The sequence below is a fragment of the Sulfurovum sp. UBA12169 genome (assembly GCA_002742845.1).
In the GTDB taxonomy this organism is placed as follows: Bacteria; Campylobacterota; Campylobacteria; order Campylobacterales; family Sulfurovaceae; genus Sulfurovum.
On record DLUH01000005.1, the window covers coordinates 573780 to 620484 of the forward strand.

Genomic DNA, 46705 nt, shown 5'->3' on the forward strand with positions numbered 1-46705 from the left:
GCATCCCCGTCTTTATAGAAAAGAAAGGTTTGCGTATTGCTGGTTGAACCTACACGCTGAGTGTAGCCATAGACATAACCGTCAGAATCTTCTTCTCCGGTCCAGCTAAATCGGACGATATTTCTTCCGGTGGATTGAATTTCGCCGGTTATTGTTTTGTTGATGTCATAATCTCCTTGACATCCTGAATCACAACTTCCGTTGTCAGCATCAGGAAGTACACCGGCCCAATCGCTCATGTCTCCGTCTATGGAGATCGCACTGATGGTCATATTGCCGTCTCTGCTGTCGCAATCACATGCAGGATCAGGGACGAGTCCAAACGATTTTGGCTCAATGACATCATCGGGATCCTCTATCACAATATTTTCATAGCTTCCGGTTGCCGGTATTCCAAATTTCATATTGGCAGGCGGTGTCGGTTCAGCATCTTTAAGGTCTGTATTGTTGTCGACAAACAGCGTGAATGTTCCTGTATAATTTTGTAAATTAAATGAAAATTCTCCCGAAGGATGTGCCGGTTGTGTTACTTCTATTTTACCCGAAGGGTATAGCAATTTGACCCAAACCGCTTCCGTGGTACAAACCTCTCCGCTGTCCTGCATGCCATTTTCATTTAGATCGCAATAGACATTTCCTGAAATAGTTGCTGCGGTAAGATCGGTAAGCAGCAATATACTTGCAGCGGCTAATGATTTCATCAGTCCCATTTTATCTCCTTTGAATTAATATGTTTTAATGTTCTGAGCGTTTTTTAAAGCAGCCCGCGCATTAATCTAGGATGCATTTTAAAGGGAATTTTGGAAATGAAATTTCTCAACCCTTCCTCTCTCCACCCATTCCGCCATCTTGTTTATTGTTAAAATAAACTATGCCTTTTTATTCTAACATAAAAATACCTCATAGCATTATAAAATGATAAAGTATCTCAAAAATGGTTGATATTTTTGAAATAGTAATAAATATCTATCATTTTTTTTGATGAAATATTTTAATATCCAGAAAAAAATAAATCAGCTAACTAAACTTTTGAGAGTATTCGGCCGGCCGGCCTCTATGCCAGCGCTTTCACCAGCTGCATAAACGTTTCGCCTCGGTGTTTGTAGGAAGTAAACTGATCGAGACTCGCTGCAGAGGGAGAGAGCAGGGCGATGCTTTCGCGGGTGTGTACTTTGTCTATCGCTTCAACGGCTTTGTCGATCGTTTGTGTGTTGGTTGCATTGATGCCGTAGGTTTTGGCAAGAGCGAGAAGTTTTTCTTGGTTGGATCCTATGATGTAGAGTGTAATATGAAGTGCTCTCATGCTTTCAAAAAGCGGCGCAAGATCTACGCCCTTGTCATCCCCGCCTATAATGAGGTGGATGGGTTTGTCCGCATAGCCTTTGAGTGCCTGGATCGTTGCATCGAGGTTGGTGGCTTTGGAGTCGTTGACCCAAAGTCTGCCGCGGGCATCTTTGAACTCTTCTTGCCTGTGGGCATCCAGCACAAAAGCGTTCATCAGTTCATAGTCTGCTTCGTCAAAGAGCACTTTGGTCACAGCAAGGGCCAAAAGCGCATCTTGAAGAAAAGCCGCTTTGAAACGTACTTTTGAACCGTCAAGGCTGAAGTACTCTCCCAAAAATTCGTTCGAGTCATACTCCACTACATAGGCGTTTGTTTTGGGCAGATGCAGCCCTTTGGGAACCAGCGCAAGCTCCCCTTCTTTCATCGTCAAAAGCGGTTTGAGTTTGTCTGCTTCATACTGCTGCGGGGTGCCGTGCCAGTCCAGATGGTCAGGCGTGATGGGCAGCAAAAGGTAGATGTCGGGAGAAGCGCTATGGGTGTGATGGAGGGTAAAAGAACTGGTTTCAAGCACCCAGATCGGCGCATCAGGGCTGAGCGCCGCCAAGGGTGTGCCGATATTGCCGCCGCTTACGGCGCCCCTGTCTTTCAAGAGATGCGTGAGCATTTGCGTGGTGGTAGTTTTGCCGTTAGTGCCGCTGATCCAAATAGTGAAAGGCTTTTGCCCTTCAAATGAGTAATGAGTAGAGAGTAATGAGGAATGAGAGTTTGGGCGTTTTGTCGGTTGCTCATTGCTCATTGCCAACTCCTCGTTGCCAAGAAAGTAGTCATACTCGCTGAGCAGATGTTTGGCGTTTTGGATGAGCGGATGGGTCGGTTTGAGGCTGGGAGTGGTCACTTCAAGCATACTTGCTTCAGGGTCAAAGAGATGCGAAGGAAAGAGGCGGTTTCCCTCTTCGTCCGTGTAAGGCTCTTTGACGTTGTCGTCGAAAAAGGTGCATTCTCCGCCTAAAGCATGGGCGATCGCCTTGGTGGTCAGTCCGTATCCGAAAAGTGTCGGTTTCATGAAAAACTCCGTTTATCTAAACTTAAATGAGATGAGCGCCAGCAGGTTGGCCAGAAAAGAGATCATCCAAAAACGGACAATGATCTTGTTTTCCGCCCACTTTTTGAGTTCAAAATGGTGGTGTATGGGTGCCATCAGAAAGATACGCTCTTTGCGGAGCTTGTAGCTTCCCACCTGTAAAATCACAGAGACTGTTTCGATGACAAAGATAAACCCTATAAGCAGAAGCAGTACCTCGCTTTTGCCCAGTATCGCAAGATAGGCCAAAAAACCGCCGATCGCCAAACTGCCCGTATCTCCCATGAACACTTCGGCAGGATAGCAGTTGTACCATAAAAATCCAAGCAATCCTCCTGCAAGCGCTGCGGCCATGATGGTCATCTCTCCGACGCCTTTGATATTGGGCACGAGAAGATAGCCGCTAAAGATGGCATGACCTGTCACATAGAGGATCATTCCCAAAGAGGCAAGCGCAATCACCGAGGGTACGGTAGCCAGCCCGTCCAGTCCGTCGGTGAGGTTGACCGCATTGGTAGTGGCCAAAAAAACAAGTACCCAAAATAAAACCATAAAATAACCAAGATCAAAAAGAGGTGTTTTGAAAAAAGGAACATAAAATTCTGTAGGAAAACCTGCATACAAAAGCAATCCCGCAACCAAAACGGCAATAAGAACCAACAGAGCCATTTTACCTTTGGGCGTGAGTCCTTCGAGATTGTTGCCTGAGAGTACTTTGCCGATATCGTCTTTGAATCCGACCAACCCAAACCCCAAAAGCGTTACAATCCCGCCCCAGACGTAAAGATTGGAAAGTTTGGCTGAAAGCAAAGTGGCGATCAGGGTCGCGATGATAAAAACAGCGCCCCCCATGGTAGGGGTATGTTTTTTGCCTTCATGGGCGGGGACGTATTTGCTAATGGGTTGATTGGCTTTTTTGGAGGCAGCCCAGGCGAGATAGCGAGGAATGGCAAAAATCGTAAGTACAAAAGCGAAAAAAAATGCAAAACCTGCACGTACGGAGATGTATCCGAAAAGATTGATAGTTAAAAGTTGTGAAAGTTCAAACAGCATCGCATTTCTTTCATTAAAGATTTAGGAAAGGTTATTTTACTATTATTTCAATAAATTTTGAGTATTCGAGCTTATATCTTATGCAGTATTTACATAAACAGGTTAGATTGGCGCTGCAGCGAAAAAAGTTTAATTGAAACAAAGAATACAAAAGGATGAATATGCAGGGACAAAAAACAGTTTTGATCATCACGGACGGCATAGGATGGAAACCGCACAGTGCATGCAATGCGTTTGCAGATGCGGTAAAACCGACGTATGATATGCTTTTTGAAACAGCGCCCAAAGCGCTGATTTCTACGCATGGACTGAGCGTGGGGTTACCGGTGGGACAGATGGGAAACTCTGAGGTCGGACACATGACGATAGGTGCAGGAAGAATACTCTATCAAGATCTGGTCAAAATCTCTTTGGCTTTGGACGATGGGAGCATAGAGCGCAATGAAGCTCTCAATGAAACGTTGGCAAAAAGCGGCAGGGTTCACCTTGTAGGGCTTTTAAGCGACGGAGGGGTGCATTCGCATATAGAGCATACGATCGGGCTGGCAAAGCTTGCTAAGGCAAGAGGGAAAAAAGTCTTTTTGCATCTGATCACTGACGGCAGAGATGTAAGCCCTGTTTCTGCAAAAATTTACATAGAGCAGATAGAGTCTGTTTGCGATGAGGATATCTCGGTAGCCACAATCGGCGGGCGTTTTTTTGCGATGGACAGAGACAATCGCTGGGAGAGGATAGAAAAAGGATACAGAGCGATCGCCCAGGCTGCGCCAAAGAGTTCTTTGGCGCCCCGGGCGTATGTAGATGCAAGCTACGCCAAAAAAGAGACTGATGAGTTTATAGAACCTGCTGCTTTTGCCGGATATGAGGGGATGCAAGAAGGCGACAGCGTTATTTTTACCAATTTTCGCTCAGACAGAGCAAGAGAGATTGTTACGGCGTTGGGAGAAAAAACATTTGACAAGTTCGAGCGGCGGTATATCCCGTTGCACATTGCTACCATGACCCAATATGATGCCACATTTGCCTATCCGGTGCTTTTTCCCAAAGAGTCTCCCAAAAATACATTAGCCGAAGCAATAAGCCGTGCAGGATTGACTCAGCTTCATGTTGCAGAAACCGAAAAATATGCCCATGTCACCTTTTTTATGAACGGCGGGATAGAAACACCCATGATAGGAGAGAGTAGGGTGCTTATCCCCAGTCCGGATGTGAAAACGTATGATATGCAGCCTCAGATGTCTGCCCCGGAAGTAGGGGATGCTGTTGTTACGGCGATGGATGAAGGATATGATCTGATTATTGTCAATTTTGCCAATGGTGATATGGTAGGCCATACAGGCAACTATGAAGCAGCACGCCAAGCAGTGCATGCGGTAGATACTGAGCTTGGAAAGATTATTGCTAAAGCCAAAGAGGATAGGTATGCTATTGTTTTGACCAGCGACCACGGAAACTGCGAGGAGATGTGTGACAAAGAAGGACATATCCTTACCAACCATACCGTAGGCGAAGTGTGGTGTTTTGTGCTGGCTAACGGCATAGAGAAGGTCAAAGAAGGGTGCGGCCTGAACAATGTAGCCCCTGCGGTGCTTAAAATTATGGGGCTTGAGATACCCCGGGAGATGGATGAGCCGTTAATTTAATACATTGACTAAATTTTTATTTCATAGTACTATAAAAAATCAAAAGCCGCATTTTTTGCTCTCACAGATAGAGCCCAAAATAAAGCGGATAATCGTATAAAATGTTTGGACGGGATGAATGCAAAAGGAGAAAAGGGAATGGAAAGAAAGATAAAAGAATCCGTGGGGACTTTGCTGGCCCACATCATTAAGGTAGATCACAGAGATGTAGAAAAGATGGCACCGCTTTTTTGCGAAATTATGGGGCAGGACTTTAAGTGTAGTCCTGAAGAAGCCGAGGCGTTTCTTCGAAGGATAGTCAATGAGCCGTATGATCTGGATGCGCATATAAAGATCATCAATCAGGCTCTTTGTGAAGATAAGCTTTCGAAGTTTCATCTTTTGGAGCAGCTCAATCATGTCATCTACTCGGATAAAATAACTCCTCAGGATTATGAAATTTTTGAAGATATAAAAAACAGGCTTTTTGTATGCAACTCATCTAAAAGCTAAAAATGCACATGTTACAATAGCAGCAGAGTAAAAATTAAAAAAAGGGTAAAGATGAAATTTTCAGGTTCAAATGTATTGATAACAGGTGCCAGCAGAGGTATCGGGGCACAGATTGCGCAAACGCTGGCTCAAATGGGACTTAAAGTTTGGATCAATTATAGAAGCGGGGAAGCTCAGGCAAATGCAGTCAAATCCCGGATAGAATCTATGGGCGGCAGAGCAGAAGTGATCGGATTTGATGTGAGCGATGAAGAGGCGTTTGTGGATGCTGTAAAACATATCACGCAAACGGACGGTGAACTTTCGTATCTAGTAAATAATGCAGGGATCACCAATGATAAACTGGCCATGCGCATGAAAGCAGAAGAGTTTATGTCTGTGATCGAAGCCAACCTCAAATCAACTTTTATCGGATGCCGTGAAGCGCTCAAAGTGATGGGGAAAAAACGTTTCGGATCGGTAGTAAATATCGCTTCGATTGTGGGTGAGACCGGAAATGCAGGGCAGACAAATTATGCAGCCAGCAAAGGCGGAACGATCGCAATGACCAAAAGTTTTGCTATAGAAGCAGCCCCTAGAAATATCAGATACAACACCATTACTCCGGGGTTTATTGCCACAGAGATGACCGAAGTACTCAAGGATGAAATCAAAGAGGCATTTACTGCCAAGATTCCTTTGGGAAGATTTGGTGAGCCTAAAGAGGTCGCCGAGGCTGTAGCTTTTTTACTTTCTGATCATGCTTCTTATATCACGGGAGAAACTTTGAAGGTGAACGGGGGAATGTATATGTAGACCTCATGTGTCTACGTATTAATTTGTCTGTATGCACAGGAAACCGCTAAGATAAAAATCTTCTTTTTGCAAAGTACCACACTAAAAAAATGACGGCTGCGGCAGAAAGCACTGTTATAAGTGTGTCGCTATAGACGATGAGCGTTGCCTCAAAATTTTTAATCAAATAGGTCCATAATACAATGGCAATCAAAGTACTAAAAATAACAACAAGAATCGTGGTTGAGTGTCTCAGTCCCATCAGATAACCTACAAAACTTCCTACGACGGGGCCTGTCATCGTTAAAGGAAAAAGCACAAACAATACAAGCCCGACAATGCCGTATTTTTTGATGAGCGGCTGGTACTTTTGGGCGCTTTCTTGGGAACGCTGCAAAAAGTCCTTAAGAGGCGCATAAGAAACCACATGGAGGCTTTCCCAGCTCATGACAAAAAGAGGATAAAAGATTAAAACCATAATGGTTTCAATAAAAAGATTAAACATAACAAGCCAGAAGGTATCCATCTGAAAGGCAATACCTATAGAGAGTCCGCTCATCCTTCCAAAAAGAATATTCGATGCGGTCATACTCAGAAGTATATTGAAATCTTTAGGATTGACGACGGCGTAGAATGCCAAAAGCAGTAAAAGTGCCACAAGAAGCAAAAGGCCTGCAGCCAAAATACGGCCTTCGCTTTGTTTGGAAAATATATGTTGCAGCATGCAGAAACTCCCGAATCGATTCTTTTGTTTTTGTGAGATTATAACTAAATCATTTGAGGTTTTGTCTCATTTTCCCCCGGTGTATGAGTATCTTTTTTGGTTTATGCGGCATTGATAGCGCACTTCTGTCTTTGAAGCGGCCACTATGTTTTAAATGAAATAAAAGAACCGATTATGAATTTTAGGTATAATGGTTTTTTATGTTTTTTGAAAAGGAGAAGGATGTCCATACGACTTTTGGTACTTGAAGACGATAGATTATTCAACGAAACGCTCCAGGATTTTTTAGAAGAAGAGGGATTCATTATCGATTGCGCATTGGATCCCTACAGTGCTTTGGATTTTACGTATAAATTTAAATACGATATTTACCTTTTTGATGTCAATCTGCCCTATGAGAGCGGTTTTGACCTTTTGGAAAAATTAAGAGAAAGCAAAGATATGACGCCGGCTATTTTTTTGACCTCGCGAGAAGATAAAGACTCGCTTGCTCAGGGGTACAGGGCAGGGGCAGACGACTATATGAAGAAACCGATCGATTTGGAGGAGTTGCTATTTCGTATCGAGGCATTGCTGCGCCGTCAGACAAGACACAGCAGGATCATTTTAGGAGAGTTTGAGCTTGATACGGTTGCAAAAAAATTATGTTTAAACGGCAAAGCTGTTGATATAACGCAAAAAGCTGTCGAGCTTTTAGTGCTTCTTTTTGAGTCCAAAGGCGAAGTGGTAACGATTGAGAGGATCAAAGACCGGCTTTGGTCGGCAGATCAAATGCCAAGCGAGGGTGCTTTGCGGGTTTATATAACACAGCTTAAAAAATATTTCCCCTATGCAATTTTAAATATACGCGGTATCGGATATCAGTTCAGGGCGGAGAATGTATAAGAAAATATGGATAGCGACATCGGTATATGTTTTAAGCGTTGTCTGTTGTTTGGCTTTGATCTATTTTTTTATGCGGGAGAGCGGGTTTAACGAAGAAAATTTTTTGATCATCGGCGGAGTGGTAGTGGTATTGGGCTGGGGAGTGGGACATATTTTGTCCTCTCATTTGCTTGCGCCCCAAGCAAGTATTGACACAAATCTTTCTGAGCTGATCAATGAGGTTGTTCATGAATTAAATCTTCCTCTTTCTACCATCATCGCCAATACGGCATTGTTGAAAAAACATACCGAAGATGAAAAATCTATAAAGCGTATTGAGAGAATTGAAGCCGCTTCGCATAGGCTTGAAAGGCTTTACAAAGAATTGGTTTACGGCATTAAAAAAGAACTGCATCCTATCGCCAAAGAGAGGGTAGCTCTGGAGCAGTTATTGCAAGAGCGGGTGGATATTTTTGAAGCTTTTGAGAGAAATCCTTTCGAGATGCAACTCGAAGCCTGCAGCATCTATGTTGATAAAATAGGATTTGAAAAAATGATAGACAATCTCTTGATCAATGCCATGAAGTATTCTCCCAAAACAAAACCCATCAGACTGACTTTGACAGAAAAAACGCTTGTTATTGCAGATGAGGGAATGGGCATGGATGAAACGCAATTGGTGAGAGTGTTTGAGCGGTATTATCAAGGAGACAAGCAGCAAGAAGGAGAGGGGATAGGTTTGGCATTGGTAAAAGCCTATTGCGATGCGGAGGGCATAGGCATACAGGTGCATTCTCAAAAAGAAAAAGGCACAAAGATTATTTTAAATTTAGCCAAAATGGTTCACGTATGATTCATTTTTATTTAGTATGATAGGCGTTGCGGAAAACAAAAAGGAATAAAATGAAAAAAACTATTTTACTCCTGGAGGACGATCATCAGCTCAGTGGAACAGTGAAGCAGTTTCTTCTTTATCACGACTATGAAGTACTTTGTGCTTATGATGCGCTTCAGGCAGGGGAGCTTGTATATGAAAAACACATCGATTTGATGCTGCTTGATGTCAAGGTGCCCCATCAAAACGGTTTTGATTTTCTTCATGATCTTCGAAACAGGAAAATTCAGACTCCTGCCATCTTTATTACTTCGCTTAACAGCGTAGAAGATGTAACCCGGGGATTTGCTATGGGATGCGATGATTATATCCGCAAGCCTTTTGCGCTCAAGGAGCTTCTTGTCAGAATAGAATCTTTGATCAAGCGTCGCTATGGAACACACGACCAAAGGATTGCTTTGAGAGAAGGACTGTGTTTTGATATCAAAGAAAACCTTTTGCTGCAAGGCAATAAAAAAATCCCCCTTAAAGCAAAAGAGATAAAACTTCTTGTGTTGTTTCTGGAAAGACCTTCTGAGTTGTTGACCTATGAAACCCTATTTGAAGCTTTGTGGGAGTATGGCGAAGAGCCGAGTCACGGCAGTCTTCGCACCTACATCAAAACACTTCGGATAATTGTCGGGAAAGAAAAAATTGAAACAGTGAAGCACGTAGGATATCGCTTTGTTAAAGAGTGAAAAAAAGAGTCTTATCCGTTTTTTGCTGATCTATCTCGGATCAACGTTTTTGCTTTTTTCTTTGGCTTTGTGGATCTTTTATCAGCATCAAAAACATCAATTGATCGATCAGCAAAGAAATACGCTCAAATACGAAGCGCAGCAGATAAAAACACAGCTGCATAAGCTTCACGAAAGTTCCGATCCCAAGCTGTTTTATCCGGTGCATCCTCCTTTTGTTTCATCGATTTATGATGTGGACAAACACTATATATTCGGAGACCTCAAAGGGGTGCATTTGATGAATGAATCGAGCTATATGCAAGATGAAACGCAATTGTACTATCTGGATAAAGTTGAACCTTATTTTTTGGGAGCAGCTTTTTTGCTTGTTTCAAAAACGTTGGATATGAAACCTATTGTCAAACTTCAAGAAACGATGGTGTGGTTTATGCTGGGGGCAGGAGTATTTTTTGGATTGCTGGGTTATTTTTTGGGAAAACTTTTTGTCGCGCCGATGCGGGATTCCATTAAGCAAATGAACCGGTTTATTCAAGACACGACCCATGAGCTCAATACGCCTATCAGTACAATTTTGACCAATATAGAGATGCTTGAAACTTTTGGAAAATGTGAACAAAGCAATGAACTTCGGCGCATTGAGATCGCATCAAAAACATTGAGCCGTATCTATGATGACCTGACGTATCTCAATCTCAATCATCACTACCATCGCTGTATTGAATGCGTGGATGTTTCCGGTGCAATACGTGAACGCTTAGTTTTCTTTTCTTCGATGATAGAGGCCAAAGGGTTAATCCTACGCCTGGATATTGATCCCGGAGTGGTGCTGGAGATGGATCGCAATGATCTGGTTCGCCTGGCAGATAATCTTATCTCCAATGCAATCAAATACAACAAAACCAAAAGTTTGCTTCATGTTTCTCTTACAAAGGAGTATTTCCGCGTTGCAGATGAAGGTATAGGCATAAAGGAAAAAGATATGGAAAATATTTTACACCGCTTTAGGCGTGCTAACGACAGCGAAGGAGGATTTGGTATCGGCTTGGATATTGTCAATCAGGTGGTCAATAGTTATCAATTTGTGTTGTCTATCAAATCGAAAGTGCAAAAAGGAACAGAGGTGGAGGTAAGATGGGCAAACTAATAGGAATTTTTATTTTGATGTATACGTTCGCATCATCAGAAGACAGCATTCAGCTCGATACAAAGCAGCTTCAGCAGGAGTGCTTACAATGTCATCAAAAGCAGCAGATTCCCAATGAAATGGTCTACCGCCGCTATCTTTCTATCTATAGCACACATGCACGCATCAAAGAAGCCATGGTTGCGTATTTAAAAAATCCCCAAAAAGAACACTCCATTATGCCGTCCCAATTTTTTCTAAAATTTCCCATGAAAGAAAAACAAAATATTGACGAGGAAAGACTGATCAAAGACGTGGAACTGTATCTGGATATGTTTGATATAAAGAAAAAGCTTGCGCTCTAATAATAGTTTCATATCAGTGCGATACAATGCATCAGCAAAAAGAGAAGCTGTTAACACTAAATTAACATTTTGGTGACATACTTCACCTCCCCTTTAAATAAATAACAAACAGAAGGAAAAAAGTTTTTTGTGGTAGAACATAGATATTTTATTTCATTTTTTATCACGACGCTCGTTTACCTTGGGCTGTTTGGTTCCTACTTTATATTGCGCGATACCTTATTGATAGAGGAACAAAAAGCCGCAGACAACACGATATGCATGTGCCTGAGCGAGTTTGTTCCCCCGTCTGATGCTCCTGTCGAAGAGACGCCAAAAGAAGAGCCCGTTGAAGAAATACCCGAAGAACCTGCCATAGAAGAAGAGCCGGTTGTCGAGGAAAAGCCACAAGAAGAACCTGTTGTTGAAGAGACGCCAAAAGAAGAACCTGTTGTTGAAGAGAAGCCTGTCATAGTGCCTGAAGCAGTTAAGCCCAAACCTGCCCCTAAGCCTGAAAAAAAGAAAGAGCCGGTCAAAAAAAAGATTAAAAAACATATCCCTCCAAAACCTGCTGCAAAGAAGATGCCATCACCCAAGGGCGCGCCGACTCAAGCATTGGTAAAAAAAGGTACAGCCCAAAAAGACAAAGTTGCCGACAAAAATGCTTTTCTTGCAGCCGTAAGACAAAAGATAAATCGCCATAAAAGTTATCCGGTTATTGCCAAGCGAAGAGGAATGCAAGGCAAAGTAGCAGCCGAATTCACCATCCTGGCCAATGGCCATGTTTCCAATATCAAACTAAGCGGCTCAAAATTCTTCCATGCTTCGGCACGCCAGGCCATCGAGAAAGCTTTTCCTGTCAGTACGGTGGGTCGAGCCCTGTCTTTTCCGATGACGGTAAATCTCATGTTGGAATATCGTTTAACACAAAATTAACAAAAAAATATTATCCTCCTGGGAAGTAAAAATAACGGGAGATTTAAAATGAAAAAAGTGATTTGTCTTTCTATTGCAACTTCATTCTTTTTGCATGCGGCAAATGTGGAGCTTGGAACGATTGAAGTAGAAGAAAAAATAGAAACTGAAGTGATCAAGGATGTAAGCAGCGAAGAGATCAAGTCTGCGGACGCGGCAGAAGGACTTGCCAATGAGTCTTCAAGCGTATGGCTTGTCAGAAGAAGCGGTATCTCGAATGATATCATCGTCAGAGGACAAAAAAAAGACAACATCAACGTCACCATCGACGGAACGAAAGTATTCGGTGCCTGCCCTAACAGGATGGATCCCCCGATTTCGCATATACTCACGAACAATATTGAATACATTGAGATGATCGAGGGGCCTTACAATGTAGAGGATTTCGGCGTATTGAGTGCTGATGTAAAGGTGCATACCAAAAAACCGACCGAAGAGACTACGGGTGAAGTCAATCTCGGATTTGGAAGCTGGGGATACAAAAAAGCTTCTTTCAATGTCAGCGGCGGGGGAGAAAAAGTAAAATTCCTGCTTAGCGGCTCCACCGAATCAGGAGAACAGTACGAAGACGGAGACGGCAACGACTTTGTAGAGCAGATCGCAGAAAACGGATTGGATGCAAGCGGTTCGCAGTATCAGCCGAAATATCAAAATCTCGATGCGTTTGAAAAGAAAACCGTGATGGCAAAAATGTTTTGGAACATTGCTGACAATCAAGAATTGAGGCTGAGCTACACGGGCAACCGAAGTGATGACATTCTTTATCCTTCTACAGCAATGGACGCGCTGTATGATGATTCGGATATCTTCAACATCGAATACACCGCAAAAGATCTGGGCAAGTACTCCAAAGCGTTGGATGTGCAGCTTTACCAGTCAGAAGTAGACCATCCGATGTCAACACTCTATCGCAAGGCTGCAGCTGATATAACAAAAGAAATGACGCACCATTTGGATACGAAAACCCAGGGGGCGAAAATCAAAAACAGTTTTGACGTGGAGAATCATACGGTCACAGCAGGACTGGACTACAGCGTAAGAAATTGGGACGGGGCATTTTATAAAAACGGCGTATTCCAGTATACTAGCCTTTATGATGTGGATACCGAAAACTATGCACTCTTTTTGAAAGATACCTTTAGGATGGATAAACTTGAGTGGAACGTAGGTTTAAGATATGACGACACGGAAATCACTTCGCAAAAAGCCGGACATCCGATCAATGATTACAGTGAACTCAACGGCTATATCTCCGGAACCTATCATGCGGATGAAAATACCCAGTATTTTGCCGGGATCGGCAAATCCTCCAGGGTGCCTGATGCCAGAGAGCTTTATATTTTCATGAAAGGCGTACAGGTAGGTTCGCTTGAATTGGAAAATACAATCAACTATGAACTGGATATGGGAATTGAGAAGAAGTTTGAAAATGCTACTTTCAAAGGAAAAGCATTTTACAGTATGCTCAAAGACTTTATCGCTTACAATTCAAGTAAAACCTCCATGTTCTTTGAAAATGTGGATGCGACCATTTACGGGCTGGAGCTAAGCGGAACATACGTAGCGAGCGAATCGCTTTATTTTGACTATGGCATGTCGTACCAAAGAGGCAAAAAAGATGATCCGCTGACAGGACAAACTTCAACCAATCTGCCTGAAATCCCGCCGTTTAAATTCAATGCAGCGCTTAACTACCTGTATGATGAAAGTTTAACCTTCAGGGCTGAATTGGTTGCTTCGGATGAATGGAGCGAGTATGACTATGATAACGGGGAGCAGGAACTGGATGCTTATGCGGTGCTCAACCTTAAGGGTACAAAACAGCTTAATAAAAATCTTGAGCTGACAGTGGGAATTGACAACGTGTTTGACAGCACCTACACCACAGCCAATACTTATGAAGACTTGACATTGCTTGAAGCCGGAGAGGACATCATGCTTCTCAATAACCCGGGACGCTACGTTTATACCAATATCAAATTCAAGTTTTAATTCAAACCCCAAAGGCAAGTGCGCCTTTGGGATTATTTTTCCTTCATCTGCCTTATTTAAATGTGTAATTATGTATATCCTCTGCAAAAAAGCGCACCGTCAAAAAGCAAAATAACTCCTTTTTATCATTTTTTTGTTATAATAATGCGTATATTTAACTTAATGAAGGAGTAATGAATGGCATTATTTGACGATGTGAAGGAAGTAGTTGTAGAGCAGCTCAACGTGAGCCCGGATGAAGTAAAAGAGGAGTCCAGATTTGTTGAAGATCTTGGGGCTGACAGTCTTGATGTGGTTGAGTTGGTTATGGCGCTTGAAGAGAAATTTGATATCGAAATTCCTGATGATCAAGCTGAGGCGATTGCAACAGTGGCAGATGCCATCAAATTTATCGAAAACGTATAATTTTGATACTAAATCCCTTTAGGGGGATTATATAAGACATAGATTAGCACTTGTAAAGCGTTAATCTATGTCTTAATTACATTATTAGATAGGAGAGAAGCAGTGAGAAGAGTAGTAGTAACAGGATTAGGGATGATAAATGCTCTAGGACTTGATAAAGAGAGCGCATTTTCTGCCATTATAGAAGGAAAGGCAGGCGTTAGACTTATCGAATCGTTTGACACGAAAGACCAAACAGTCAAAATCGCTGCTGAGATTACAAATTTTGATCCTTTTACTGTACTTGATCCCAAAGAAGCAAAAAAAGCAGACCGGTTTATCCAGCTTGGGCTTAAAGCCGCAGCTGAAGCCATGGAAGACGCAAAGCTTCCGGAAGATTTTGACAGGGAGAGATTTGGTGTCGCTTCTGCTTCCGGGATCGGCGGACTTCCCAATATTGAAAAAAATTCTATAGTTTGCGAACTTAAGGGCTCAAGAAGAATCTCTCCGTTTTTTATCCCTTCATCGCTGGTCAATATGCTCGGCGGGTTTGTTTCTATCTATCAAGGCCTTAAGGGACCCAACCTTGCTTCGGTTACTGCTTGTGCAGCAGGTACGCATGCCATCGGTGAAGCGGCCAAAAGTATTATGGTGGGCACTGCTGATAAAATGCTTGTAGTCGGAGCAGAGTCTGCTATTTGTCCTGTAGGAATCGGAGGATTTGCCGCAATGAAAGCGCTTTCAACCAGAAATGATGATGCCGCAGGATCATCAAGACCCTTTGATGCAGAACGCGATGGATTTGTTATGGGTGAAGGCGCCGGCGCTATAGTGCTAGAGGTGTATGAGGATGCAATTGCCAGAGGCGCAACAATCTACGGAGAGCTCATTGGATTTGGTGAAAGCGGTGACGCCAACCACATCACTACTCCGACAATGGATGGGCCGCTTCGCGCGATGAGAGGTGCGTATATGATGGCAGGAGAACCAAAAGTGGATTATGTGAATGCCCACGGGACATCAACGCCGGTTAATGATAAAAATGAAACCGCAGCGCTTAAAACACTGTTCGGAGGAAAAGAAAACTGCCCGCCTGTAAGTTCAACCAAAGGACAGACAGGGCATTGTCTTGGTGCTGCAGGTACGATTGAAGCAGTGATCACATTGATGGCTATGAGAGATGGCGTGCTTCCCCCCACTATAAATTATACGACGCCTGATGAAAATTGCGACTTGGATTATGTGCCTAATGCCGCAAGAAAAGCAGAAATAAACGTAGCGATGAGCAATTCATTTGGTTTTGGTGGTACCAACGGGGTCGTCATCTTTAAAAAAATATAAGGATTTTCAATGACAACCTATCTGGATTTTGAGCAAAAAATTGCACAGATTCAAGATCTTATTGAATCTGTGCAGGCTAGCGGAAATACAATTGCATTTGCAAAACTTCAAAAAGATTTGGAAAAAGAAGTAGCAAAAACATTTGGCTCTCTTAGCGATTATCAAAAACTTCAACTTGCTCGTCATCCGGATAGACCTTACGCTCTTGATTATATCAGAATGATTATGGAAAATGCCTATGAAATTCACGGAGACAGGGCATTTAGAGATGATCCCGCCATGCTGTGCTATATCGGCTGGATAGGCGGTCAAAAAGCCATGGTGATCGGTGAGCAAAAAGGGCGCGGCGTTAAAAATAAGATCAAAAGAAATTTTGGTATGCCCAATCCCGAAGGATACAGAAAAGCCCTTCGTGCAGTCAGACTGGCAGAGAAGTTTGATATCCCTGTTTTGATGCTCATAGATACTCCGGGCGCCTATCCGGGACTTGGTGCAGAAGAGAGAGGACAGAGTGAAGCCATTGCCAGAAATCTTTTTGAGTTTGCTTCAGTAAAGGTGCCGCTTGTTTCGATTGTCATCGGTGAAGGCGGTTCAGGAGGCGCTTTGGCAATAGGGGTTGCAGATAAGCTTGCGATGATGCGCTATTCCGTTTTTGCTGTTATCTCTCCGGAAGGATGTTCGGCTATTTTATGGAATGACCCTTCCAAGGTAGAGGCCGCAACAAAAGCACTGAAAATAACCCCCAATGATCTTTTGGAACATAAACTTGTTGACGATGTGCTCGATGAACCTCTTATCGGCGCACACCGAGACAAAGAGACTGCAGCGCAAGTGGTTAAAGAATATTTTTTGCAAAGTGTAAAATCACTCAGAGAGCTCTCAGAAAGCGAATTGCTTGAGCAGCGTTATGCCAAATTGACCGGCGTGGGCGCTTATTCTGAGTAAGCTACTGTCTTTTCCATGATACACACTATAGCCAATACTCTTGTTTCTGCTATTGGAGAGTGGGGGTATTGGGGTATATTTCTTTTGATGTTTATTGAGAGTACGTTTTTCCCTTTCCCCAGTGAAGTCGTTATGATACCGGCCGGTTATCTTGCCCATAAAGGTGAGATGAATCTTTATTTGATCGTTTTGGTAGGCATAGCGGGCTCTGTTGCGGGAGCACTTTTTAATTATTATATTGCACTTTGGTTTGGCAGAAGTTTTTTGCTCAAATACGGAAAATATATGTTTATCAAGGCTGAAACGCTTGAAAAGTTAGAAAAGTTTTTCTATAAGCACGGCGAACTTTCTACTTTCAACGGAAGGCTTATCCCCGGCATCAGACAGCTCATCTCATTGCCTGCAGGATTGGCACGCATGAATGTTGCAACGTTTTCTTTTTATTCGGGGCTGGGTGCGGGCATTTGGGTGATTGTTTTGGTGATGCTGGGATATTTGCTTGGCTCCAATGAGGCGCTTATCTCCGAGCATCTTGCATCTGCAACACTGATTGCCCTTATTTGCGTAGTGCTGATCACTCTTTTTTATATTGTTCGAAACAAAAGAAGAAAAGAGATACTTGAAGAATAGTGCCTCTGCGCATAGTCAATAAAAAATTACCCCACCATCCAGGCAAGATATTTTTTCTTTTTGATCTTAATCTCTTTTAATGCTTTTAAAACTTTATTTGCCACTGAGTGATGAAGTGCGACATAAGACTTTGTGTCGGCAATATATATCTTTCCTATCAATTTATGTTCAACGCCTATCTCTTTGCATAGAGTACCCAATATATCTGCGGCGCGCAGTTTGTTTTTTTTGCCGCCATTGATACAAAGTGTCTCATACTCAGATGTCATTTTAAATGCTGTATCGACACGCAACTCTTTGATGTCTGCCGTGCGGGCCGAAGAGGTGATATAGGAGCATTTGGCGCTCTCTTTGGGTTCATAGAGAGAAATTGCCGTTCCTGTGGCGTCCGCACGCCCGGTGCGTCCGATACGATGGGTATAGACTTCTTTGTCAAAAGGCAAATCATAATTGATAATAAGCTCAATACCTTTAATGTCCAGGCCTCTTGAGGCAACATCGGTAGCCACAAGAATGCGTTTGGAACCATTGGAAAAAACAATGACAGATTCGTTGCGTTCTTTTTGTTCCAGGTCGCCATGTATGTCGATGGCAGAATGTCCTTGATGATGCAATGCATCAGTAAGAGATATGGCTTGCGCTTTTGTATTGCAAAAAATAAGCAGAGATTCCGGTTTGTAAGAGTGTATAAGGGTTGTGAGGGTTTTAAATTTATCAGAAGTCTCATAAACTATCTCATCTATTTTGGCACTTTCTTGGAGCGTATCTACCTTGAGGGTAAGAGGCTGTTTTAGGAGGGCTTTGGCCAATTTTTCTATCTTCTGCGGAAAAGTGGCCGAGAAAAGAAGCGTCTGTTTGGATCGAGGCATGTTGGAGCCAATTTTGATGATCTCATCATAGAAACCCATATCCAGCATGCGGTCTGCTTCGTCAAGCACAAGGGTGTTAATGCTATCGAGCACAAGTGTCTCTTTGGCAAGATGATCCTGGATACGCCCCGGTGTGCCTATAAGTATATGCGCCCCCTTGGCAAGCGATTGAGCCTGCGTACGAAGCGGTACGCCCCCATAGAGTGTAATGATCTTGAGATTCGCTTTATACGAGGCTACTTTTCGAAGTTCGACAGCTATTTGGTCTGCCAATTCTCTGGTGGGCGTGATAACAATAGTTTGAGGTTTGTTTTGGTTGATATCTGTACGCATGATGCAGGGCAGGCCAAATGCCAGAGTTTTGCCTGAACCGGTCTTGGATTGTGCGAGGATATCTTTGCCCTCCAAAATAGGAACAATAGCTTTATCTTGTATCTGTGTCATTTGGCTAAAGCCCAAAGAGGCTAGATTTTCTAAAAGTGCCTGAGGTATTTCTTTGATAGTATTGAATGTTTTCATGATGTCGTTAATGTCCAGTGTGTCGTATATTGGTGATAAAAGAAGTGCAAAAATAATGCTTAAAGAGAAAGGGAGTGAGTCAAAGACTCACAGAAAAACTTATGCTTGAGATTTTTTATACTCTAAAATCATTTGATAGGCTTCATCTTTTAGTCTAAGCTTCTCTTTTTTGATCGTCTCAAGTTCCATGTCGGTCAATGCAAGACGTCCCTCATCCGCATCTTTGGCTTTTTGATCTAATTCATTGTGTTTTTCAAAAATTTTAGCAAAATGTGCATTCTCTTGTTTAAGCTGGCTGATTTCGTCTCTATATTCATGTAGCATATGTACTCCTAGTAGTCATTTATATAATTTTATCGTTTTTGCGGTTAGAATCGTATTAATAGTAAGAGATTCTCTTAGGTTCTGTACTCTGCATTGATTTTCACATATTCATAGCTTAAATCACAGCCGTAAGAGGTATAAGCCCCATCTCCCAAGCCTAAGTCGCATGTGACTTTAAAGCTTTCTTGTTTCATAATTTTGTAGGCTTCATTTTCACGTGCTTTATCCAGTTCTCTATGCTCACCTGAATAAATAAGCAGATCATCATAATAAATGGAGAGCGTACGGTCATCGCATGCTATACCGCTCGCCCCAATCGTAGAAGCGATACGCCCCCAATTTGGATCTTCCCCAAAAAGCGCTGTTTTGACAAGCAGTGAGTTGCTAAGCGCTCTTGAGGCTTTTTTGGCTTCATCTTGGTTTTTAGCGCCTTTTACTTCAAATGCGACAAGTTTGTTTGCCCCTTCGCCGTCTTTAAGGATAAGCATGGCCAGTTCGAACATAATTTTCTCCAATGCTTTGGCAAAAGCTTCTTTATGATAGCTTCCGCTTTGTTTGTTGGCAAGAAGCAAAACCGTATCGTTGGTCGAGGTATCGCCGTCGACAGAGATGCGGTTGAAAGAGTTTTCGGTTGCATCGTTAAGCAGTTCGGTCATATCGGCTTTAGGGATATCGGCATCGGTAATCACAAAACAGAGCATGGTTGCCATCGCAGGATTGATCATGCCCGCGCCTTTACAGATAGCTCCGATGTGAAACGATCCTCCGTTTTCAAGTTCTACTTTGTAGGCAAGCTCTTTTTTGAAACTGTCTGTTGTCATGATAGCTTTTGCCGTCTGATCGGAATTTCTGGCATTGAAATCGAGTGTATCGAATGCAGAAGCGATTTTGTCGATCGGCAAACGATACCCGATTACACCCGTCGAGCTCATGACCGGATTAAGAACGTCGATCTTTTTTGAAAGAGAAGAGAAGAGAGTGTCAATATCTTCGATGCCTTTTTCTCCTGTCATGGCATTGGCATTTTTGGCATTCATCAGTATAAAATTGGTTTGAAAATCTTTAGGATATTTTTGAAAATGTTTGATGGGCGCCGCCTGGAAAACATTGGTGGTAAACACCGCAGCAATATCACAAGGCGTATCGCTGCGTATAAAAGCAACATCGCCGGCGATCTCATTTGACTTTGAATCTGACGGTTTGGTGCGCATACCCACATTGGCAGCACCGAAAAAAAAGCCTTGCACGTTTTCAAGGCCGTTCTTTAAAGGGAAAAGTTTAAACATATTTGAGCTCCTCTGGTTTTTCTTTTTTGCGTATGATTTTTTTGGCTTTACTGATACCTTCGCTTGTGCCTATCAGTAAAAGTTTTGATTCGGGCATGATAATAATATCCCCCTTAGGCATAGGTATGAATTTATCATCTTTTTGACGTATTCCGATGATTGTTACATTGGCAATGTCTCTTAAGCGCGCAGTTTTGATCATTTTAAGCGCAAGCCAAGAGGTTTTTGATACTTTCGCCTCTTCCATATCAAGCGGTGTATCTCTTTTGTACAGAAATTCCTGTAAAAGATTTTCCATGTCGGGTCTTGCCGCCATAGCATTGACGCGTTGCGCCAAAAGTGATGTGGCGGTGACTACCCTGTCTGCGCCCAGTTTAAGCAGTTTTTCGTCATCTTCTTGATTTTGTGCACTGGAGATGATAAGAAATTTTCTTGCACGATGAATTTCTGTTTCATAAAGTCGTGTCGATGCGATAGCGGCAATGTTATCCGCCACGTTGTCTGCGAGTGTGATGAGGCCTTTGGCGCTGGAAAGATGAGATTTCAAAATACCTTCTTGGGTATGAGGCTGGGCAGACACAAAGTAGGGATAGCGGTATTTTTTAGCTATCTCTTCGAGATCTTCTCTGGGATCAACAACGACAAAGGGGATGTGATTTGCACGAAGTTCTTTGGTGACCTGTATGGTAAATTCATTGTGGTAGCAGACAACAAAATGGTATTTAAGTCTGGCAATCTCATAAAGCATTGTGCGCTCCTTGGCAGTTTTTTGAAATTCACCCTTTTTGACTACTTCTACGATAATACCTATGGCGATGGAAAACACAATAAAACCAAAGATAATCAGGGTAATCGTAAATATTCTTCCCAAGTCAGAGATGGGACGTATCTCTCCAAATCCTACCGTAGTAAAGGTGACGCCGGTTTGGTAGATAGCGTCCATAAGGGGAAAATCATCAATGATCATGTAGCCCATGGTGCCGATAAGCATCATAAAAACAGTAAGAATGAGCGGAAGTCTAAAAGAGGCTAAATGGGAATAATACTCATCATTTAGTGTAATATGCGGTTTGGGGGCGCTTCTCCAGCCGAGAAACGTTTTTAGTGTGGCAATAGCACTCAAAATGCTATATCCCAAAAAGGGATATTAGTTGGCTGCTGTAGCTTTGGCAGCTTGTTTTTTCATTGTTCTAAGTGTAGAAGCAGCAACTTTGATACGCTGAGTCGTCCCGTCTTCCAATGTGATTTTCACCGTTCTAATGTTTGGAAGCTGTCTTCTTTTTGTTTTGTTGTTTGCATGAGAAACATTATTTCCCGTAAGCGGTCCTTTGCCTGAAACTGAACATTTTCTTGACATGATAATACCTTCTATGTAATGTAGACTTCATACGTTTGGATATGAAACCTCGAATATTTTGTGCGATTATAGAAAAAAATAGCATAAAATTTGCTTAAGGCGTGTTTTGATTGTGTCTGAAATTCTCTTTTCCTTTAAAATACACAAAGGATTGAATAAAATTTGGCAATGCCAAATCTACGGTATGCTATAATCGCATTCATTAAATTAACAATGAGGATTATTTATGTTAGTTGCCCCAAGTATACTTTCTGCTGATTTTGGATATTTGGCAAGGGATGTGGAAGCCATCTGCGAGGGCGGTTGCGATTTTGTGCATGTGGATGTGATGGACGGGCATTTTGTGCCAAATCTCACGATAGGTCCTGTAGTTGTGGATGCAGTGGCCACAGCCGCCACTAAACCCCTTGATGTTCATTTAATGGTGCAGAACAACAGCTTTTTTGTTGATCTGTTCGCACCGTTAAAGCCTGAATTTATCTCTTTTCATATCGAAGAAGAAAAACATCCTCACAGGCTTATACAAAAAATCCGTTCTTTGGGCATTCGTCCGGCTATTGTGCTCAATCCGCATACACCTCCCGAAGCCATAGAGTTTTTGCTTGAAGATGTAGATATGGTTTTGCTGATGAGTGTCAACCCCGGATTTGGCGGACAAAGGTTTATCTCTTCTGTGATTGAAAAAGCCAAACGCCTTAAAAAGCTTATCATGCAAAAAAATCCCGCATGCCTTATAGAGGTCGATGGCGGCGTGAATGATGAAAACGTAAAGCTTCTTGAAGAAGCAGGCGTAGATGTCGTAGTCGCAGGTTCATTTGTTTACGGCCATCCCGAAGGAATTAAAGAAGCTATAGCTTCTTTAAGATAAAAAGAGAGAAAAATGACTAGAGTCAAGATATGCGGAATCACAAATCTTCAGGATGCACTGGATGCAGTCGAGTGCGGAGCAGATGCGTTGGGATTTGTATTTTACGACCAATCGCCACGCTATATTGATCCCGAGCAAGCAAAGCAGATCATCGATAAACTGCCTCCTTTTATAGAAAGAGTGGGGCTGTTTGTGGATGAAAAGGCTGAAACAATCAATAGGATATGCAAATATACAGGCATCTCTTTGGCGCAAATTCATTTTGATGCAGACGAAGAGCTGACGGATGCAATTGATTTCAAAACCCTCCCGGTGGTAAGGGCAAAAAGCATCGAAGAGCTGGATAAATTTAAAAATAGATATCGTCTTATAGATGTATATAGCCGGGCATACGGCGGTACAGGCGATCGTCTTGACCTCTCATGGTTCAAAAACAGGGATTGTTCGAAGATGATTCTTGCAGGAGGACTCACGCCTGAAAACCTTGACGAAATAAAGGGCTTTGGATTTTACGGTGTTGATGTCAGTTCCGGCGTTGAAGCGGCAAAAGGCAAGAAAGATCCTAAGAAAGTAGCACAGTTTATAGCAAATGCGAAATGTATTTAGTGAACTAACCAACGCCTTTCGCAAGAATAGAGGCATACTCTCTTCGGAGCGGTACAAACAAATTGTGATGAAGCACACTACGCTATTGGAAGACAGTGATACGATTTTTATTTTGCTGCAAGCTTCCGGATATCCTATTGTGCAGGAAGATGAACAGTATCGTTTGGAAACCTTCTTTACTTCCCATGAAGAACAGCACTACTGTGTCATAGACATAGAAACCAACGGAAGCAAACCCGGAACGTCCCAGGTGATAGAGATAGGGGCGGTGATGATGCAGAACGGCCGGATCATTGACAGCCTGGAAACTTTTGTGGAGTGTGCCTTTTTGCCCGAGTATATCACTAAAATAACAGGCATAGAGCCGACCGATCTCATTGGTGCACCAAGCCGAAAAGAGGCATTGACCAGGTTGCGGCATTTTATGGGAGATGCGGTTTTTGTAGCGCATAATGCCGATTTTGATTATAATTTTTTAAATGCCTCTTTCGACCGGTTTGGGTTGGGGACCATAGGTAATCCTAAGCTTTGCACGATTGATCTGGCTAAGCGCACGTTTGAGAGTGAGCGGTATGGATTGGCATATCTGATCGAATCTTTACAGATAGAGACGGCTACCCATCACCGCGCCTACAGTGATGCGCTGTGTGCAGCAAGGGTGATGCAAAAAAGCTTTGAAACACTTCCGGGATATGTGAGTACAACCGATGATCTGCTGCAATTTTCACTTTCAAGCAAAAAAAGCAGAAGAGCAAGCAAAGAACAATCGGGCATCACTCCTTGAGGACGTGGTGTAAAAACAGTATTTGTGCAAATATCGGTGCAAATATATTCATGACCGGAATATAATTGAAAAGTGAAGCGATGATGGCAATGGTTCTTGCTTTTTTGTTTTTTTCTTTGCGTATCTGCCTGTCTTTTATAAACAAAGACCCCACTTCATAGATCGTCGGTTCCTTGATGAGAACAGACCAAAGATAAAGCATGACCAGCTGACCTAGCACGGGGATAAACAGCAAGGGGATGCAGAGTATAAAAAGTACCAAAAAAACAAGACTTGCTTTTGCTGTTACCGCCGCAGAAGCAGCGATAGTCGGCTGTCCTGTGACGGGAGTGTCCGGGTAATGCTTTTTTGCCAATTTGATCAAAAGAGTTTCGCTGTAAAGCGACGTAAACAGGGTGATTAAAACGATAAAAAACATATATCCAAAAGCGAATGTTGCTATGGATGCGCCTGTTGTTTGCAGCCACTCCAAAGGTATCCATTGAAGATAAGAAGCGATAAAATCCAACACGCTGTTCCAAAATATCCACATCGGCGCAACGGTAAGAGTCAGCGCCCCAAGCGCTATTTTAAATACAAACAAAATAACATCTTTTCCCAAGAGATCGCCCAGCGTCCTGGAAATCGTTTGGTTCATCTATCGGTATTCGTTTTTAAACGCTACATAGCGTGCCGCAGAGGCATAAAGCTCTTTCACCTCTTCTTCTGTGAGTTCCCGTACCGCTTGGGCAGGGCTTCCCATGATAAGGCTGCGCGGAGGAAATTTTTTGTTTTTTGTCACCAAAGCACCCGCGCCCACAATTGATTCTTTTCCGATGACGGCACCGTCAAGTATGGTTGCGCTCATGCCGATCAGACAGGCATCTTCAATAGTGCAGCCATGGAGCATGACGCGGTGCCCCACCGTTACGTCATTGCCGATGATGGTGGGGTGGCCGTCACTCATATCTTCATTTTTATGGTGGGTGACGTGTATCATGCTGAGATCTTGGATGTTGCTTCTGTCGCCTATTTTGATGTAGTGAACGTCACCGCGCACTACACAGCCAAACCATACGGCGCTGTCTTCTCCCATCTCCACGCGCCCGATCACTGATGCGCCTTGGGCTATCCAGGCATTTTGTTTAAGCCGAGGTGTCCACTCTTTAAATGATAGCAGCATTGTCATGTCTCCTTTAATATACGGTTTGCCAAACGATTGACATAATCAGGTGTTTCTTTTTTAGTTTTATCATGGATCTTATTGACATATTCTTCTAAAATTTCATGATTATTGATAGGTTTGCCAAAAAGAGGAACTTTTACATAATTTCCGTCTTCTTGCAGTTCCCAGCGCAATTGATTGTCTGCAAGCTGGAGTTTGATAATCTGTTCGATTTTTCGTGAGAGATTTTCCTCAAAAATGGGAGTCATCAATTCAATACGTCTTACAAGATTTCTAGGCATAAGATCCGCGCTTGCTATATAGCATCTTACCTCACTATGCTTGAAAAAATAGATACGGGGATGTTCGAGATATTTTCCTATGATCGAATAGACATGAATGTTTTCGCTCAGCCCTTTGATGCCGGGTTTCAAGCAGCAAATGCCTCGTATGATCAGATCTATTTTGCATCCTTCCATCGAAGCGAGATAAAGTGCTTTGATGATATCTGTATCCACTAGTGAATTGGCTTTGAGGATGATGTGTCCATCGTGTTTATGTTTGCTCTCTTCGGTGATGAGCTGAAGAAGTTTGGGCTTTATTTGTGTGGGCGACATAAGAAGTGTATCGAGTTTCATAAAGGTTGAAAAACCGGTGAGAAAATGGAAAAAACGTGTCGCATCGCTGCCAAACTCCTCTTTGGCGGTAAAGTAGGAGATATCTGTATAGATCTTGGCTGTGCTGGGATTGTAGTTTCCTGTTGCCAGGTGTACGTAGCTTTTGAGCGTCTTTCCTTTTCGCTTGAGCACCTGTGCGATCTTTGCATGGACTTTAAGCCCGGGGATGCCGTACACGACATGTGCGCCTGCATTTTCCAATGCTTTTGCCCATCTGAGATTGTTCTCCTCGTCAAACCGCGCTTTAAGCTCAACAAGCACGGTGACTTGTTTGCCGTCTCTTACGGCGTCGATGAGTTCTTTTACGATCGGGGATTTTTGCCCTGCGCGATAGAGTGTCATGCGTATGGCAAGCGTTTCGGGATCGGCGGCGGCTTGATGGATAAATTTGACCACAGGATCAAAGCTGTCAAAAGGATGATAGAGCAGAACATCTTGTTTGTCGATCGCATCAAAGATATTTTCGCTGTCAAGCGGAGGCAATGTCTTGGGGCTGAAAGTCGGCAGCGTCAAATGGGAGAGTGCCTGGTCTCCCACGATCTGCCAAAACCCTCCGAGGTTAAGCGGCACGTTTTTGTAAGAATAGATATCTTTATCGTCAAGATTGAGGTGAGAGAGTAAAAAGTGGATAAGATCCCTGTCTCCCCCTTCGATCAGTTCAAGGCGTATCAGAGAGCCTTTATTTCTTGATCTTAAACCCTCTTGCAGAAGTTCCAAGAAATCATCTGCTTCTTCCTCTTCTATCTCTATATCGGCATTGCGTGTGACTCGAAACGGAGTGGATGCGATAGCGGTAAAACCGGGAAAAAGCTCAGAGATAAAATGTTTTACAATGCTCTCTATGGGAACAAATGTTTGACCCAGCGGTATAAAACGCGGCAAAATCCTTGGGATACGCACCAATCCGTGCTTGATGTGTCCAAAATCATCCTTAAGTGTCGCGGCCAGACCAAAACTGAGATTGTTGAGGTGCGGAAAGGGATGTGTCGCATCGACGGCGATAGGAAGAATAACGGGATAGATTTCACCCAAAAATATCTCTTTGATCTGTGCTTGTTCCTCATAATCGAGCGCATGAAACCGTTTGATGCTAACTCCGTGACTGTGAAGCTGAGAGATGACAGAGGTATAGCAGGACTCAAGCACTTCTTTTTCTTTGTGCAGGTACTCCTGGATCTGCTCAAGCTGTTCGGCGGGAGAGAGCTTGTCTGCCCCTGTTTCTTGAATGCGGGCTTTAAAGATTGCCTTGAGGCCTGCGACGCGTATCATATAAAACTCATCTAGATTGGTTCCGTAGATGGCAAGAAACTTCAACCGTTCAAGCGGAGGAAGTTTTTCATCCATGGCCTGAGCAAGAACACGGGAGTTGAACTGAAGCCATGAGAGTTCACGGTTGAAGTAGAGCTGTGATAAATTCAGATCCGGCGACATAAAAAACTCCATTGTTTGAATTGAAAATTAAAAGGTAAAAATTAAAAATTTCGGTAAGCGGTGCAGCGGCTCCACTTCTTATTGCTTGGAAGGATTATAGCAAAATAAAAGCACTTTGACAAAAGTGCATACTAAAATTTTTAATTTTTAATTTTTACCTGTTAATTGATCAAAAAGTTACAGTTTTTTGATCTTGGCGATCTCATCGCGCAGCCTTGCAGCCTCTTCAAATTCGAGATTTTTGGCAGCGGCAAGCATTTTTGCTTTGAGTTCCTGCATCAGTTTTTGTCTCTCGGCTTTGGGCATTTTGTCCAGTTTGCTTTGTTTGCTGTAAAGTTCGCCGGCATCTTCCACCTTAAGGTCTGTATCAAGCGTTCTGAGCGTTGTTTGGGGAGTGATGCCGTGGTGTTTGTTGTAGGCTAGCTGTTTTTGTCTTCTCTCTTGTGTGACATCGATGGTGGTTTGCATCGATTTGGTTATCCTTTTGGCATACATCAGCACCTGTCCGTTGACATTTCTCGCGGCTCTTCCTGCAGTTTGTATCAAGGAGGTCTCTGAACGCAGAAAACCTTCTTTGTCTGCATCAAGTATGGCAACGAGGCTCACTTCGGGAAGGTCAAGCCCTTCTCTGAGAAGGTTGATGCCTACCAAAATATCAAACTCCCCCAAACGCAAAGAGCGTATGGTTTGGTTACGTTCGATGGCGTCCATTTCTGAATGCATATAACGCGCCTTGAGTCCAAGGTCATTATAGTAGACAGTAAGCTCTTCGGCCATTTTTTTGGTCAATACCGTGATGAGGACACGTTCGCCCCTTTCTATAACAGGCTTCATTCTGTCATAGAGATGTTCGACCTGATAGGTGCTGTCTATCACCTCTATAGGCGGATCAAGCAGTCCGGTGGGACGTACGACCTGTTGCGCGACAGTAGAAGAAAGCTCCAGCTCAAGCGCAGAGGGGGTGGCAGAGACGAAAAGAAAATGGGGCGCTTTGTGGATGTATTCGTTAAACATCAGCGGCCGATTGTCCAAAGCAGAAGGAAGCCTAAACCCGTGATCGACCAAAACCTCTTTTCGGCTTCGGTCTCCTGCATACATGCCGCGAAACTGCGGCAGTGACACATGGGATTCATCGACGATAACCAGATAATCGTTATGCATCGTTTCAAAATAATCCATCATCGTATAGGGCGTTTCGCCGGGTTTTTTGCCTGTAAGATGTCGGGAGTAGTTCTCTATCCCTTTGCATATCCCTGTGGCTTCGAGCATCTCCAGATCAAACTCGGTGCGCTGTTTGAGCCTATGGTATTCTATCATGCGATCTTCTTTTTGGTAGTAGGCCAAACGCTCCGCAAGCTCCTCTTCGATACTTTTGATCGCCTGGGCAAGCTTCTCTTTTCCTACGATAAACTGATTGGCGGCGTAGATGGTTACCTCTTTTTTGGTTTCTTCTTTTTCGCCGGTAAGCGAGTTGAAGGTGTAAAGGGCTTCTACTTCATCCCCAAAAAACTCTACACGCACCGCAAACTCTTCAGCATAGGCAGGGTAGATATCTATCACCTCTCCTGTAACTCTGAAATCCCCCCGGTCAAAAAAGGCATCATTGCGCTTATATCCCATGTCCACCAGCCGAAGCAGCAGCGCTTTTTGGTTGTACTCATCGCCCACGCAGAGTTTTTGCACGATCGAGCGGTAGTCCTCAGGCGAGCCGAGTCCGTAATTGGCAGATACCGAAGCGACCACGATCACGTCATCATGCGAAAGCAAAGAGGCTGTCGTACTCAACCGCAAACGCTCCAGTTCTTCGTTGATGGAGCTGTCTTTTTCGATAAACAGGTCTTGGCGCGGCAAGTAAGCCTCAGGCTGGTAGTAGTCGTAGTAGCTGATGAAGTATTCCACGTGGTTGTTGGGAAAAAAACTTTTAAATTCGCTGTAAAGCTGCGCAGCAAGCGTTTTGTTGTGCGTCATGATCAGAGTGGGTTTTTGGGTTGTTTCGATCACTTTTGCCATCGTATAGGTTTTCCCCGATCCCGTGACACCCACCAGGGTTTGGTACTGGTTGCCTTCCATGATCGAACGGCTGATCTGATTGATCGCTTCGGGCTGGTCTCCGGCAGGCTTGTATGGACTGCTTACTGTAAAATCAGGCATGATCTCCCCCCTCTTTAAATTAGAAATTAGAAATTAGAAATTGTGGTTTGCATTACTTTGTAATGCCATTATTTTTTTAGGGTTTTAGTGATAGAAACCAATAAACTTACAAGTTCTTTACTGTCATTTAAAAGGCTATCATGCATTTGTTTTGAAAGATAGTCTGTGTCGTAGAGCAGATTTATCCAGTATTGTGTCTCGTTTGCCTCTTTAAGGGCAATCATAAGTTTATTTAAAAAATCTGCTCTTGATTGTGCGAATTTTGATTCACTTACTAAAGCACAAATAGCCGTACCGGAACGAGTAATTTGTTTATTTAAAATATATTCTTTCTTTTCTTTAGAAAGATATTGCGCTAGTTTAACTACACGAATAGAAAAGGCATAACTTTTATCATATAAGATATTATTTTCCTGCATTTTTCTCTCAATTTCTAATTTCTAATTTCTAATTTCTAATTCTTTTGCTATTATAGCAAATCAAATACATTTATATATTATGGAGCGAAAAAGATGTCTGCACTACACAGATTACAAGAGAAAATAGCACAATGGAAAAGAGATCACGAGGCGCTTAAAGAGGAAAATGCACAACTTAAAAACCGGCTGGACACTACGGCCGATTCGCAAAATCAGCAAGCCGCAGTGATAGAAGCGCTTAAACGCGAGCTTGAAGAGAAAGATGCAGAGATCGAGAAGATCATCGCCCAAGTCGAGGCGCTGCTCTCATAAGCTCGTTACTCATTACTAACTACTAAGGATTAAGAGTGAAAAATGTAGGATTGACTATCTCCGGGAAGCGTTATGAGATCAAACTCGAGGACGATTTTGCAGATTTTGTCAACAGGGACCTTAAAGAGGCGGGAGTGGAACTGCACAAAGACAATGCACCCGACAAACTGCTCAAAGCCTATCTTCGCCTGGCAAAACAGGCCACCAGCTATGAAGATGAGATAGAGTTGCTCATCGAGACGCTTGATGGCCTTTGATTTTATTTTGATTTAAGGTATAAAGATTTATACTGTTAGTCGACCGGCGAAGAGCCGGATCTAAAAAGGTTGGAGGAGTTAATCATGAAAAACATGAGACGCGGATTTACAATGATCGAATTGATCTTTGTTATCGTAATTATCGGGATATTAGCAGCGGTAGCGATACCTAAATTGGCAGCAACAAGAGACGATGCGAAAGTTTCAAATATTATTGCAAATGCAAGAACTGGATTGGGAGATATGACGGCATTTTATACGTCACAGGGAAATGCTAAGTGGATAGATCCAGCTACTAAAATTACTGAGGCGACGGATGTTCCTTTTGAGAGCACATGTGGTACAGAGTCAAACGCTACGACCGCGGGTAGTAATTTTTTATTGTGTGATGATCCAGCAGGTCAAGCTTGTATTACTTTTGCGACTGATGCAAATGGTTCGACTGTTACGATAACATCAACAGGCGGTACTCCGATATGCGATGGAGTTCTTAATGATCCAGCTATAAAAGCAATGGTAGCTACACCCCATAGCCTTGGTGGCGTAAAAGTAGTACGCTAAGTTTTATACCTCCCAAGCCTTCGCTTGGAGGTCTCTTCTTTTTTCTTTCTTTTCACTTTCACTTTTCTTTTTTTTCGTTGTGTGATATACTAACCGCATAAATCATATCAAAGCGGAACAGATGAAAAACAGAACGCAAAAAGCATTTACGATGGTGGAACTGGTATTTGTGATCGTGGTCATAGGGATACTTGCCGCGGTGGCAGTACCCAAACTGGCGGTGACACGGGATGATGCGATCGTCACCAAAGCGATGACGACGGTCTCTTCGGTCAGAAACGCGGTGGCAACCGAACGCCAAAAGCGTATCTTGAGGGGGGATTTTGATCCTATCACTTCACTGAGCAGTGACAGCGGATACGATAAGCCTATCTTTGACGGCTTTGACGGCAACACGAGCAGCCCCGTGCTGGAGTACCCTCCGATATCCTGCGCTGCGGCCTCTTCAAAAGGGTGCTGGGTGGATTCGGGAGACGGGGACTATACCTTTGTGATGCCCGTTTCGGGTACGGCCGTTTTTACGCTTAGCAACAATCGCTTTGTGTGCAAATCAAGCACCGATGAAAACTGCCAAGAGCTGACAAAGTAAATTGTACTATTATGAAGTGCTGCTGCTGCGCTCAAGCGCGCCGGCGTTGACCTACCATTGTGAAGAAAAGCTTGCCATAGGCGCTGTCGTGTCGGTGCCGCTGCAAAAGACACACAAAGAGGCTGTTGTCATCCGCAGCGCACCAAAGCCTGATTTTGAAACGGCCGAGATCATTTCGGTAAGCGATAGGTTCTATGCGCCCCGGCAGATGGAGCTTGCCAAGTTTATCGCTGAGTACTATTTCTCTTCATGGGGGGAAGCGGTCTCTTTGTTTATCCCTTTTAGGATAAATCAAAGAGAAGTGAATAGTGAGAAGTTAATAGTGAATAGCGGAAAGGTTCCGACATTAACCCAATCGCAACAAAAAGCTTACAGCCAACTTCTGAAAAAAGACAAAGCGCTGCTTTTTGGGGTGACGGGTTCGGGGAAAACGGAGATTTTTATCTCTCTTATGGCAAAGATGCTCCATGAGGGCAAAACAGCGATCTTTTTGATGCCCGAGATCTCGCTGACGCCGCAGATGGAAAAACGGCTGCGGGCGTATTTCGGTGACAGTGTGGCGATGTGGCACTCCGGGCTGACCAAGAAAAAAAAAGAATCCATCCTCGAGGGGATCTACAGCGGCAAAGTACGTATCGTTGCAGGCGCCCGCTCGGCGCTTTTTGTGCCGCTTGAAAATGTGGGGCTCATCATCGTGGATGAAGAGCATGACGACAGCTACAAGGCGATGACGCGTCCGCGCTACCATGCCAGAGATACGGCGGTGCTGATGGGAAGCAGACTGGGCGCAAAAGTGGTGCTGGCTTCTGCGACACCGAGTGCGGGCAGCTACTATAAGTACGATGCCGTGAAACTCGAAAGCGCTTACATCAAAACGGAAAAAACATACCGTTTCATCGCAGGCGACTGCATCAATGAGCCCATACTTAACGCCATAGAAAAACACTTTAGAGCCAAAGACCAAGGATTGCTTTTTTTGCCTACACGAGGCAATTTTAAGTATCTTTACTGTGAAAAATGCGGAAAGACCCATCTTTGTCCGTACTGCTCGGTGGGTATGGCGCTGCACAGAAACAAACGGCATCTCAAGTGCCACTACTGCAACTTCACCGAAGCGATACAGGATACCTGTACGTACTGCGGGCATCAGCCGCTTAAAAGCGAACGCATGGGCACGGCAGAAGCGATCGAAGTGATCAGGGGCGCGATCGAGGGCATCACGATAGAACAGTTCGACAAAGACAGCATTACTACGCCTAGGAAACTTGAAGAGGCATTGAACCGTTTTGAAAGCGGGCAGAGCCATTTGCTTCTGGGGACGCAGATGCTCAGCAAAGGGCACGACTATGCCAATATCACCTTAAGCGTGATCATGGGACTTGACTATATCTTGGGGTTGGCGGATTATCGTGCCAGAGAGCGTGCGATGAGCCTTCTTTTCCAGATCGCAGGGCGGAGCGGGCGCGCCAAAAAAGCCGAAGTGATCGTGCAGACGGGCGATGCGGCATTTTTTGAAACCTATCTGGAGGATTATGAACGGTTCATCAAAGACGAACTGGCCTTTTTAGAGATGGCGCACTATCCTCCTTTTGCTTCGCTCTCAAGGATACTTATCGCCCATAAAGACGAAAGCAAAGCAGGGAAAATCACTTTGGATATAGTGACAAAACTTAAAACCTTTGAAGGGATAGAGATCGTAGGCCACGGCAAAGCGCCCGTAGAAAAAATAGCAAGCAAGCACCGGTTTGTAATTTTGCTAAGATCAAAAAACAGAGTCCCTTTGCTCAAAGCGCTTCACGGAGTAGATTGCCGCGAGATAGAGATCGATATGGACCCGGTCGAATTTTCGTAGAAAATTCGAAGTGAATAGTGAATAGTTAATAGTGAATAACGGTAGTTTTCGGTAAAATATTTTTTATGAGTATACTGGCTGAGAAAAGTTATAAATTTGCTATCCGTATTGTCAAGTTAAATGCGTATTTGAAAGATGAGAAAAAAGAGTATACGCTGAGTAAGCAATTGCTTAGGTCGGGTACTGCAATAGGCGCTCTTGTTTCTGAAGCGCATTATGCACAATCAAAGGCTGATTTTATCAATAAACTTTCTATTGGACTGAAAGAAGCAAATGAAAGCAGATATTGGATCAGGCTTCTCAAAGATTGTGATTACTTAAATGATAGTATGGCAAACAGCATTTACTCAGACGTAGAAGAGCTTATCAAAATATTGACGAGCAGCATCAATACAGGAAAAGAGAAAAAGAATGACCATCAATAAAAAGTACACGGAGTGTACATACCAGAACTATTCACTATTCACTATTCACTATTCACTATTTATTCCTTGCTCTTCATTTTTTTCCCAAAGGAGAAAATCGTGAAAGAACGCTATCCTACCAAAAAGATCTATGTCGGCAGTGTGGGGGTGGGGGGCGATGCGCCTATCTCGGTGCAGTCGATGACCTACAGTGACACGCACAATGTCGCTGCAACGGTAGAGCAGATCAACCGGCTGCATTTTGCAGGGGCGGATATGGTGCGGGTTGCCGTGCCTGCGATGGAAGATGCGCTGGCGCTTAAAGCGATCAAAGAGCAGATCTCGCTGCCGCTGATTGCGGATATCCATTTTAACTATAAGCTTGCGCTTGAAGCGGCAAAATGGGTAGATTGCATCCGGTTTAACCCCGGCAATATCGGTGAGAAAGGACGCATCAAAGAGATCGTCAAAGCGTGTCAGGAGCGCTCTTTGCCTATACGCATAGGGGTCAATGCGGGTTCGCTTGAAAAAGAGTTTGACCAAAAGTACGGTGCAACCGCCGAGGGAATGGTGGCGAGTGCGGAGTATAACATCAAATTTTTGGAAGATTTGGGATTTACCGATATCAAAGTTTCCCTGAAAGCTTCTGATGTGGACAGGACTGTGGATGCCTACAGGATGCTGCGCCCCAAAAATAACTACCCGTTTCATCTGGGGGTGACCGAAGCGGGGACGATTTTTCATGCGACGATCAAATCCGCCATCGGCTTAGGCGCGCTTTTGCTTGACGGGATAGGCGATACGCTGCGTGTCTCCATCACGGGGGAGCTTGAAGAGGAGATCAAGATAGGGCGTGCCATCTTGAAAGATTCCGGTCGTGTCAAAGACGGGCTTAACATCATCTCCTGTCCTACCTGCGGCAGGATAGAGGCCGATCTGGTCAGCGCCGTAGCGGAAGTGGAAAGAAGAACGGCGCATATCACAACGCCGATGGATGTTTCGGTGATGGGATGCGTGGTCAATGCCATAGGCGAAGCCAAACACGCCGATGTCGCCATAGCCTACGGAAAAGGCATGGGGATGGTGATGGTCAGAGGCGAGGTGGTGGCAAAACTTCCCGAAGCTGAGCTGGTTGATAGGTTTGTCGAAGAGGTTGAAAAGTTTGCGAAGCAAAATGATGAGTGAAAAATTAAGAGTGAAGAGTGAGGAGTTTTGATGGAAAATATGTATAATCTCAATATCGAAAGGGCCGTACTTTCGTCGATCATCTTTGATCCTCAAACCTATGAGGAGATCGCAGCCAAACTCAAACCGCATGATTTTTATCTCCCCTTTCACCAATACCTGTTTGCAGCGATGGAGGAACTGAGCAAAGAAGAAAAACCCATCGATGAAGAGTTTTTGCGTTCCAAGCTGGTCTCAAAGGGTAAATTTGATGAAATTGCGATGCTTGACCTGCTTTCGGCAAATCCTATCACCAACACCGCCGCCTATCTTGCCGAGATCAAAGCCAAATCAAGCAAAAGAGCTTTGGCGACGTTGGCAACCGAGATCAAAAAAGTAACGATGGAGGATGATCTTCCTGCCGAAGAGATCATGAATCTTGTAGAAAAAAAACTCTACGAGATCACCCAAAACAGTACCGATGAAGATTTTAGAGAATCCAAAGAGATCGCTTTTGCGATGATGGAAGAGATCGAGCGCCTTAAAGCGCTAGGCAATTCCAGGTTGATCGGGACAGATACGGGATTTAAAAATCTCAATGAAAAAACATCGGGATTTGGAAAGGGAGATTTGGTCATCATCGCTGCACGGCCTGCGATGGGTAAAACCGCCCTGGTGCTCAATATGGCGCTTAGAGCCATCGAACGCAATGAAGGGGTGGCGTTTTTTTCACTGGAGATGCCTGCAGAGCAGTTGATGCTCAGAATGCTTTCAGCCAAAACATCTATCCCCCTTCAATCTTTGCGCGTGGGTGATTTGATGGATGAGCAGTGGAGCCAGCTTTCTGCTGCTGTGGATGAACTCTCGCGAAAGAAGCTTTTTGTGGATGACGGAGGGTACGCTACGATCCATCATGTGCGAAGCAAACTAAGAAAACTCAAGACCCGGCATCCGGAGATCACGCTGGCGGTGATAGATTATCTTCAGTTGATGAGCGGCGAAGGCAGAGAAGGCCGACAGCAGGAAGTTTCAGAGATCTCCAGAGGGCTCAAGCAGCTTGCCAGAGAATTGCAGATCCCTATCGTGGCGCTCTCACAGCTCAACCGTTCGCTTGAATCCAGGGAAAACAAACGTCCGATGCTCTCAGACCTGAGGGAATCAGGAGCGATCGAGCAGGATGCGGATATTATTTTATTTGTTTACCGCGATGATGTGTACCGTGAGGCCAAAGAGAAAGAAAAAGAGATGAAAGCCAGAGCTGAGGGCAAAGAGTACAGCAGCGACTTTAGAAAAAAACCCGAAGAGGAAGCGGAGATCATCATCGGAAAACAAAGAAACGGTCCGACAGGGACGGTGGAGTTGGTCTTTCAGAAAAAATACACCCGTTTTGTCGATGCCTCCCACTCTCCGGCTTTTGAGGTTGTTTATGAAGAGGGCAATGTGGACATGAGAGAAGGGCACATTGAAATACCTCACATCTAGACTTTTGGCATGCAGCTGGAAAAACCAAAACTTTTTTTAGACAGCAAAACCTTTGTGGGGGTGATGGGTCTTTTGATGGTTCTGTTGGCGGTGCGTCTCGCCTTTCTCTATCAGGAGTATCAAGCATTTATCAATAAACCTTTTTTCTATACCCATGCGGATGTGCTGTTGTCTTACACTAAAAGCCAAAACGGCAAAACCTACCGGGTGTTGAAGCTTCGCAGTGATGAAGGGTTGACATTTTATACTACAAATTATCAGAAAAAAGATTTTCAACATGCCAGGGTGCACTTGCAGCTTTTGCCTGATAAGCGGATCACTTTTTGGGGGTATCTGGGGACGTTTTTTGTCAAGAGCCGTATCAAAACCATAGAGCATCTTCCCAAGACAGCCAAAGACACGCTGCTGCAAAAAGTGGCGTCGCAGCACCGGGGCAATCCGCTTGACTCTTTTTACAATGCTATTTTCTTTGCCACTCCTTTAGATCAAGCATTGAGAGAAAAGATCTCCATGCTCGGAATCAGCCATCTTGTTGCACTCAGCGGATTTCATCTGGGGATAGTGTGGGGGATTGTGTATGGACTGCTGCTGTTGCCGTACAGCATCGCACAGCAACGCTATTTTCCCTATAGGCATGCCTTGTTTGATGTGGGGCTGGTGAGTATCGTGTGTTTGGGGATTTATGTATGGTTTGTCGATTTTCCGCCCTCTTTGGTGCGTTCGTATGCTATGGTCTTGGCAGGATGGATCGTTTTGCTTACAGGAGTTGAACTGCTTAGCTTTACATTTTTGACAACGATTGTATCGGCGCTTGCTGTACTTTTTCCTTTTTTGCTGGTCTCTCTTAGTTTTTGGCTTTCGGTGGCGGGCGTATTTTATATTTTTTTGGTGTTGCGCTATGTAAAACATGCCACTAAGTGGCTGGTGACTTTGGTGGTTATTCCTCTGGGCATTTTTGTACTCATGCTGCCTGTGGTGCATACCGTTTTTGGATTGACAACGCCCTATCAGCTTCTTTCGCCGCTGCTGTCGCTGCTGTTTGTTCCCTTTTACCCTTTGGCAATGGTTTTGCATCTGTTGCAGTGGGGTGATATGCTCGATGAACCTTTGGCATGGCTTTTCAATCTCCCTCATGGCGGAGAACAGATGCTGTTGCCTTTGTGGGGGTTTGGTGCATATGTCCTGCTCTCTTTAGGTGCGGTTTGGAGCAGACCGCTGTTTTTAGCTACGCTAAGCGGGGCGACAGGGTACGGGGTTTACCTTTTTATCTGACAGATACATCCAATGAGTAAGCGCTTCATTGTCAAATATGTTTTATCTCTTCGTCTTTGTTGAGCAGGTCGCAAAACTTTAGTCCGTGAAGAAAAATCGCCCAGGAGATATAGATCCATAAAAAGAAAAAGAGCAGCGTGCTGATGCTTCCATAGATGCTGGTATAGGTTTTGTTGTGGAGGACATAAAAGACAAAAGCACTTTTTGATGCGTACCATACCAAAGAGGCGATAAAAGAGCTTATGATCGCGGCGGAAAATTTGATAGGAATATTTGCAGACAGTTGGTAGGCGGTGTAAAAGATCATCCATGAGATAAAGTAAGGCAAAAAGTTGTAGAGATGTATGACGCTGGTGACGCTGCTCTTGTCGAGATACGTTTGTATAAACGCTGAGAAGTAAAACGAACTTCCCATCATTGAAGGGATGATCAGAAGGAGCAAAAGATAGGTCTTGATCGCACCCCAGACGGTTCGGGTCGGTACATTAAAGATATCATTGACGATATAGTCATAGTTCTTAAAGAACATAACGGCGGCAAAAGTGACATAAAAAGCGCCGACTGCTCCCAGTTTATCTGAGTTTGCCATAAACGTATCTATGTAGTTTATCACTTCTTTGGAATCCGTGGGCATCATGTTTGAAAATAACAGAATTTTTATTTTATCGTACACAGAATCAAACAAAGGCAGCGTGGTAAAAACAAAAAAAAGGATAACCATAAGGGGGATGATCGAAAAGAGCGTACTCCAGCTGAGACTTGATGCGTAATGCCCCAATTTGTCATCAAAAAGATCTTTGAAAAAATCACGAAGAAAAACATAATAGTATTTTAAAAGGGATCTCATAAAAGATCCCTTTTAGTGAAGAGTGAAGAGTGAAGAGTGAAGGGTGTCGATATGCCTTGCTGTACAATGCGTTTATTGAATAAAATAGAAAAAGAGTTTCTTTTCAATAATTTTTCATTTTTCATTTTTCATTTTTCATTTTAAAAAAGCAAATGCTTTTTTAATTTGGCAGCCCCATTTTGCCCGGATTTAAGATATTGTTGGGATCAAAGGCCTTCTTGATATCTTTGAACAAAGCAAGCTCCTCTTCGTTAAAAGCGATATTCATAAAAGGCGCTTTGCTCGTGCCTATGCCGTGTTCGCCGCTAAGGGTTCCGCCCATCTCTACAACAAGCTCAAAAATCTCTTGTATCGCATGATGCCCTTTTTCAAGCAGCGCTTCATCGGGATTGTCCAGCATGACATTGACATGAATGTTGCCATCTCCCGCATGGCCAAAGCACGGCACTTTAAATCCATACTTGTTGCCGACGGCATAAATACGTGTGAGCGCTTTGGGCAGCATGCTTCTTGGTACGGAGATATCTTCATTGAGTTTTTTGTTTCCAAAAATGGTGATAGAAGGAGAAGCGTTTCTTCTTGCATACCACAACTCTTCTCTTTTGGCTGCATCGTGGGCTACAACAAACTCCTGTGCCCCGTTTTCTTTGAATGATTTTTCTAGGATTTCCAGCTGAAAAGAGACTTCCTGTTCCACATTGCCGTCTACATCTCCGATCAGGAGCGCTCCGGCTTCTTCGGGCAAATCAACGCCTAATTTTTCTTTGACCGCATGAACAACCAAACTGTCTAGAAATTCCATTGCTACGGGATTGGCTCCGGCTGCGAGTGATTTGAACACGGCATTCATCGCTGCTTCCACAGAAGGAAAAATTCCCATATAGGCTTTGGTAAATTTAGGTTTAGGGATAAGTTTAAGGGTGATTTCGGTGATAACGGCGAGGGTTCCTTCGCTTGCGATAAGAATGCCTGCGATGTTGTAGCCCGCTACATCCTTGATCGTTCTTTTTCCTGCGCGGATGATATCGCCGTTCGCACGTACCGCACGCAGCGCCATCACATAATCTTTGGTAATGCCATATTTAGCCGCGCGCATACCCCCTGCATTTTCACTGACATTTCCGCCAAGCGAAGAGTACTGCTCGCTCGCCGGATCGGGCGGATAGAAAAGTCCTACCGCTTCTACCGCTTTTTGCAAGTCCATGTTGATAACTCCGGGCTGTACCACCGCTACCATATTTTCCATGTCTATTTCGAGGATTTTATTCATGTGCTTTTCCATCGCAAGCGTAATGCCTCCCTGAATGGGGAGCGCGCCGCCTGTAAATCCTGATCCTGCGCCTCGTGGTGTGATGATGATATGATGGGTATTGCAGTATTTTAAAATCGCGCTGACATCATTTTCGTCTCGGGGAAAAACAACGGCATCAGGCTCAAATCGCGTACGTGTCGCATCATAGCTGTAAGCGATAAGATGAGCCTTGTCGCTATAGACATTTCCTTGGCCTACAAGTTCTTCAAAAGCTTTGATATGTTTTGTATCTAGCATGGTTTTCCTTCACTGTTTAACAAATGCGGCCAGCCGCATGAGCCAACTTCAGCCGTTGGCTCAGCGTTAGCGTAGGTTTTTGGGCTTTGCTCAAAAAGCATTCTCATCAAATAGACCCCATCGTTTGATAATAATTTCCCTTTTTGCTGCTAAACCATCCTGATTTTATCTCGTCAAAGTGCATAAAAAAAGGATATTGTCCTTGCGCAGGCATTCCGCTGATAGACTTTTGCCCCACTATCTTGCCCGAAAAAGGATCAAGCAGTACAGCGCGCTCTTTATGCATGATGCATACAAGACCTACTTGATACATTTCGGCAAATTTTGCAAGGTTTTCTTTGGTGGGAACCTCATCGCCTTCTTGGGAAAGAAACAGGGCATACAGGTCCGGATGTATCCATGTTTTGGGGTATTGTGAAGTCATTTTGCTGTAGGTTTGGGCATCAGGGGCCAAGAGCAAGACGTTGTCATAGAGATATCCGCCGATCACTTTATCATTGGCGCGTACGGCGGTTTTGATACCGGGAAGACTGTCGTGATGTATGATAGGCATATCAATAAGCACAGCGCTTCCCTGGGAAGAAGTTTGAGCCACACGATGAGTAACCGTATGAAGATTATCACTGTAGGTATGAACGACTACTCCGCTCATGCCATTGATGGGAAGCGGTTGGTTTAGCGTAATACCTTTTTCTCCAACATGTGAAACAGTTGTTTGTACCGTCGACGGGAAAAAATCTGCAAAAAGCGGCAAGGCAGTCAAAAGCAATAGGGCTATTTTACGCATAGCGAATCCTTTATAATATAGAATGGGGTAGATTATACAAGTAAAATATTAAAAGTCTATTGAGATATGCCAATAGCTATGACGCGGAGGCTCTCTTTAGTTATTTAGGCTATAATAATGTTCCAATAAAAGGAGCGCAATGAAATACCTCATAGTATGGATGTTGATGATGCACATTTTATTTGGAGCAAAAGTGACGTATGAAAAATGGGAAAGCGGCATAAATTTTTCGCAGTATTTAAGCTCACGCAATGTTTCAGCGGCATTGTTGAATTCTATTTCAGAAGAGGATCAAACTTTTCTTTCAGATATTCGCGGTAATTCCCGCTATTATGAAGCCAAAGATGCAAACGGGACATTGCTTCATGCGCTTATTCCGATAGGTAAAGAGATGCAGATTCATCTTTACAGACAAGACGGCGGGTACGGTTTTGATATTATTCCTATCGAGTATAAAGAAAATGATTATTATGGAAAAGTCGATATCAAAAGCAATCCTTATGCGGACACCATTGAAGCTGTAAATCAACAAAATATAGCCAAGAGGGTCGGCCAAGCCTTAAAGGGCGTTGTGAATACAAAAAAATTTCATCCGGGAGATGAAATCGATTTTGTCTATAACCAAAGGACGCGACTGGGCAAACTCAGTCAGATGCCCAATATAAAAGTAATAAGAGCGGTTATGGGCAGCAAAGAACAGTTTATTTATGTGGATGATGACGGATACGGTTACGATGACACCCAAAAATCAATCTCTTATCAGGTCACAGGAAAGAAAAAAATTGTTTACACGCGTCGGGTTCCTGCTTCCGGACAGGAGGCTGTTTTTGGTATGCCTTTGCATAATGTGCGTGTTACCTCGGGCTTCTCTTACAGAAGATGGCACCCGGTTTTACGTCGTTACCGTCCCCACCAAGGGACTGATTTTGGTGCAAGGAAAGGTACTCCTCTTTTGGCTGTCAATGACGGAAAAGTCATAGATGCAGGATGGAGAGCGGGGTACGGCAACACAATCAGGATACAGCATGCAGGAGGGTATGTCTCTTTGTACGCGCATCAAAGCAAGATACGCGCAAAAGCCGGGCAGTATGTCAAAAAAGGGCAAATTGTAGGGTATTCGGGCAACACCGGTGTAAGCTCGGGTCCTCATTTGCATTTTGGTTTGATGAAACATGGAAGATGGATTGATCCGATGAAGGTATTGCGCAGAGAATCCAGAGCGGCAACTGTATTGAAAAAATTTACCAAATATGAAGATGTCACAAGCACACAATATAAAAAAGTAGAAATCAAAGATGCCCAAAAATACAAAAAAGCATTATCGGTCTATCAAGATCAAAATGCCTCTTCTTATGTATGGGGAACAACACAATTACAAAGCGTGCATCTCAAAGACAGAGAGAAGTTTGCCAATGATACACAAGAACGAGATTGAAAATTTTACACTTCATGCACTCAATGATGCAAAATTTGTAAAGACCGCTTTGGCCAGATATGAACAAAACGGTATATCTAAAACATGGGAAGTCGTACAGGCACATGACAGTGTAGCTGTGCTTCTCTATCATGAAGAAAAAGATATTTTTGTTTTGGTTCGGCAGTTTAGGCCGGCTGTGTATGTCCACAACAATGAGGGAATGAGTATCGAACTGTGTGCCGGGATTGTAGATAAAGAGATGACTTTGGAGCAAATTGTACAAGAGGAGATAGAAGAGGAGTGCGGCTATAGAGTTCCTTTAAAACAGATCAAAAAAATTACCTCGTTTTATACGTCGGTGGGTTTTGCCGGAAGCAAACAGACGCTTTACTATACAACGGTCAATGATGCGATGAAAGTAAGCAAAGGCGGCGGTGTGGATAGTGAAATGATCGAAGTGGTTGAGCTCCCCCTTGTTGAGGCAGAAAAATTAATGTATGATGAAACTATCGTCAAAACACCCGGACTCTTGTTTGCCTTTATGTGGTTTTTCATGCAAAAAGAACAGTGCAACATACAGCCAAATTTTAAATAACGCTCTGTCTGCCGCTTTGAAGGTTTATTCGTTGGGCAGAATAAACGTATCTTTTGCAGCAATAAAATAACCTAGTCGCAATATCTTTTGAGTATCTCTTCGTAGGCATCGATGCGTCTGTCACGCAAAAACGGCCAAATGTCACGCACTTCTTTGGTGCGGCTGTGTTCGATAGCGGCATACACTATGGCTTCGTTTTCATGATCTGCCTGGATCAGAATCTCTCCCTGAGCTCCACAGACAAAAGAGTTCCCCCAAAAGCGTATCCCGTGCATGACGCCTGAACTGTCTGCTTCAAAGCCCACACGGTTGCAGCTAAGAACCGGAACACCGTTGGCAACGGCGTGAGAACGCTGTATTGTGATCCAAGCATTGAGCTGTCTTTGTTTCTCTTCCTCGCTGTCTGCATCAAACCACCCTATGGCAGTGGGATAGATAAGAAGTTCGGCTCCTTTGAGCGCCATAAGCCGTGCCGCTTCAGGATACCACTGGTCCCAGCATACAAGCACCCCAAGTTTGCCTACAGACGTTTGAATGGGCTCAAAACCCAAATCCCCGGGCGTAAAATAAAACTTTTCATAAAATCCGGGATCATCAGGGATATGCATCTTGCGGTATTTTCCGGCCACAGAACCGTCTTTTTCAAATACAACTGCGGTGTTGTGATAGAGTCCGGGAGCACGCTTTTCAAACAAAGAGGTGACCAGGACGACGCGGTTTGCCTTGGCTGTCTCGCTCCAAAAGAGAACGTCGGCTTCAAAATTTGCGGCATAGTCAAAGAATTTTGTCTCTTCTGACTGGCAAAAGTATTCGTTTTGATGAAGCTCTTGGAGAATCACCAATTCTGCGTTGTTTGATGCTGCTTCTTGTATCTTTCTGAGGGTTGCTTCAACCGTTTTGCTTTTATTGCCGTAGAATTTTTGTTGTATAAGCGCAATCTGCATCCTGTTGCCTTTTTGTGATTTTTCCCCGTATTTTAACATAAGGCGGCGATAATATCAAAAAACAGGAATTAATAAACATTTAAATGTGCTTTGGATAATATAATCATTAGTTGAAAAATGCCAAACTTTTTGTGAAGCAGGGACGGAAAACCATGGGTCTTGCTGAGAAGATCGCCAGGTTGCCAATGATACAATAATCATGTATGTCTCTCTTTGCATTGCACAAAAATAAAGGAAAAAAGATGAAGAGAGCAGGACATATCGCAGTATTTCTTCTTTTTGTGTCTTCAAATCTGTTTGCTGAAAGTTTTGAAGGAAGCCGGTCTGCAGGCAATGAAAGTTCTTATCGGTATGATTCGGATCAAACCGTCATCCAATCTTATCTGGATGCGATCAATATACTTAGAAGTCAACCAAGAAAATGCGGCAACAAGGGTGCTTTCAAAGCAGCACCACCGCTTAAATGGAGTGACAAGCTCTATAGGGCTTCCATGGAGCATTCCAAAGATATGGCAACACACGGGATGCTTTGCCATGCGGGCTCAGGAAAATCAACCGATGTGACGGGCATGAAGAAAAGCTGGATGAGACAGGCAAGTCAAGCCTCGGAACGCGGTAAATTTCATGGGTATACTTACAAAAAAGCGTTTGCATTTGCTGAAAATATAGGAGCAGGACAAAAAACGTTGCCGGATATTGTTCAGGCATGGGTCAAGAGCCCCTCGCATTGTGCCAATATCATGAATCCGAATTTTAGAGAAATGGCCTTAACAAAAAGCATCAATCCGGACACCCGTTACAAAACATTTTGGACGCTTAATCTCGGCTACAGACGCTAATAGGCCACTTGCATCGTAGAGCAATGCAAGGAACCGCCTTGTTCTATCAGTTTAAGACAATTGACGGGGATAATCTCTTTATCGGGAAATGCCGCTTTAAATATTTCATGAACTTCTTTATCTTGAGGCGCATCGTAGGCAGGGTAGATCAATGCATGGTTGGTGATAAGGAAGTTGGCATAGGTGGCAGCGAGGCGATTTCCTTCTTTGTCAAATTTGGCTTCACACATAGGCAAAGGAATGAGCGTATAGGGCTTGCCTTGCGAAGTGGTAAAAGCACGAAGCTGCTCTTCCATTTTTTTGAGTGCACTGTAGTGTTCGTCTTCTTTGTTTTCACACTTGACATACATAATGGACTCTTTGTTGACAAGTCTGGCCAAAGTGTCAATATGGCTGTCTGTATCATCTCCGGCCAGATAGCCGTGATCAAGCCATAAAAATCTTTTTGCGCCCAAATAAATCTTAAGTTTTTCTTCGACTTCTGTTTTGCTCAGTCCGCCGTTTCTGTTGGGGTTGCAAAGGCACTCCGAGGTGGTAAGAATGGTGCCTTCGCCGTCACTTTCGATCGATCCGCCTTCAAGCACAAAAGGGATCGTTTCCATCGGAGCGGTTCCCATATAGCCTTTTTGATGCAATTGTTGATTGACGCAGTTGTCAAGTGAAGCATCAAATTTGCCGCCCCATCCGTCAAAAGTGAAATCAAGCAGCTTGACCGTGCCATTTTCTTCAACGCTGATATAGCCGTAATCTCTGATCCAGGTATCATTGGTGGGAATTTCGATAAAAGTCATATTGTGCGTGGAGCAAAACAGATCGGCTATCTTGGCTTTGTTTTGACAGACGATATATACCGGCTGGGCATAGGCAACAGCTTGGGCAATTCGCACAAAAGGAGTAAGGGATGCTTTGAGATCCTCTTTCCAATCTGTTTTTTCATGGGGAAAAGAGAGCAGTATCATCCGCTGTTTTTCCCACTCTGCGATCATTCTTCTCATTCTCTTTGCGGTCCTTTGTTTATTTAATCTCAAAGCGGTTCTCTTTGACTCTTTTGATGGCCGGTAAAAGCCAAACGGCTGATACCGTGTTTTTATATTTGTTTACTTGTAAAGCCGCTTTCATCCCTTTTTTATACAGAGGGAAGTATAATCACCTATGGCATTTATCATACTCAATAAACAACATTTTTATCATAATCTTAACCAAATTGCCCTAAAAACCGGCTCAGTTGAAAAGATAGGTATTGTTCTCAAAGACAATGCCTATGGTCACGGGATAGAAGAGATGGCTGCACTTAGCCGGGCTTACGGCATCAAACATGCAGTGGTAAAAAATTATAAAGAGGCACAGAAGATTAAAACATTATTTGATACTGTTTTGATACTTGGCGGAGAATTTAATGAAGACGAAACATGTTCTTTTGCACTTAACGGCCTGGAGCAGATCAAAAAAGTACCCTCGGGAGTCAGGGTGGAGCTCAAAGTGGATACGGGGATGCACCGAAATGGTATTGCACCCGATGAACTTGATGCGGCATTGGATCTCATAAGACAAAGAGGTTTGAACCTTGTCGGTGTGATGACGCATTACCGCAGCGCCGACATACTCAGTTCGGAACTTTTTTGGCAGCAGAAATGTTTTGAGAACGTGAAACAAAAAGTCAAAGAAGCCGGATTTTCGACTGTCAGATTCCATTCTCACAATTCGGCAACCATTTTTCGTACCCACAGTTTTGATGAAGATTTGGTGCGTGTAGGGATCGGCGCATACGGATACAATGAGCTTCCTGATATCTATGGAAAGATAGATCTCAAGCCCGTACTTTCTCTTTATGCCAAAAAAGTCTCTCCAAGGGTTTTGCGATCAGGCGAAAGGGTCGGATACGGGGGAGATTTTAAAGCCTCCAAAACGACGAAGATCTCAACTTACGATCTGGGCTATGGAGACGGTTGGCGCAGGGGAGAGAGTAAAAAACCTTATATTACCGGCGAAGGCGTGCCTATACTTGGCCGCGTTTCGATGGATTTTCTCTCTTTGGCAACCGATAAAGATGAGGTGTGCATCATGAATGACGCACAAAAAGCGGCGCGGTATTTTGGAACGATCAGCTATGAGATGACAACCGCTTTGTCAGCTGATATACCAAGAAGCGTATTGGATCAATAATGCCCAAAAAAA

48 protein-coding genes, 1 pseudogene and 1 riboswitch (1 of these 50 running past the window's edge) are annotated in these 46705 nt (G+C 43.7%); of the genes and pseudogenes, 30 read left to right on the top strand and 19 right to left on the bottom strand.

Annotated features, from left to right (window positions below; translation table 11 throughout):
* The 3 genes from CFH81_07925 to CFH81_07935 form a co-directional block, all read right to left on the bottom strand.
* A protein-coding gene (locus CFH81_07925; protein ID DAB40122.1) for a hypothetical protein crosses the window boundary here: on the bottom strand, positions 1-710 show its 5' end (the start). It extends 2383 nt beyond the left edge of the window; the window shows 710 of its 3093 coding nt (coding positions 1-710); it begins with the start codon at positions 708-710; its stop codon lies off the left edge, out of view.
* Between the two features lie 344 nt (positions 711-1054).
* On the bottom strand, positions 1055-2347 hold the full coding sequence (locus CFH81_07930; protein DAB40123.1) for a UDP-N-acetylmuramoyl-L-alanine--D-glutamate ligase: 1293 nt from the start codon (positions 2345-2347) through the stop codon (positions 1055-1057).
* A gap of 12 nt (positions 2348-2359) precedes the next feature.
* A complete protein-coding gene (locus CFH81_07935) occupies positions 2360-3418 on the bottom strand; it encodes a phospho-N-acetylmuramoyl-pentapeptide-transferase (GenBank protein DAB40124.1) in 1059 nt (352 codons plus the stop codon).
* A 161-nt stretch (positions 3419-3579) separates the two neighbouring features.
* Between CFH81_07935 and CFH81_07940 the strand changes: the two genes are divergently transcribed.
* The 3 genes from CFH81_07940 (at position 3580) to CFH81_07950 (ending at position 6348) form a co-directional block, all read left to right on the top strand.
* Complete coding sequence (locus tag CFH81_07940) at positions 3580-5061, top strand: phosphoglycerate mutase (2,3-diphosphoglycerate-independent) (GenBank protein ID DAB40125.1); 1482 nt, start codon at positions 3580-3582, stop codon at positions 5059-5061.
* A gap of 138 nt (positions 5062-5199) precedes the next feature.
* Positions 5200-5553: a hypothetical protein gene (locus CFH81_07945; protein DAB40126.1), complete on the top strand. Its 354-nt coding sequence runs from the start codon at positions 5200-5202 to the stop codon at positions 5551-5553.
* Positions 5554-5604: 51 nt separating this feature from the next.
* A complete protein-coding gene (locus CFH81_07950; protein DAB40127.1) occupies positions 5605-6348 on the top strand; it encodes a 3-oxoacyl-[acyl-carrier-protein] reductase in 744 nt (247 codons plus the stop codon).
* A gap of 46 nt (positions 6349-6394) precedes the next feature.
* On the opposite strand, the gene CFH81_07955 is transcribed toward CFH81_07950, so the two are convergent.
* Complete coding sequence (locus tag CFH81_07955) at positions 6395-7051, bottom strand: hypothetical protein (protein DAB40128.1); 657 nt, start codon at positions 7049-7051, stop codon at positions 6395-6397.
* A gap of 222 nt (positions 7052-7273) precedes the next feature.
* Here CFH81_07955 and CFH81_07960 point away from each other — a divergent pair, with 222 nt between their 5' ends.
* From CFH81_07960 to CFH81_08010, 11 genes are all read left to right on the top strand, one after another.
* On the top strand, positions 7274-7936 hold the full coding sequence (locus tag CFH81_07960; GenBank protein ID DAB40129.1) for a two-component system response regulator: 663 nt from the start codon (positions 7274-7276) through the stop codon (positions 7934-7936).
* Positions 7929-8768, top strand: coding sequence for a two-component sensor histidine kinase (locus tag CFH81_07965; protein ID DAB40130.1), 840 nt, complete (start codon positions 7929-7931; stop codon positions 8766-8768). The genes CFH81_07960 and CFH81_07965 overlap by 8 nt, the downstream gene beginning before the upstream one ends.
* Before the next feature lie 50 nt (positions 8769-8818).
* Complete coding sequence (locus CFH81_07970; protein ID DAB40131.1) at positions 8819-9487, top strand: two-component system response regulator; 669 nt, start codon at positions 8819-8821, stop codon at positions 9485-9487.
* Positions 9474-10634, top strand: coding sequence for a hypothetical protein (locus CFH81_07975; GenBank protein DAB40132.1), 1161 nt, complete (start codon positions 9474-9476; stop codon positions 10632-10634). The genes CFH81_07970 and CFH81_07975 overlap by 14 nt, the downstream gene beginning before the upstream one ends.
* Positions 10622-10978, top strand: coding sequence for a hypothetical protein (locus CFH81_07980; GenBank protein ID DAB40133.1), 357 nt, complete (start codon positions 10622-10624; stop codon positions 10976-10978). Before CFH81_07975 ends, CFH81_07980 begins: the two co-directional genes overlap by 13 nt.
* A gap of 129 nt (positions 10979-11107) precedes the next feature.
* Entirely contained in the window at positions 11108-11893 is a 786-nt protein-coding gene (locus CFH81_07985) for a hypothetical protein (GenBank protein ID DAB40134.1), read from the top strand.
* Positions 11894-11941: 48 nt separating this feature from the next.
* Complete coding sequence (locus CFH81_07990) at positions 11942-13924, top strand: TonB-dependent receptor (protein DAB40135.1); 1983 nt, start codon at positions 11942-11944, stop codon at positions 13922-13924.
* Positions 13925-14101: 177 nt separating this feature from the next.
* A complete protein-coding gene (gene acpP / locus CFH81_07995; GenBank protein ID DAB40136.1) occupies positions 14102-14329 on the top strand; it encodes an acyl carrier protein in 228 nt (75 codons plus the stop codon).
* A gap of 102 nt (positions 14330-14431) precedes the next feature.
* Positions 14432-15649 (top strand): beta-ketoacyl-ACP synthase II, encoded by a 1218-nt coding sequence (locus CFH81_08000; protein DAB40137.1) that lies wholly within the window; start codon positions 14432-14434, stop codon positions 15647-15649.
* Positions 15650-15658: 9 nt separating this feature from the next.
* Positions 15659-16594 carry an acetyl-CoA carboxylase carboxyl transferase subunit alpha gene (locus CFH81_08005; GenBank protein ID DAB40138.1) on the top strand — a complete coding sequence of 312 codons (936 nt, stop codon included), beginning with the start codon at positions 15659-15661 and terminating at the stop codon, positions 16592-16594.
* Between the two features lie 15 nt (positions 16595-16609).
* Positions 16610-17224: a DedA family protein gene (locus CFH81_08010; GenBank protein DAB40139.1), complete on the top strand. Its 615-nt coding sequence runs from the start codon at positions 16610-16612 to the stop codon at positions 17222-17224.
* 26 nt (positions 17225-17250) lie between these two features.
* Here CFH81_08010 and CFH81_08015 read toward each other — a convergent pair whose 3' ends face one another.
* The 5 genes from CFH81_08015 to rpmB form a co-directional block, all read right to left on the bottom strand.
* Positions 17251-18612: an ATP-dependent RNA helicase DbpA gene (locus CFH81_08015; GenBank protein DAB40140.1), complete on the bottom strand. Its 1362-nt coding sequence runs from the start codon at positions 18610-18612 to the stop codon at positions 17251-17253.
* Positions 18613-18711: 99 nt separating this feature from the next.
* Positions 18712-18936 (bottom strand): hypothetical protein, encoded by a 225-nt coding sequence (locus tag CFH81_08020; GenBank protein DAB40141.1) that lies wholly within the window; start codon positions 18934-18936, stop codon positions 18712-18714.
* Between the two features lie 74 nt (positions 18937-19010).
* Entirely contained in the window at positions 19011-20222 is a 1212-nt protein-coding gene (locus tag CFH81_08025; GenBank protein ID DAB40142.1) for a bifunctional ornithine acetyltransferase/N-acetylglutamate synthase, read from the bottom strand.
* Positions 20215-21345, bottom strand: coding sequence for a potassium channel protein (locus tag CFH81_08030; protein DAB40457.1), 1131 nt, complete (start codon positions 21343-21345; stop codon positions 20215-20217). Before CFH81_08030 ends, CFH81_08025 begins: the two co-directional genes overlap by 8 nt.
* A gap of 24 nt (positions 21346-21369) precedes the next feature.
* Positions 21370-21579 carry a 50S ribosomal protein L28 gene (rpmB, locus tag CFH81_08035; protein DAB40143.1) on the bottom strand — a complete coding sequence of 70 codons (210 nt, stop codon included), beginning with the start codon at positions 21577-21579 and terminating at the stop codon, positions 21370-21372.
* 226 nt (positions 21580-21805) lie between these two features.
* Here rpmB and rpe point away from each other — a divergent pair, with 226 nt between their 5' ends.
* From rpe to CFH81_08050, 3 genes are read left to right on the top strand one after another with little or no spacing between them, the layout of a single operon-like run.
* Positions 21806-22447, top strand: coding sequence for a ribulose-phosphate 3-epimerase (gene rpe / locus CFH81_08040; protein ID DAB40144.1), 642 nt, complete (start codon positions 21806-21808; stop codon positions 22445-22447).
* Between the two features lie 12 nt (positions 22448-22459).
* Entirely contained in the window at positions 22460-23053 is a 594-nt protein-coding gene (locus CFH81_08045; GenBank protein ID DAB40145.1) for an N-(5'-phosphoribosyl)anthranilate isomerase, read from the top strand.
* The gene (locus CFH81_08050; GenBank protein DAB40146.1) at positions 23037-23837 is read left to right on the top strand and encodes a DNA polymerase III subunit epsilon; all 801 of its coding nucleotides are present in this window, start codon (positions 23037-23039) and stop codon (positions 23835-23837) included. The genes CFH81_08045 and CFH81_08050 overlap by 17 nt, the downstream gene beginning before the upstream one ends.
* On the opposite strand, the gene CFH81_08055 is transcribed toward CFH81_08050, so the two are convergent.
* The 5 genes from CFH81_08055 to CFH81_08075 form a co-directional block, all read right to left on the bottom strand.
* Positions 23827-24474 (bottom strand): hypothetical protein, encoded by a 648-nt coding sequence (locus CFH81_08055; protein DAB40147.1) that lies wholly within the window; start codon positions 24472-24474, stop codon positions 23827-23829. The genes CFH81_08050 and CFH81_08055 overlap by 11 nt on opposite strands.
* The gene (locus CFH81_08060; protein ID DAB40148.1) at positions 24475-24999 is read right to left on the bottom strand and encodes a gamma carbonic anhydrase family protein; all 525 of its coding nucleotides are present in this window, start codon (positions 24997-24999) and stop codon (positions 24475-24477) included.
* 2 nt (positions 25000-25001) lie between these two features.
* A complete protein-coding gene (locus CFH81_08065; protein ID DAB40149.1) occupies positions 25002-27089 on the bottom strand; it encodes an RNA degradosome polyphosphate kinase in 2088 nt (695 codons plus the stop codon).
* A gap of 177 nt (positions 27090-27266) precedes the next feature.
* The gene (locus tag CFH81_08070) at positions 27267-29240 is read right to left on the bottom strand and encodes an excinuclease ABC subunit B (protein DAB40150.1); all 1974 of its coding nucleotides are present in this window, start codon (positions 29238-29240) and stop codon (positions 27267-27269) included.
* 68 nt (positions 29241-29308) lie between these two features.
* Positions 29309-29659: a four helix bundle protein gene (locus CFH81_08075; GenBank protein ID DAB40151.1), complete on the bottom strand. Its 351-nt coding sequence runs from the start codon at positions 29657-29659 to the stop codon at positions 29309-29311.
* 93 nt (positions 29660-29752) lie between these two features.
* On the opposite strand from CFH81_08075, the gene CFH81_08080 reads away from it, so the two are divergent.
* The 9 genes and pseudogenes from CFH81_08080 (at position 29753) to CFH81_08120 (ending at position 37552) form a co-directional block, all read left to right on the top strand.
* Positions 29753-29971, top strand: coding sequence for a hypothetical protein (locus tag CFH81_08080; protein ID DAB40152.1), 219 nt, complete (start codon positions 29753-29755; stop codon positions 29969-29971).
* Between the two features lie 35 nt (positions 29972-30006).
* The gene (locus tag CFH81_08085; GenBank protein ID DAB40153.1) at positions 30007-30228 is read left to right on the top strand and encodes a hypothetical protein; all 222 of its coding nucleotides are present in this window, start codon (positions 30007-30009) and stop codon (positions 30226-30228) included.
* Between the two features lie 84 nt (positions 30229-30312).
* Positions 30313-30498, top strand: a pseudogene (locus tag CFH81_08090) (prepilin-type cleavage/methylation domain-containing protein).
* Positions 30499-30910: 412 nt separating this feature from the next.
* Positions 30911-31378: a prepilin-type cleavage/methylation domain-containing protein gene (locus CFH81_08095; protein DAB40154.1), complete on the top strand. Its 468-nt coding sequence runs from the start codon at positions 30911-30913 to the stop codon at positions 31376-31378.
* A gap of 1 nt (position 31379) precedes the next feature.
* Complete coding sequence (locus CFH81_08100; GenBank protein ID DAB40155.1) at positions 31380-33230, top strand: primosomal protein N'; 1851 nt, start codon at positions 31380-31382, stop codon at positions 33228-33230.
* A gap of 65 nt (positions 33231-33295) precedes the next feature.
* Entirely contained in the window at positions 33296-33655 is a 360-nt protein-coding gene (locus CFH81_08105) for a four helix bundle protein (protein ID DAB40156.1), read from the top strand.
* Positions 33656-33754: 99 nt separating this feature from the next.
* Positions 33755-34819 carry a 4-hydroxy-3-methylbut-2-en-1-yl diphosphate synthase gene (locus CFH81_08110; protein DAB40157.1) on the top strand — a complete coding sequence of 355 codons (1065 nt, stop codon included), beginning with the start codon at positions 33755-33757 and terminating at the stop codon, positions 34817-34819.
* A 27-nt stretch (positions 34820-34846) separates the two neighbouring features.
* Positions 34847-36280, top strand: a complete 1434-nt coding sequence (locus CFH81_08115) for a replicative DNA helicase (protein DAB40158.1) — start codon at positions 34847-34849, stop codon at positions 36278-36280.
* A 9-nt stretch (positions 36281-36289) separates the two neighbouring features.
* Positions 36290-37552 carry a transporter gene (locus CFH81_08120; protein ID DAB40159.1) on the top strand — a complete coding sequence of 421 codons (1263 nt, stop codon included), beginning with the start codon at positions 36290-36292 and terminating at the stop codon, positions 37550-37552.
* A 31-nt stretch (positions 37553-37583) separates the two neighbouring features.
* Here CFH81_08120 and CFH81_08125 read toward each other — a convergent pair whose 3' ends face one another.
* From CFH81_08125 to CFH81_08135, 3 genes are all read right to left on the bottom strand, one after another.
* Positions 37584-38399 (bottom strand): hypothetical protein, encoded by an 816-nt coding sequence (locus CFH81_08125; GenBank protein ID DAB40160.1) that lies wholly within the window; start codon positions 38397-38399, stop codon positions 37584-37586.
* A 160-nt stretch (positions 38400-38559) separates the two neighbouring features.
* The gene (locus CFH81_08130) at positions 38560-39948 is read right to left on the bottom strand and encodes a glycolate oxidase subunit GlcD (protein ID DAB40161.1); all 1389 of its coding nucleotides are present in this window, start codon (positions 39946-39948) and stop codon (positions 38560-38562) included.
* 106 nt (positions 39949-40054) lie between these two features.
* Positions 40055-40735 carry a hypothetical protein gene (locus CFH81_08135; GenBank protein DAB40162.1) on the bottom strand — a complete coding sequence of 227 codons (681 nt, stop codon included), beginning with the start codon at positions 40733-40735 and terminating at the stop codon, positions 40055-40057.
* Between the two features lie 139 nt (positions 40736-40874).
* Here CFH81_08135 and CFH81_08140 point away from each other — a divergent pair, with 139 nt between their 5' ends.
* Together CFH81_08140 and CFH81_08145 are read left to right on the top strand one after the other, a co-directional pair.
* Positions 40875-42170: a peptidase M24 gene (locus CFH81_08140; GenBank protein DAB40163.1), complete on the top strand. Its 1296-nt coding sequence runs from the start codon at positions 40875-40877 to the stop codon at positions 42168-42170.
* On the top strand, positions 42148-42747 hold the full coding sequence (locus tag CFH81_08145) for an NUDIX hydrolase (protein ID DAB40164.1): 600 nt from the start codon (positions 42148-42150) through the stop codon (positions 42745-42747). The genes CFH81_08140 and CFH81_08145 overlap by 23 nt, the downstream gene beginning before the upstream one ends.
* Positions 42748-42818: 71 nt before the next feature.
* On the opposite strand, the gene CFH81_08150 is transcribed toward CFH81_08145, so the two are convergent.
* Positions 42819-43691: a carbon-nitrogen hydrolase gene (locus CFH81_08150; GenBank protein DAB40165.1), complete on the bottom strand. Its 873-nt coding sequence runs from the start codon at positions 43689-43691 to the stop codon at positions 42819-42821.
* Positions 43692-43800: 109 nt separating this feature from the next.
* Positions 43801-43878, top strand: a riboswitch (cyclic di-GMP riboswitch).
* Positions 43879-43894: 16 nt separating this feature from the next.
* Here CFH81_08150 and CFH81_08155 point away from each other — a divergent pair.
* Positions 43895-44530, top strand: coding sequence for a hypothetical protein (locus tag CFH81_08155; GenBank protein DAB40166.1), 636 nt, complete (start codon positions 43895-43897; stop codon positions 44528-44530).
* Here the strand turns inward: CFH81_08155 and CFH81_08160 are convergent.
* Positions 44527-45525 carry an agmatine deiminase gene (locus tag CFH81_08160; GenBank protein DAB40167.1) on the bottom strand — a complete coding sequence of 333 codons (999 nt, stop codon included), beginning with the start codon at positions 45523-45525 and terminating at the stop codon, positions 44527-44529. The two genes, CFH81_08155 and CFH81_08160, sit on opposite strands and share 4 nt — an antisense overlap.
* A gap of 157 nt (positions 45526-45682) precedes the next feature.
* Between CFH81_08160 and CFH81_08165 the strand changes: the two genes are divergently transcribed.
* Complete coding sequence (locus CFH81_08165; GenBank protein DAB40168.1) at positions 45683-46693, top strand: alanine racemase; 1011 nt, start codon at positions 45683-45685, stop codon at positions 46691-46693.
* Positions 46694-46705 lie beyond the last annotated feature (12 nt).

Bases quoted from the DNA above. Each gene is read 5' to 3' on its own strand.
- CFH81_07930 (DAB40123.1), bottom strand. From the start codon at position 2,347: ATGAAACCGACACTTTTCGGATACGGACTGACCACCAAGGCGATCGCC.
- CFH81_07935 (DAB40124.1), bottom strand. From the start codon at position 3,418: ATGCTGTTTGAACTTTCACAACTTTTAACTATCAATCTTTTCGGATAC.
- CFH81_07940 (DAB40125.1), top strand. From the start codon at position 3,580: ATGCAGGGACAAAAAACAGTTTTGATCATCACGGACGGCATAGGATGG.
- CFH81_07945 (DAB40126.1), top strand. From the start codon at position 5,200: ATGGAAAGAAAGATAAAAGAATCCGTGGGGACTTTGCTGGCCCACATC.
- CFH81_07950 (DAB40127.1), top strand. From the start codon at position 5,605: ATGAAATTTTCAGGTTCAAATGTATTGATAACAGGTGCCAGCAGAGGT.
- CFH81_07955 (DAB40128.1), bottom strand. From the start codon at position 7,051: ATGCTGCAACATATATTTTCCAAACAAAGCGAAGGCCGTATTTTGGCT.
- CFH81_07960 (DAB40129.1), top strand. From the start codon at position 7,274: ATGTCCATACGACTTTTGGTACTTGAAGACGATAGATTATTCAACGAA.
- CFH81_07965 (DAB40130.1), top strand. From the start codon at position 7,929: ATGTATAAGAAAATATGGATAGCGACATCGGTATATGTTTTAAGCGTT.
- CFH81_07970 (DAB40131.1), top strand. From the start codon at position 8,819: ATGAAAAAAACTATTTTACTCCTGGAGGACGATCATCAGCTCAGTGGA.
- CFH81_07980 (DAB40133.1), top strand. From the start codon at position 10,622: ATGGGCAAACTAATAGGAATTTTTATTTTGATGTATACGTTCGCATCA.
- CFH81_07990 (DAB40135.1), top strand. From the start codon at position 11,942: ATGAAAAAAGTGATTTGTCTTTCTATTGCAACTTCATTCTTTTTGCAT.
- acpP (DAB40136.1), top strand. From the start codon at position 14,102: ATGGCATTATTTGACGATGTGAAGGAAGTAGTTGTAGAGCAGCTCAAC.
- CFH81_08005 (DAB40138.1), top strand. From the start codon at position 15,659: ATGACAACCTATCTGGATTTTGAGCAAAAAATTGCACAGATTCAAGAT.
- CFH81_08010 (DAB40139.1), top strand. From the start codon at position 16,610: ATGATACACACTATAGCCAATACTCTTGTTTCTGCTATTGGAGAGTGG.
- CFH81_08015 (DAB40140.1), bottom strand. From the start codon at position 18,612: ATGAAAACATTCAATACTATCAAAGAAATACCTCAGGCACTTTTAGAA.
- CFH81_08020 (DAB40141.1), bottom strand. From the start codon at position 18,936: ATGCTACATGAATATAGAGACGAAATCAGCCAGCTTAAACAAGAGAAT.
- CFH81_08025 (DAB40142.1), bottom strand. From the start codon at position 20,222: ATGTTTAAACTTTTCCCTTTAAAGAACGGCCTTGAAAACGTGCAAGGC.
- rpmB (DAB40143.1), bottom strand. From the start codon at position 21,579: ATGTCAAGAAAATGTTCAGTTTCAGGCAAAGGACCGCTTACGGGAAAT.
- rpe (DAB40144.1), top strand. From the start codon at position 21,806: ATGTTAGTTGCCCCAAGTATACTTTCTGCTGATTTTGGATATTTGGCA.
- CFH81_08045 (DAB40145.1), top strand. From the start codon at position 22,460: ATGACTAGAGTCAAGATATGCGGAATCACAAATCTTCAGGATGCACTG.
- CFH81_08050 (DAB40146.1), top strand. From the start codon at position 23,037: ATGCGAAATGTATTTAGTGAACTAACCAACGCCTTTCGCAAGAATAGA.
- CFH81_08055 (DAB40147.1), bottom strand. From the start codon at position 24,474: ATGAACCAAACGATTTCCAGGACGCTGGGCGATCTCTTGGGAAAAGAT.
- CFH81_08060 (DAB40148.1), bottom strand. From the start codon at position 24,999: ATGCTGCTATCATTTAAAGAGTGGACACCTCGGCTTAAACAAAATGCC.
- CFH81_08065 (DAB40149.1), bottom strand. From the start codon at position 27,089: ATGTCGCCGGATCTGAATTTATCACAGCTCTACTTCAACCGTGAACTC.
- CFH81_08070 (DAB40150.1), bottom strand. From the start codon at position 29,240: ATGCCTGATTTTACAGTAAGCAGTCCATACAAGCCTGCCGGAGACCAG.
- CFH81_08075 (DAB40151.1), bottom strand. From the start codon at position 29,659: ATGCAGGAAAATAATATCTTATATGATAAAAGTTATGCCTTTTCTATT.
- CFH81_08080 (DAB40152.1), top strand. From the start codon at position 29,753: ATGTCTGCACTACACAGATTACAAGAGAAAATAGCACAATGGAAAAGA.
- CFH81_08095 (DAB40154.1), top strand. From the start codon at position 30,911: ATGAAAAACAGAACGCAAAAAGCATTTACGATGGTGGAACTGGTATTT.
- CFH81_08105 (DAB40156.1), top strand. From the start codon at position 33,296: ATGAGTATACTGGCTGAGAAAAGTTATAAATTTGCTATCCGTATTGTC.
- CFH81_08120 (DAB40159.1), top strand. From the start codon at position 36,290: ATGCAGCTGGAAAAACCAAAACTTTTTTTAGACAGCAAAACCTTTGTG.
- CFH81_08125 (DAB40160.1), bottom strand. From the start codon at position 38,399: ATGAGATCCCTTTTAAAATACTATTATGTTTTTCTTCGTGATTTTTTC.
- CFH81_08130 (DAB40161.1), bottom strand. From the start codon at position 39,948: ATGCTAGATACAAAACATATCAAAGCTTTTGAAGAACTTGTAGGCCAA.
- CFH81_08135 (DAB40162.1), bottom strand. From the start codon at position 40,735: ATGCGTAAAATAGCCCTATTGCTTTTGACTGCCTTGCCGCTTTTTGCA.
- CFH81_08140 (DAB40163.1), top strand. From the start codon at position 40,875: ATGAAATACCTCATAGTATGGATGTTGATGATGCACATTTTATTTGGA.
- CFH81_08145 (DAB40164.1), top strand. From the start codon at position 42,148: ATGATACACAAGAACGAGATTGAAAATTTTACACTTCATGCACTCAAT.
- CFH81_08150 (DAB40165.1), bottom strand. From the start codon at position 43,691: ATGCAGATTGCGCTTATACAACAAAAATTCTACGGCAATAAAAGCAAA.
- CFH81_08155 (DAB40166.1), top strand. From the start codon at position 43,895: ATGTCTCTCTTTGCATTGCACAAAAATAAAGGAAAAAAGATGAAGAGA.
- CFH81_08160 (DAB40167.1), bottom strand. From the start codon at position 45,525: ATGAGAAGAATGATCGCAGAGTGGGAAAAACAGCGGATGATACTGCTC.
- CFH81_08165 (DAB40168.1), top strand. From the start codon at position 45,683: ATGGCATTTATCATACTCAATAAACAACATTTTTATCATAATCTTAAC.